Raw genomic sequence first — 57,671 nt, forward strand, 5'->3', positions numbered from 1 at the left:
TCACGTACATTTCACAATATATATCCCGATGTTATAACCTATATATTTTGTTGAGGTGTCTGGCACTTTGCTTTTGGGTTAGCCTCCTGAGGAAAATAAGTATATACTTTAATACATGTTCCCATTCTCATCCTTATAAATAGTCTGAATAAAGGTGCGCTCAAATGGCTTACCATCTAATGTCTCCCCCTTGATGTCGAGTGTTAAATGATAGACGCCTGCTTCGGTTTGTTTTGGAATCACGATTTCGTCATGCGCTGACAATGAAGCTTTTTCTTTTAGTTTCTTTCCTTTCTTTTTCCCTGGATTGTTTTCCTTAGCTACAAAATCAAGGCTGTATTCCATGTTCATTTGTTTCATTTTAATTTTAGTGCCATCCGTTTCTATGACCCATTTGTTTTTATTGTTTTTTGGTTTTAGTTTTATGCTTTTGGTTAAGTCTGAATCGAACGTAGCAACGAGTAGATAGGCACTTGTACCATCAGCTTTCGCTTGAATGGTCCATTCCCCAGGCATTGGTTGATTGATTACTGCTACGTGATTCCACGCCCCTTGAAAAACGTCTTCCTCTTGTTGATATACGGCAACGGGTACGTTCACCAGTTGATGGTCAGGGCTTATCATCGTTAACGTGTCAACCGGTTGATCACTCATCCAGTTAATTGTTAACGTGCGTACGTTACTTTCAACGGCAAAGTTTTCAACAGCCGTTTGTTGAAAGCTTCCCCCTCTTATCACGTGAGAGCCATCTTCATCCGATTCCAATCCTTTTTCCGGAAATAAGAAAGTCGTTTGAATGGAAGAGCTTATAGCCCTATTGGTCGTCAAAAAAGGTTTAAAAATCGAGAACGTAGATGATCCATATTTGATAGTCGAGTGATCCCAATCCCCTACCTGTAACATCTGCCCATTTGGCAAGTACGCATTCGCCACTGTGACAGCGCCATCATTTGTTCCGTACTGAGATAAATAAAGCCCACCCCAATATAGCGAGGAACCGAACGAACCCCATTTCGTTCCCGCTAACGTATAATAGTTATTTTTATTCACATTTGCGTGATGATCAGTAATTGAACGAAAATAGTTCATATAAGACGTCTGTAAAGAATACGTACCATCGCTTTTTGATCCAAGGATATCAGCAAGCCAACTAGCCCAACTGCTGTATGCTAGGTCTGCTAATTGAGAACCATAGTGCGGACTTCCTAACGTAATCACATTAGAAACGTAAGGATACGCATTGTAATGAACCAAAGCCGTTTGCGCGTCAATGCCTCCTTTACTATGAGTAACAAGCACTAGTTTTTTACCGAAATAATTGTAAATTTCCTGGATTTTCGCGGCTAACAAACTTCCATTGTCCCACATGTCCTCCGAAGTTCCACCTGAATCGTATAACTCCAAAAAAGCCGTTTGATATCCATTGTTATAAGCAGTCTCGTACATATCGTTGTTGTCATACCATGTACTTGCGGAACTATTTAACCCTTGAACGAACAAAATCACGGGGGCATCAGGAATCAAATGGTCAGGCGTTGAACCAATGTACCAGGTTCCCGGTGCTCCGCCAGAACCAGGATTTGTAAATTTACCAGCATCAGCAGGAGTAGCTACCACCGCCATCACAAGAAACCATACGAAAAGGAACGAAAAAACCTTTTTCAATCAGGCAACCTCCTTCATCTGAAATTCGCATTTAATCACGTTAATAAAGCTATTTGAAGGACATTGAGGATATGTCAAAAATTTAATGATTTTAACCAGTATCTTTAAATGTTGGGTGAACTAATTTTGTTTCCTTTTGAAACTTTGTTCTTTTGTTTTGTCTATCGCTTTTTTGTTCAGAAGGAAAATAAATTTCTTTTAATCCTATACTTGAGCTTCTTTAATCATGGACACTTCTATTTTTGGATTTTGTAAAATTTATTTTATAATTAAGAAAAAGAAAGAGAGCGCTTTTCTCCATACAAACGCCCTCTTAAGAAGATGGAATCACCGTTAATACCTTCTATCTGTTTTGGAGGAAAGTCCATTCAACTTAGTCGTTGTGACTCCTCTCTATTCCACTCTTCTGGATTTTCCCGCCATTTTCGCAATGTCGCAATGTCTTCCTCCGTAATGACACCCATCTCCACCGCTGTTTCAATGAGGGTGTCATAATCAGTAAGCGTGTAGACAGCAACGTCATTTTCAGCAAAGGATTGTTTTCCTTTTTCAAGGCCATATGTAAAAATGGCAACGACACCGAGCACATCACATCCTTCTTTCCGCAATGCACGAACGGTATTCAAGGAGCTGCCTCCTGTAGAAATTAAATCTTCAACGACAACGACCTTTTGGCCTTTTTCCACTTTTCCTTCAATTTGTTTTCCTTTTCCATGCCCTTTTGCTTGGCTGCGCACGTAGCACATCGGCAAGGCTAGGCGCTCGCTTACCCAAGCGGCATGTGGAATGCCTGCGGTTGCCGTTCCGGCGATCACTTGGACGTCTGGAAAATGCGTGCGAATCAGATTCATTAGCCCATCGGCAATCGTGCTTCTTACGTTTGGATAAGCTAACGTAAGCCGATTGTCGCAATAAATCGGTGATTTTATTCCGGATGACCATGTAAATGGTTCATTCGGTTGTAAAGATACCGCACCGATTTGCAGTAAATGTGCCCCGATTTCTTTTTTCATTTCTGCTCCTCTCCATTCCATTCTCGTTGTAATCGCTCGTAAGCCGCATATGAATCGGCCGCGCGCGTAATGCTTCTTCCAACAACGATGGCGCTTGCGCCGAGCTTCCTTGCTTCATATGGTGTAACGACGCGAGCTTGATCATTTTTTTCATCGGTCGCAACGCGAATGCCCGGCGTTACCGTAAGAAATGATTCACCGAAAGCTTGGCGAATCAGCGGTACTTCTTTTGCCGAGCAGACGACGCCATCGAGTCCGCTTTTGTGCGCGAGAGAAGCATAATGAAGTACCGTCTCTTCCATCGAACGTTCAATGAGAAGCTGCTCGCGCAACATTTGTTCATTCGTGCTTGTCAACTGCGTGACAGCAATGCAATACGGACGACTCTCACCGCTTGGTGTGCCGGCATCTAACCCTTCAAGCGCCGCTTCCATCATCTTCATTCCTCCCGCTGCATGCACATTCACAAGATCAACCCCTAAGCATGCTAATCCTTGCATCGCCCGCTTGACCGTATTCGGAATGTCGTGCAGCTTTAAATCGAGGAAAATACGATGCCCCTGTTCCTTTAAATAGCGAATGATCTCCGGTCCTTCTTGATAATATAATTCCATGCCGACTTTAACGAATAACGATTCATGCTGAAATGGTTGTAAAAACGTTTTTACATCCTCCGCTGTCGGAAAATCAAGCGCCACAATAAACGGATGGTTCACTTTTTCTCCAGCTCCTTCCTGTGCATTCGGAAATGTGTTCAATCCCAAGTTCATCCAAGAGGGTCGGAAGTTCGGCAATGATGTTTGGACAAACGAACGGATCAATAAAATTTGCGGTTCCGACCGCTACGGCGCTTGCTCCGGCATAAAAAAATTCAATGACATCTTCAGCTGATTGAATGCCGCCCATGCCGATAATCGGGATGGAAACAGCTTGGCTTACTTCATAAATCATCCGAATCGCAATCGGTTTAATCGCTGGTCCAGAAAGCCCCCCTGTCCGATTGGCAAGCACCGGCTCGGCTGTTTTCACATCAATGCGCATGCCAAGAAGCGTATTAATCATCGTCAGACCATCCGCTCCTGCTCCTTCAATCGCCTTAGCCATTTCCACAATGTTGGTCACATTCGGAGAAAGCTTCACATAGACAGGAACTTCCGATACTTCCTTCACAAGCTTCGTCAGTTCCGCGGCAACTTCCGGAACGGTTCCGAACGTAATGCCGCCTTTTTTCACGTTCGGACACGAAATATTGAGTTCAAGTGCATGAACATTTGGCGCTTTGGAAATTTGTCTGGCGACTTCCACATATTCTTCCGATGTTGAGCCTGCGATATTGGCGATAATCGGAACGTCGAATTGCTCAAGCCATGGCAGTTCTTCGCCTATAACTTTTTGAAGACCGGGGTTTTGCAAGCCGATCGCATTCAGCATCCCGCCCGGTGTTTCAGCGACTCTGGGGGTCGGATTGCCAAAGCGCGCTTCTTGTGTCGTCGCTTTAATCATAATCGCACCGAGCTTACTCAAATCATAGAACTGCGCATATTCACGCCCAAAACCGAAACAGCCTGAGGCGGGCATAATCGGATTTTTTAATGAAAGACCGGGCAGCTGTACCTCTAAACGATTCATAGCACCACCTCCCCTGCTTTGAAAACAGGTCCGTCACTGCATACTTTTTTGTACGCCGTTTTGCTGTTTGAAACGCGGCAGACACAGGCAAAACACGCGCCAATACCGCATCCCATCCGCTCTTCTAACGAAAGGTATACTTCCTTGTGTGGAAATGCTCGTTCCAGCGCCTTTAACATCGGTTTCGGTCCGCATGCATACAGGACATCAAAGAAAATCGAGCGCTCAGCAATGACATCGGTCACAAATCCTTTCGTTCCGCAGGATCCGTCAACCGTTGCTACATACGTTTCTCCGAGTTTGACAAACTCATTTTCATAAAACATCACATCTTTACTTTGAAACCCAAGAACATGAATGACAGAAATTCCTTTTTTCACAAGCTGTTTTGATAGTTCATAAAGCGGGGGGACGCCGATCCCACCGCCGACAATCAGAGCCGTTTGTCCCGCTTTTATCACATCAAGCGGAAAACCGTTTCCAAGCGGGCCGAGAACGTCAACGGTTTCTCCCGGCCGTTTTTGTGAAAGAAGCGTTGTTCCCATACCTTCTTTTCGATAAATGATTGTACATTGGCTAGCTTCTTTATCGATATGGCAAAGGCTGAGCGGACGACGTAAAAGCGGATCCGCTTGCGGGGTTATTTTGATATGAACGAATTGACCGGGCCTATTCATTTCTGCCACTAAATCACCTGTTAACGTCATTGCATAAATGTTCTCGGCAATTCGTTCTTGATGAACAATCGTCATATTTTCCCGTTTCATCATGAACGCACCAACTCTTGTGTCATCGCCGTTGTTGAAAATGTCATAGATTCGATGACTTGTAGCATCGCTTTGGCAGTATCCAATGACGTTAAACAAGGGATGCCGTTTTCGACCGCTTCACGGCGAATGCGGAAGCCGTCACTTTCCGGTTGTTTTCCTTTTGTTAACGTATTGATGACAACTTGTGCTTTTCCTTGGCGGATGACATCTAAAATGTTTGGCGATTCGGAATGAATTTTATTGACGACCGTCACCGGAATATTGGCAGCTTTCAATGCTTCCGCTGTTCCGTTCGTAGCAAGCAGTTGATACCCCATACAATGGAAGTGTCTTGCTAACTCGACCGCTTCGTCTTTATCTTTGTCGGCAATCGTGAGTAATACTGCTCCGTACGAACGAATGTGAATGCCAGAAGCAACTAGCCCTTTATATAACGCTTTTTCAAATGTCGTATCTTTTCCGATGACTTCTCCGGTTGATTTCATTTCCGGTCCAAGTGAAATATCGACATTGCGCAATTTTGCAAATGAGAAAACAGGTGCTTTTACATATACCCCATCACTTTCTGGCTTCAAGCCCTCCTCATACCCAAGTTCAGACAGCTTTGTCCCTAAAATGACCTTGGTCGCAATATTCGCCATCGGCACGCCGGTAATTTTACTTAAAAACGGTACCGTTCGGCTTGAGCGTGGGTTCACTTCAAGGACATACACCTCATCTTTATATATGACAAATTGAATATTCAACAGCCCAACAATGCGCAATCCTTTCGCCAATTTCATCGTATAGTCGACGATTTTTTGTTTGATGTGTGGAGCTAATGTTTGCGGCGGATACACAGCAATCGAGTCACCAGAGTGAACGCCCGCCCGTTCAATATGCTCCATAATTCCTGGAATGAAAACTGTTTCTCCATCAGAAATCGCATCGACTTCGATTTCTTTTCCAATTAAATAACGGTCAATTAACACGGGATGCTGCGGATTGACTTTGACGGCATTTTTCATATAGTGCAGCAACTCTTCTTGTTGATAGACGATTTCCATTGCTCGGCCGCCAAGAACATAGGATGGACGAACTAACACCGGATAGCCAATTTCCTCGGCAATACGCACCGCTTCCTCGACAGAAAAGGCCGTCTTTCCTTCCGGCTGTGGGATGTCTAGTTCGAACAATGTTTGCTCAAATTTATCGCGGTCTTCGGCGCGATCCAAATCCTCAAGAGAAGTTCCTAAAATGCGGACGCCGTACGCTGCCAATTCAGCCGCCAAGTTAATCGACGTCTGTCCGCCAAATTGAACAATCACACCGATCGGTTTTTCTAAATTGATCACATGCATGACATCTTCAATCGTTAATGGTTCAAAATATAGTTTGTCAGAGATGCTGAAGTCGGTTGATACTGTCTCTGGATTGTTATTAATGATAATCGCTTCATATCCTGCTTCTTTAATTGCCCAGACAGAATGAACGGTCGCGTAGTCAAATTCGATTCCTTGCCCGATGCGAATCGGTCCTGAACCGAGAACAACGACGCTTTCACGTTCTGTGACGATCGATTCGTTTTCGTCCTCATATGTGCCATAGTAATACGGCGTTTCCGATTCGAATTCCGCCGCGCACGTATCGACCATTTTATAAACGGGTACAATTCCTGCGCCTTTTCTCATTGTATAAATATCGCGTTCGCTCATGTTCCAAAGTGTAGCGATCTTGACATCGGCAAAGCCTATTTCTTTTGCTTTTCTTAATACGTCCAAATCTCCGATATGATCGCGAACGACCGTTTCATAGCAGACGATGTTTTCGATCTTTGTCAAGAAAAAGCGGTCAATTTGGCTCCATTCGTGAATTTGTTCGATTGTAAACCCGCGGCGCAGCGCTTCAGCAATATAGAACAGGCGCTCATCTCCCGCTTTGCGAATTCGCTTTTCAAGCAGTTCATCCGAAATAGCTTCTGCCCCTTTTAACTCTAAATGGTATACGTTTGTTTCTAATGAGCGTACCGCTTTTAAAAGAGACTCTTCGAATGTCCGGCCAATCGCCATCACTTCACCTGTCGCTTTCATTTGTGTGCCGAGATGTCGATTCGCTGATTCAAATTTATCAAACGGGAAGCGCGGAATTTTCGTGACGACATAGTCAAGCGCTGGTTCAAAACAAGCGTATGTTTTCCCTGTCACCGGATTGATGATTTCATCTAATGTTAAACCAACCGCAATTTTCGCCGCGAGCTTGGCAATCGGATATCCCGTAGCTTTTGACGCCAACGCTGAAGAACGGCTGACGCGCGGGTTGACTTCAATGACATAGTAATGAAAGCTGTGTGGGTCGAGTGCCAATTGCACGTTGCATCCGCCTTCGATGCCAAGCGCACGGATAATTCGTAATGAAGCATTGCGCAATAATTGATATTCACGGTCGCTTAACGTTTGGCTTGGAGCAACGACAATCGAGTCGCCTGTATGAATGCCAACCGGATCGATATTTTCCATGTTGCAAACAACAATCGCATTGTCATTCGCATCACGCATCACTTCATATTCGATTTCTTTATATCCGGCGATGCTTTTTTCTAATAAACACTGATGAACGGGGCTCATTTTTAAACCGCTTGAGACAATTTCGATAAGCTCAGCCTCATTCGAACAAATGCCCCCGCCCGTTCCACCGAGCGTAAACGCTGGACGAACGATGACCGGATAACCAACCGCATTTACGAACGCGTACGCTTCTTCTAAACTATGAATAATTTCACTTTCTGGAACCGGCTCCCCAAGCTCGTTCATGAGAGCACGAAACTGTTCACGGTCTTCCGCTTTTTCAATCGCTTCTAATTTCGTGCCAAGAATTTCAACACCACATTCTTTCAAAACCCCTGTCTTGGCCAATTCGACCGCTAAGTTTAACCCCGTCTGTCCCCCGAGCGTCGGCAAAATTGCATCAGGACGCTCTTTGCGAATAATGCGCGAAACGAATTCAAGTGTTAACGGCTCCATATATACTTTGTCCGCAATTTCCGTATCTGTCATAATCGTTGCCGGGTTGGAGTTCACTAAAATGACTTTATATCCTTCTTCTTTTAGTGCTAAGCATGCTTGTGTTCCCGCATAATCAAACTCCGCTGCTTGACCGATGACAATTGGACCAGAGCCAATCACTAAAATCGTTTCAATATCCTGACGTTTAGGCATGGATGACTTCTCCTTCCGTTTTGAACTTTTGAATCATCGCGATAAATTCGTCAAATAAGTGATTCGCATCTTCTGGACCAGGAGAGGCTTCCGGGTGATATTGCACCGTAAATGCTGGATAATCGAGATGGCGCAATCCTTCAATTGTACCGTCGTTTAAGGCGATATGTGTCACTTCTAATCTTGTATGTTGCAATGATTGTTCTTTCACCGTATAACCATGGTTTTGTGAAGTGATCACCACTTTTCCTGTTGCCAAATGTTTCACTGGATGATTCGAGCCGCGATGGCCAAACTTCATTTTTTCCGTATCGGCACCGCAAGCTAGGGCAAACAATTGATGGCCGAGACAAATTCCAAATAACGGTACTTTTCCTAATACGCCTTGAACCATTTGAATTGCTTCCGGCACATCTTTCGGATCCCCAGGGCCATTCGATAACATCACTCCATCAGGATTTAAGCGAAGTACTTCTTCAGCTGTCGCGTTGTATGGCAGAACAATTACATCACAATTCCGCTTATTTAATTCTCGTAAAATGCCGTGCTTCATTCCAAAGTCAACAAGCACAATACGATGACCTCGCCCCGGACTGGGATATGCACTTTTCGTCGAAACTCGCTTCACTTGGTCGTTTGGTAGATTTGTAGATGTTAAATAGTTCACGACTTCCTGAACGCTCATATCTACATCACAAATCATTCCTTTTAACGTTCCATATTGGCGAATGATTCTCGTTAATTTTCTTGTATCAATGCCGGCTAAGCCAGGGATGTTTTTTGCTTTCAAATAGTCATCAAGTGTCATGTCATTTCGCCAATTGGAAGGAGCATGGCACACTTCTTTGACAATAAGCCCATGAATGTGCGGTTCAATTGATTCGAAATCATCTCGGTTAATGCCGTAATTGCCGATTAATGGATATGTCATTGTTACAATTTGTCCGCAGTAAGAAGGATCGGATAAAATTTCTTGATAGCCTGTCATTCCTGTATTAAATACAACTTCTCCGATCTTTTTTTCCGTGCTCCCGAACGCGTCACCGATAAAAAATGTGCCGTCTTCTAAAACGAGTTGTCGTTTCATTTACTCTCTCCCTTTCTGCCAAACTGGTTTTCCATCGACAAATGTCATCACCGGCCATCCTTGGCATGGCCAACCGGCAAATGGAGTATTTTTCCCTTTCGAAACAAACGTATGTGGATCGATGACTTGCTCGGTTTCCAAATCAAGGATGGTGATATCCGCCGGTTTCCCGACTGCTAATCGTCCCGACGATAAGCGAAATGCTTCGGCTGGTTTGACTGTCAAAAAATCAATAAGCTGCTTGAACGTCAGTACGTCCGTCTTGACTAAATATGTGTAAAGAAGCGGGAACGCTGTCTCTAAACCGACAATCCCAAATGGGGCAAAAACAATGCCTTCCTGTTTTTCTGCTTCCGTATGCGGCGCATGATCGGTAGCAATAAAGTCGATCGTGCCATCGAGCAAGCCTTCGATTAACGCTTCACGGTCCTCTTTGCTTCGTAACGGCGGGTTCATTTTATAGTTCGAGTCAATCCCCGGAATATCTTCATCACAAAGAAGGAGATGGTGGGGCGTCACTTCTGCCGTCACGCGAATGCCAGCCCGTTTGGCATCACGGACAACGCGAACGGATTCTTTTGTACTAATGTGACAGACGTGATAATGACAGCCGGTTGCTTCTGCCAGAAGCACATCGCGCGCAATATGAACAGATTCGCATACGGATGGAATTCCGTTTAATTCATTCCGTCTTGCAAACTCTCCGTCATGAACAACGCCATGATTCGTTAATGTATTATCTTCGCAATGGGCAACAATCGGCATATCAAGAGCAGCGGCTCGCTTCATCGCTTCGTACATCATGCCGGCAGATTGCACGCCGACACCATCGTCCGTAAACGCGAACGCTCCCGCTTCTTTTAATGCGGCAAAATCCGTTAATTCCTCTCCGAGCTGACGAATCGTAATTGCTCCGTATGGCAGTACACGGACATGCGCCGTTTCACGAATCCGTTCTTGCAAGCGAAGCATTTGCTCTTTCGTATCCGGCACCGGACGCGTATTTGGCATTGCTGCCACCGTTGTAAATCCGCCTTTCGCTGCAGCAAGGGTGCCTGTGGCGATCGTTTCTTTCCGATCTCCGCCCGGTTCGCGCAAATGAACATGCAAGTCAATGAATCCTGGTGAAATGAAGCAGCCTTGAACGTCGATCACTTCATCAGTTACCTCGATATGTAGTTCTTTTCCGATCGCAGTGATGATCCCTTCTTCGATTTTGATTTCCGTTCGTTCAATTTTCCCGTCTTTATTGAACGACTTGCCATTTTTTAAGATGATTGCCATTCTCCATTCCCCTTTCCACTGCTCGTTTTAATACAGCCATACGTATATAAACACCGTTTTCCATTTGCTTGAAAATTCGTGATTGCATGCATTCGACAAGGCAGCTCGCAATTTCCACATCGCGATTGACAGGAGCAGGGTGTAGAATAATGCTGCGGTCTTTCATGCGCTTTGCTCGTTCGACCGTTAGTCCATAGCGCTCATGGTATTGCTTTCTGGCTAGTCCCATTTTTTCTTCGTGTCGCTCATGCTGAATGCGCAATAACATAATGACATCCGCTTCTTGGACGGCTTCATCTAAATCGACATACGTTCCATATTGATTCGTATCATCTTTCCATTCATCAGGACTTGCAAATAACACAGTCGCTCCAAGTCTTGTCAGCACCTCAGCATTCGAGCGAGCGACGCGACTATGGCGAATATCGCCGACAATCGCTACTGTCAGTCCACGAAAAGCGCCGAATTCTTGACGAATCGTCATTAAATCTAACAGCGATTGCGTTGGATGATGTCCGCAGCCATCCCCGGCGTTAATGATTGGAATGGCAATTGAATCACGCAATGCTTCAAAATATTGATCTTCCGGATGTCTCACTACAACTGCGCCCACGCCAATCGACTCAAGCGTACGAATCGTATCGTACAACGTTTCCCCTTTTTGCACGCTCGACATGTCCGCATCAAACGGAATGACTTGGAGCCCTAATTTCCTTTCTGCCACTTCAAAGCTGCATTTCGTCCGTGTGCTCGGTTCGAAAAACAAGTTGGCGACAAAAAACAGCTCTGGGGCACGCCAATATTTTCCTTCTGAAAACTCTTCTGCCTCATCAAGCAATGAAGTAATTTCAGCTAATGATAAATCTGTTAATGTCAATAAATGTGCCATATCTCTCCGCTCCTTTTCATAAAAAACACCCTGTCCAATCGACAGGGTGTTACACCATTTTTGAGTAAAAAGGGGCAATGAGGGAAACTGGATGATATCCGCTTCGCCCCATCTTTACTTTTCACTTTCACTGTAACACCCTTTTAAGTCTCTCTGGACTCAATTAAAAGGTGATGTTATGCAACATGATCATCACTGTTTTCTGTTTCTAACTCAAACATATTTTCAATTGTTTGCGGACGGCCCGGTAATACAAGGTTAAGCAAAACACCGCAAATCGCAGCTAATGCCATTCCTTGAATTTGGAATTGTTCTGATACTTTTAATACCGCACCGCCAATTCCGATGACAAGAATGACAGAAGAAATGACTAAGTTTCGTTTGTCACCGAAATCGATTTTGCTGTCCACAAGCATGCGCAAGCCAGAAGAAGCAATGATACCGAAGAGCAAAATCGACACACCGCCCATAACAGGCGTTGGAATTGAGCTAATAAGCGCAGTCACTTTACCAATAAATCCGAAGATAATCGCAATGATGGCTGCTCCCGCTAATACGTAGACGCTGTAGACACGTGTAATCGCAAGCACCCCGATATTTTCACCATAAGTCGTTTTTGGCGGTCCACCGATAAGCGCGGAAATCATCGTTGCCGTTCCGTCGCCTAAAATCGAGCGATGTAAGCCAGGGTTTTTAATGTAATCACGACCGACTACTTTGCTTAACACAAGCTGGTGACCGATATGTTCTGATAGTGTCACAACGGCGACCGGCACCATCAGGAGGACGATGTCCCATGTAACATGGATGTGATAATCGACAAACGGGATTAAAAAGTCCGGCATTTCAAACCATTTGGCTTTTGTGACTTGAGAAAAATCGACAACTCCAACTGCTAACGCATACACATAGCCGACGATAATCCCCACTAACACAGGAACTAAGCTGAACATGCCTCTTAAGAAAACCGAGCAAACGATCGTTGCAGCAAGCGTTACTAGCGCAACAGAAAAATAAACGAAACTATATTTTCCGTCCGGATTGTTCATTGCCATATTGACCGCTGTATTTGCTAGTCCTAGTCCGATAACGATAATGACCGGACCGACAACGATTGGCGGCAACAAATTCATAATCCAGCGGTATCCCGCTTTTTTTATAACTAGGGCAACAACACCATACACAAGCCCGGCCAAAAAGCTGCCAATCATCGCCGCACTAGGACCTCCCGCTGTTTTAGCAGCAATAATCGGAGCGATAAACGCAAACGAAGACCCAAGGTACGCAGGAACTTGCCATTTCGTGATGATTAAAAAAGCGAGTGTCCCGAGTCCGCTTGAAATGAGGGCGATCGACGGGCTTAATCCAACCAAATAAGGCACTAAAATCGTCGCACCAAACATCGCAAACAAGTGCTGAAGGCTAAGCGTGAACCACTGTATCGGCGATGGCATATCCTTAATATCTAATACCGGTTTATTCATTATCACAAACTCCTTTCCGTTTTTTGCATAAAAAAACCTCTTTGCCCTTCAGAGGTGCAAAGAGGTACAGTCGTAGCCTAAAAAGCTAGTTTTAATCTTAGACTATTTCCCTGTTCCCCCTTTGTCAGCCTCACGGGACTGCCTTTAAAAAGGGAATCGATTTATTTTTCATGAATGCTGACTTGATCAAGTGCGTCCACTTCCGTTAACTCTACAACAATCATTTCCGCGCTCGATGTAGGGATGTTTTTTCCTACAAAATCAGCCCGAATCGGCAGCTCGCGATGACCGCGATCAACGAGCACAGCCAATTGAATTTGCGCTGGACGTCCAAGATCCATTACCGCGTCCATCGCCGCGCGCACCGTCCGTCCTGTAAACAATACGTCATCGACTAAAATGACTTTTTTGTTTGTCACGTCAAACGGTACGTCTGTTCCTTTTACAAGCGGTTCGTGATCGCTCGTTTTTACCGTTAAATCGTCGCGATATAGCGTAATATCTAACTCTCCAACAGGAACCGCCTTTCCTTCGATTTGTTCAATCCGCTCGGCTAACCGTTTTGCTAAGTAAATGCCTCGCGTCTTAATGCCAATAAGAACACAATCGTCAATTCCTTTGTTGCGTTCAATAATTTCGTGAGCAATGCGCGTCAGTGCCCGGCGAATTGCTTGTTCATCTAGAACAACTGCTTTTTGCATCGTTTCACCTCCACACAAAAAGCCCTCCCACCGATAGGCGAGAGGGCAGAAACATTCCATATGCAATGATGAAATCCGACTCCTTCTCAGCCTCACGGGACTGAACTTAAAGGCTCCTATTTACTTGCTTTTATTGTACTTTTACAAGCGACGTTTGTCAACGCCCTTTTCGCAACAACTCTAAAAGACGCTCGAACTCATTTGGCAGCAGTGCTTCAAATTCCAAATATTCTCCCGTACGCGGATGAGTAAACCCTAACACGCCGGCATGTAACGCCTGACCGTCGATCGGCAGCGTTTTTTTCGGTCCGTATTTCGGATCTCCCGCCAACGGATATCCGATGTATTTCATATGCACGCGAATTTGATGGGTGCGTCCCGTTTCGAGCTGACATTCGATAAAGGTATATTGCTCAAATCGCTCGAGCACACGAAAATGCGTGACAGCCTCTTTTCCGTTTTCGTCTGTCACCGCCATTTTTTGACGATCATGCTTATCACGGCCAATCGGAGCATCGATTGTACCGTAATCATGTGGAATAACCCCATGAACAATCGCCTTATATTTGCGGGTAACAGTTTTATTCACGAGTTGATTCACAAGTGCTGTATGGGCAACATCGTTTTTGGCGACCATTAACAATCCGGACGTATCTTTATCAATGCGATGGACAATGCCGGGACGAAGAACACCGTTAATGCCCGATAAATCTTTGCAATGGGCAAGCAGCGCGTTCACAAGCGTTCCGCGCATATGACCAGGAGCAGGATGCACGACCATGCCGCGCGGTTTATTCACCACAAGGACATCGGAATCCTCATAATAAATGTCCAATTCGATTTCTTCCGGCTCCACATGAAGCGGTTCCGGTTCGGGAAGACGAACGACGACGACATCACCAGTAGAACATTTGTAATTCGCTTTCACCGATTTATCGTTGACGGTTACAAGCCCATCTTTAATCCATTGCTGGACTTTCGAGCGCGACCATTCTTCATTGAGAGCGGAAATCACTTTATCGATTCGTTCATTATCGTACTCTTCCTCAATATGAAATTGAACAACATCCATCAACCATTCTCCTTTTCCTTCGTTCCAGCAAAAAATGTTTGTAAAAAGACAAGCGCGACTCCAATACAAAGAGCGGAATCAGCGAAATTAAACACTGGAAAGCTGTACGTAAAAATGTACGTATGAATAAAATCAACTACCTCTTTACGTACAAGCCGATCAATAAAATTCCCGACCGCTCCCCCAAGCATCAGGCCAAGGGCGATGCCAAACAGCCTCTCCCCGCGGGGCAAACGTTGAATATAAATGATTAATCCAATGACAACAACGATCGTTATAATATAAAATAGCCAAAACTGCCCTTGTAAAATTCCCCATGCCGCTCCACGATTGCGATGGGAAGTAATGTATAACACGTTCGGAATGATGGTAATGCTTTCTCCAAGCTGCATATACTTCACTACAAGCCATTTGGCAAATTGATCAATGGCGATCACGATCAGCGCAATCACATAATATACCACACGACTACCCCCACTCGACATATGTACTTTATGAATTGTAGCATAATCATGTAATTATAGACAATCGCCAACATGCCAAATTACATAAAAAACGAGGCCACCGCTAATAAGGCTAGCCTCGTTTTTTGAATTATGCTGAATAATGTTCTTTCACAATGCGGGCGCAACGCGGACATAATGTTGGATGATCTTTGTCTTCTCCTACTTCCGGCGTAACGACCCAACATCTTTCGCACGTTTCACCTTCCGCTGGTTTGACAACAATCGCAATAGTAGCGAATTTTTGTGCCTCTTCAGGAGCGTCTGCATAGTCTCCAGCAATTTCAAATCCTGATACGATGAACAACTGTTTGACATTTTCTTCGATCGAATCAAGCAGCTGTTTCGTTTCCGCAGTTGGGTACACGATCAAGCTTGCTGTCAATGATTTACCGATGACTTTCTCATTTCGGGCTACTTCCAACGCTTTTAATACATCATCGCGCAAACTCATAAATGTGTCCCATTTCGCTAATAGAGCTTCTGCTCCTTCGATGTCTTTGGCTTCCGGCATATCGACAAGCTGAACGCTCTCTTCTCTTTCTTTTCGATTTGGAATATGCCCCCATACCTCATCGGCTGTATGCGGTAAAATTGGTGCGATCAGCTTCGTTAAGGCTACGACCGTTTCGTAAAGCACGGTTTGAATCGAGCGACGCTCTTGATCATTTGGCGCTTCAATATAGAGAATATCTTTGGCAAAATCCAAGTAGAACGCACTTAAATCGATCGTACAGAAATTGTTCACGTCGTGATAAATTGCCGCAAAGTCATACGTTTCATATGAATGTTTTACTTTTTCAATGAGGCGATTTAATTTCACAAGCATATAGCGATCCACTTCACGCAATTCCGCTAAAGGAACCGCATTCGTCTCCGGATCAAAGTCAAATAAGTTACCAAGCATAAAACGGAACGTATTGCGAATTTTTCTATACACTTCCGCGACTTGTTTTAAAATGCTGTCGGAGATTCTTACATCTGCTTGATAGTCGACAGAAGCAACCCAAAGACGTAAAATGTCAGCCCCTAATTGCTCCATTACTTTCGCTGGAACAACAACGTTACCGAGCGATTTACTCATTTTGCGGCCTTCTCCGTCAAGCACGAACCCATGGCTTAATACTCCCTTATACGGCGCTTTCCCCGTCACCGCTACTGCAGTTGAAAGCGAAGAGTTAAACCAGCCGCGATATTGGTCAGAACCTTCAAGATACAGGTCAGCCGGACGCTGTAAGTCATCGCGCTCTTCCAACACCGCTTGGTGAGAAGACCCAGAGTCAAACCAAACGTCCATAATATCGGTCTCTTTTGTAAATTTACCGTTTGGACTTGATGGATGAGTAAATCCTTCCGGCAATAAGTCTTTCGCCTCACGTTCAAACCATACGTTTGATCCGTATTGTCTGAACAAGTTGGAGACGTGTTCAATCGTTTCATCCGTAATAATTGGTTCGCCGTTTTCGCCGTAAAACACCGGAATCGGAACTCCCCATGCACGCTGACGAGAGATACACCAGTCACCGCGATCGCGAATCATATTGTGAAGACGCGTTTCTCCCCATGCTGGAACCCATTTTGTTTCTTCAACAGCTTTTAATAATTCGTTACGAATTTTATCAATAGATGCGAACCATTGCGCTGTGGCACGGAAAATCGTCGGTTGTTTTGTCCGCCAATCGTGCGGATACGAGTGGGTAATAAAGCCAAGCTTTAAAAGAGCGCCTACTTCCTGCAATTTTTGTGTAATCGCTTTGTTCGCTTCGTCATAAAATAATCCTTCAAATCCCGGCGCTTCTTTTGTCATATAGCCGCGCTCATCGACTGGGCATAAAACGTCTAGCCCGTATTTCTGACCGACGATAAAGTCATCTTCCCCGTGACCCGGTGCAGTATGAACGCAACCTGTTCCGGCGTCCGTCGTGACATGTTCTCCGCAAACAACAAGCGAATCACGATCATAAAACGGATGTTTCGCCACGACATACTCAAGCTCATTTCCTTTAATCGTTTTGACGACATTCGCTTCTTCCCAGCCGATTTCTTTTGCTACCGATTCTAATAGCGCAGAGGCAACGATATATTTTGCATCGTTTACTTGAACGACGCTATATTCAAGATCCGGATGAACAGCAATGGCTAAGTTTGCCGGAATCGTCCATGGCGTAGTCGTCCAAATGACAATTTTCTCATCTCCTTCAAGCACCCCTTTTCCATCTTTGATCGGAAACGCAACATAAATTGAAGGAGAACGTTTATCTTTATACTCGATTTCTGCTTCAGCTAAGGCAGATTCGCTTGATGGAGACCAGTAAACAGGCTTTAACCCTTTGTAAATGAGACCTTTTTTCGCCATTGCACCAAATACTTTAATTTGTTGTGCCTCATATTCTGGCTTTAGCGTAATGTACGGGTTATCCCAATCGCCGCGTACGCCAAGGCGCTTAAATTGTTGGCGTTGATTGTCGATCTGCTCATATGCATACTCTTCACAAAGCTTGCGAAACTCCGCCACGCTCATCGACTTTCGGTTGACACCTCTATGTTTCGTGAGCGCTGTTTCAATCGGCAATCCATGCGTGTCCCAGCCAGGCACGTATGGTGCACAATAACCGCTCATCGATTTATAGCGGACGATAAAGTCTTTCAAAATTTTATTTAACGCATGCCCCATATGAATATCACCGTTCGCATACGGCGGGCCATCATGCAGCACAAATAATGGGCGATCTTTTGTGCGCTCCTGCACTTTGCGATAAATGTCCATCTCTTCCCATTTTGCTTGAATTTGCGGTTCACGCTGCGGAAGGTTTCCGCGCATCGGAAACTCTGTTTGCGGCATTAATAACGTATCTTTATAGTCCATTCCTCATTCCTCCAACTTTTTTCTATCAAATAAAAAACCGCCCTCTCCCGAAAAGGGACGAGAACGGTCTCGCGGTACCACCCTTATTGACTACGTATGCCCGAAAGGCACGAATAGCCCTCTTTGCATTCGTAACGGGAATGACGCGCCATTGCCTACTTTTCTTTCAGCATGGAACTCCAGGGTGATCTTCACTCTTTCCGCTTAGTCGAGCTTCCACCATCCTCGACTCGCTGAAATAAGCTAATGAAAGAGCTACTGTCCCTCTCATCGTTGGTTCGTATTCTTCATTTTACTCGTTATTATATGCGAAAAGAGCAATTTTCGTCAAGATTGCCCGATTTCTTCCTTTTCATCCATTTCGATTTCTGGCACCTCGTATTCCATTAAATGGTCCCAATCGCTGTTGTTTAACATTTCGAGCTGGGCTTCGACTAACATGCGAAAACGGGTGCGAAACACTTTCGATTGCCGCTTTAACTCTTCAATTTCAAGAGCAATTTTTCGCGATTTGGCGAGTGCTTCATTAATGATGCGATCCGCGTTCTTTTCCGCTTCTTTAATGATGAGCTTCGCTTCTTTTTGCGCGTTTCGTTTTACTTCTTCTGCCGTCTCTTGAGCAATTAAAATCGATTTATTTAATGTTTCTTCAATATTGGTGAAATAGCTGAGCTTTTCCGTGAGCTCGGCTACTTTTTCTTCGAGTTGTTTTTTTTCACGAATAACCATTTCATAATCTTTAATGACTTGGTCCAAAAATTCGTTCACTTCGTCTTCATCATAACCGCGAAATCCTCTGCTAAACTCTTTATTATGAATATCTAATGGCGTTAAAGGCACAAGTGCCACCTCCGTCTGCAATAATTCCTTTTTCTTTACGATTCGACATATTTCTCCTGATTCCTGCAATGGTTCGATTATTTTTGTGTTCCAATATGCACACGCCACTTCTCTTTTTTTGTTTTGCCATCAATCGAAAAAATTTTACAGCGACCGAACCCGCGTACTGAAAGCGTGTCTCCTTCTTTGCATTCAAAATGCGCTTGTTCAACCACTTTCCAATTCACTTTGACAAGACCGTTTTCAATGAGTGACTGCGTTTTTTGCCGCGAAACATGAAACGCTTGCGACAACAAGGTATCAAGGCGCAACGACGAAACGGTAATCGTCGCTTCGTTCCACTGCTCTTCAAGAATGATAATGTCAGTCAATGGCTTTTCTTCTAAGGAAATTTTCGTTTTTCCAATCATCTCAAGATGTAAACGAACATAGTCGGCTACTTCCTTGGCAACGAGCAATTGAATGTGTTCATCTTTGATTAAGATGTCACCAAATTTCCCTCGTTTTAAGCCCAGCGACATCAGTGAGCCTAACACTTGCCGATGCTCAAGCGATACAAATTTACTTGGGTAACAAACAGCAAAAAGAGCGATGGCAAAATCCTCTTGTTCCGGTTGAAAATAAGGCGGGTACAAAAGCGCCCGCTGTCGTTCGACAAACGAAGCACCACCGAAAAAAGAGATGTTCACATCTTCATCATGTCCGATCACTAATCGAACGATCTCTTGCTCACGAGGGTCAAGAAAATCTGTTAATTTCGGGCAATATTGCGTCTTTACAGCTTCACGCCATTCAAGCACTTGGTCGATAAAATGATGTTCTTCCTTCCGAAAATGCTGATACAGATTCACGTTATTCACACCTAACTCTCATAAAGAAGGGAACCCGTGTGCTGGATTCCCTATACTAAGTTTAGCATATTGAATAGCGCATACAATCCTCTTGTAGCAAAATTTAAGACGAAAAGGGCAACGATTGGCGAAATGTCAATCATGCCAATCGGCGGAATAATGCGGCGAAATGGCTCTAAATACGGCTCACAAATCGCTGCAAGCATCTGACCAATTTTTGTGTCGCGCGCATTCGGAAACCACGACATTAAAATGTATACAATTAACGCATACGAATAGATTTCAATAAGTGTCGTTAAAAACGAAAGCAAACTGTGCATAAATGTTTACCACCTCTTCATAGATGTATCGTCATCGGCAATGACGGAAATCGAGCCGGTCACATCGACGTTATCCGGAGTGCATAAAAAGATTTTTGTGCCGACTTGTTGAATGTCACCACCGATCGCATACACGGTACCGCTTAAAAAGTCAACGATACGTTTCGCTTGGTCGTGTTGAATGCGCTGTAAATTGACAACGACGGCACGGCGGTTTTTTAAATGGTCTGCAATTTCTTGCGCTTCAGCATACGCTCTCGGTTCAATTAATACGACTTTTGATGATTTTTGCACGCTTTGCAAGCTGACGACATTTTGCTTCGCCGGTCCTTTCGCTAACGGTTGTTCGTCCTCTTCTTCCTCATATTCGTCTTCGTATTCTTCATAATCCTCTTCTAAGAAATAGTCTTTAAACTTCTTAATGAATCCCATTTTTTCACCTCCTATGATTCATGTCCGACAAGTGATGTTCCTAAACGAATGAACGTTGCTCCTTCTTCAATGGCAATAACGTAATCGTTTGACATTCCCATCGACAATTCCGTGCATGGTGCATTCGGAATATGTAAGGCTTGTACACTTTCTTGCAGTATTTTTAATTGACGGAAACATCGGCGAAGAAGCGCTTCATCGTCTGTATAAGGAGCCATCGTCATTAAGCCAACGACCTCGATTTTTGAAAAATCGCGCAGCTGTTGGATAAATGGGATGACTTCTTCTTTGGACAACCCGTGCTTTGTCGCCTCTCCTGATACATTTACTTGCACGAAACATTTTACACGTTTTGTTGCTCGTTTTTCAATTTCTTGGGCGAGGGATAAACGGTCGAGCGAATGAATATAGTCGACTTTGTCAATAATATTTTTCACTTTACGGGATTGAAGTGTACCGATAAAATGCCACGTCACTTCAGAACCTAACGTCTCATATTTGTGCAATAACCCGTCATCGCGATTTTCACCTAAATCGGTAATTCCAGCCGCTACCGCCTCTTTTGCTCGCTCGACACTTACATATTTCGTAACAGCAACGATGCGAATGTCGGCAGGATCTCGTCCTGCACGCGTACAGGCGGCTTCGATGTTTTCACGAATGATTGTTAAATTGTCACGAACTGACATCGATCATTCCTCCCTCCTGCCGATAAACGCCATCATTCTTCCTGTCTTACCGTTATCACGGCGATGTGAGAAAAATAAATGATCTGTACAACTTGTACAGTAATGCGAAAGGTAAATTTGTTCTTCACGCATCCCCGCTTTTATAAGCAATACCTTGTTTAGCTCTTTTAAATCAAGAGCATATTGTCCTACACTGATAAGACGATAAGGAACAGAGTTAGTTTCACCTAAGACATTGTTCACGAGGTGAATGACACGATCGTCGACGATATAGCAACATGAACCAATGGACGGGCCGATCGCTACATAAATATCATCAAAAGGAATATGCTCACGTTCGTTCCAAAGGCGAACCATTTTCCCCGCAATATTTTTTACGGTTCCTTTCCAACCCGCATGCGCGAGACCAATCATATTTTGTTTCGGTGCGATAAAATAAAGGGGAACACAATCAGCAAAACATAACGTTAGCAGCACTCCTGCTTCGTCTGTATACAATCCGTCCGTACCCGCAATGGCGGAATGATAATCGACAACTCCTTTTCCTCCATCGCTTTTCGTCACTTTTTCAATACGCGAATCGTGTGTTTGCTCACAACAAACCCACCGTTCTAACGGAAACTGTAACAAATTCGCTAATGTTTGACGGTTGTGACGAACAGAAGAGACAACATCGCTGACATGCAAGCCTAAATTGAACGTGGCGAACGGCTCATCACTTATTCCTCCATGTTTCGTTGTAAAGCCAGCGACAACCTCTTGGCTCAATTTGCTCCAATTCTGTAATAAAAGGAGCTCTTCCCCAGTTCGTTGAAAAATCTCCGACATGATCGTCATCCTCTTATTTGCGTTTTTTGTAGGTTTTTATCACTTTTTTTCCTATTTTATCATAGTTTGCTTAAACTTGATAATCATTATTTATTCACTTTCGTTTAAACGAACTAAAATCACATCCGCACCAACCTTCACAATATTGCTCCACGGAATGACTGTTTCCTCTTCGCGACCGAACAAACCAAGAACTTTTCCTGTTCCTAAAATAATTAGCGATTCAATTTGACCTGTTTGTAAATTAATATCAATATCGCCGATGTTTCCTAATTTTTTGCCGTTTGCGACATTGACAACATCTTTTGTTTGAAACTCAGAAATTTTTACCATAAAAATCCCCCGCTTTTCTCCTCTTTATATCTTACTATATGATTTTTCTTCGGTTGTTCATGACTTGATAAAAAAGAAAAGAGCTGCTCTTACAAGAACAGCTCCTTATACTTGAATATTTTTATTCATTTGGCGAATCGCCGCTTTTTCCAATCGCGACACCTGTGCTTGGGAAATGCCAATTTCTTCGGCTACTTCCATTTGCGTTTTCCCTTGGAAAAAGCGTTTGCGAATAATCATTTTTTCTCGTTCATTTAATCGACGCAATCCTTCTTTTAAAGCAATTTCCTCGATCCATTGACTATCGCGATTGCGTTCATCACTCAATTGATCCATCACATAAATCGGGTCGCCGCCGTCGTTGTAAATCGGCTCAAATAACGATACCGGATCTTGAATCGCGTCTAAGGCAAAGACGACTTCTTCGTGGGAAACCCCGAGTACTCTGGCAATTTCCTCAGCTGTCGGCTCTTTCGCTGTTTCCCCCATTAATTTTTCACGCACTTGCAGCGCTTTGTAGGCAATATCGCGCAACGAGCGGGAGACGCGAATCGGATTGTTGTCTCGCAAATAACGGCGAATTTCTCCAATAATCATCGGTACCGCGTACGTAGAAAATTTTACATTTTGGTTTAAATCAAAGTTATCAATCGATTTCATAAGTCCGATACATCCTACTTGAAACAGGTCATCCACAAATTCACCACGGTTGTTAAACCGTTGAATGACGCTTAACACAAGTCGTAAGTTTCCGTTGACGAGCTTCTCTCTTGCCTCTAAATCGCCTTCATGCATTCGTTTAAAAAGCTCTCTCATTTCTTCATTGTTTAATACTGGAAGCTTTGATGTGTCTACACCACAAATTTCAACCTTGTTTCTTGTCAAGTCTTTCCCTCCCATCAGGAGATGCTGTCAATTTTCAGTATCTCCTTAGGAAGGAAAAATATGCACATTCCCTATTGCCAGAAAAAAGCGACAATAAGAATTGTCCACTCCAATTACATCATTTTATTGAATTCTTTCCGCAATCGTTTAATAATTCGCTTTTCAAGCCGGGATATGTAAGATTGCGAAATGCCAAGCAAATCAGCAACATCTTTTTGCGTCTTTTCTTCTCCACCAGAAAGACCGAAGCGCAGTTCCATAATTTGTTTTTCACGGTCACTTAATTGATGGAGTGCATTTAACAATAAATGACGATCGACATTGGCTTCGAGATCTTTTGTAATGACATCATCTTCTGTTCCCAGTACATCGGATAACAATAGCTCATTTCCGTCCCAATCGATATTCAGCGGCTCATCAAACGATACTTCGGAACGCACTTTGTTATTTCGACGCAAATACATCAAAATTTCATTTTCGATACAGCGCGATGCGTATGTCGCCAGTTTAATTTTTTTCTCGGGATTGAACGTATTGACAGCTTTGATGAGCCCAATCGTGCCGATGCTAATTAAATCTTCGATATTAATACCTGTATTCTCAAATTTGCGCGCAATATAGACGACAAGCCGCAAATTGCGTTCAATTAAAAGCGAACGCGCCGTTTCATCACCGGATGGGAGTTTTTTCAGCAGCATCTCTTCTTCTTCTTTCGTCAGCGGCGGCGGCAGCGCCTCACTTCCACCGATATAGTAAATTTCATCGGTCTTCACGCCTAATTTCATAAGCAACTTATACCAGAAATAAACGATGCGAAGTTTCCACGTTTTCATGAAAATCCCCCTTCTAATTTGACAAAACGTGAGTATGATATAGTAACGAACTTATGAAGCGGTTAACCGTTTTCCTGTTTGTACCATTTTCGGATGCACAATGCATTGATATTCCCCATCTGCTGATAAACTCGCTTCATTCAATCCAACAAGCCCTTTTTGTACCTCGATCCACTCGTTTTCATAGCAAATCATAATACGGTCCGGTCTTACAGCTACTAAAAACTGTTGCTCTTTGCCGACAGCACGATACGGAATAAGACGTAGTCGGCATGACCATTTTCCTAGATACTCATCATCAAGCCAAGCAAAATTTCGCGCTGACATCATTGTTAATAACCGTTCTGGAAATATTGCTTTGACCTTATCGATTTCCACAATCATGACAGGCGTTTTCGTCATGGGATCGTAGAGCTGATTGCCGCTGTCAATAAGCCCTTTTAATGGAATATGAGTCCCATCAAAAGTGAGCAATACATCAACGATGCTATCAAACCGCAGCTTTTTCTCACGTATTCCCTCAATACGCTTTCGTGAAAAAAACCATAAAATCGGAAACCCGACCAATACAAACAGCCAGCTAACAGGGTCTCCGGCTCCCATTGAATACGTAGTCATCACTCCTGAGGAGACGTGTACCTCATTTTGTAAAAAATAATGGATCGCTATCAAACCACCTCCTACCATAAACGTCGCAAAATAAAACGTAAATACATTTTCTAAAAAATAACGAAATCGCTTAAAGCCAAACGCCGTATAAACAATGAAAAAGGAAAACAGAAGTTTAATAAACGGTTGCTGCGCATATAATGAGAATGGAGTAAACATGAATAACACAAGAAGTGAACCGATAAAGGCTCCGGCTATGATTCTCCAAAACACGATGTTCCGTTTTAACATAATGGCCGTCAACCAGAGCAATAAACTATCAAAACAAAGATTTAATAACCATATGACATCTAAATAAACAGACAATCGGACAGCCTCCCTTTAGCGACAAACAAAGCCAAACAATTTCTGAAAATAGTATATAGTACATCTTACTGGAAAGTCTGTCAATTTATGATGGAGAAAAACAGAATCTTTTGTCAAAGAATAAGAAAAGCGGCGGCCCAATTTCTCCTATAAACTCTCCACATCCTAGTCGACAAACGACGAAATGCTGCCGTCCCAGTTCCGCGATGACCAAATGCTTTCGTCCACAGAAATGCTTTCACTTCAAGGGAGAAGATTTTGACACAAGAGCGATTGATAAAACAACTGAGGAAAGTTATTTTCCAGACACCGCGCCTGCATGACTTAGCGAAGAAGCTGATTCAAGCAGTAGACACGCTGCGGAGCTAGACAGTTCTCTTCAAAAAGAGAAGCAAGATTTAGCAGCAAAAGCGCCGCGTTCCGCTCTTGGAACTCGGTGTTTTTCATGTTCGAAGAGCTTGTCGTTCGGCACACACAGTGTATGGTGCAACAATGCTTCAAAAAAGAAAAGAGCACGAATCATAATGATTCATGCTCTTTTGCTTAACGACGACGGTTCCGATTGCGGAGGAAAGCTGGAATGTCAAGAGGATCCTCCACTTGCGATGAGCGGAGTGAAGCATAATCTTGTGCCGGTTCATCCCGCTTCTCACGCTTGACGCTTACTGTCGTTTTTGGCGCTGTGCCAAGTCCGGAACGAAGCGGACGTGATTGTGCTGTTTCAGTTTCGTTAAATCCCGTCGCAATGACCGTAACGACGATTTCATCTTTTAAGTTTTCGTTGATGACAGAACCGAAAATCATATTGACATCTTGGTCGGACGCGGATGCCACAATATCCGCAGCTTCCTGCACTTCATATAGACTTAAGTTAGTACCACCAGTAATATTCATCAGCACACCTTGTGCTCCGTCAATAGACGTTTCTAGTAGCGGGCTTGAGATCGCTTTTTTCGCCGCTTCTGCCGCCCGATTTTCTCCGCTGGCAATTCCGATTCCCATGAGAGCGGAACCTTTGTTTGACATGATCGTTTTCACATCAGCAAAGTCAAGGTTAATGAGTCCCGGTACGGCAATTAAATCAGAAATGCCTTGCACCCCTTGACGAAGTACATTGTCAGCCTCGCGGAACGCTTCTAACATCGGCGTATTTTTATCCACAATCTCCAATAAGCGATCGTTTGGAATGACAATCAATGTATCCACCGCTTCTTTCATAGCAGCGATTCCGCTTGCTGCTTGGGTAGCGCGCTTCCGTCCTTCAAACGTAAACGGACGAGTAACAACACCGACCGTTAATGCCCCTAAATCGCGCGCAATTTGCGCAATAACAGGAGCTGCGCCGGTCCCTGTTCCGCCTCCCATTCCTGCGGTAACAAACACCATATCAGCGCCTTTTAACGCTTCCTCAATTTGCTCTTTACTTTCTTCAGCCGCTTTTTTCCCTACTTCCGGATTTGCTCCTGCCCCTAAACCGCGCGTTAATTTTGCGCCAATTTGTAGTTTCGTAGGAGCTTTTGATAAATTTAACGCTTGTGCATCTGTGTTAACAGCGATAAACTCGACACCTTGTACACCATGTTCAATCATTCGGTTTACAGCGTTGTTTCCACCGCCGCCAACACCGATGACTTTAATTGTTGCTAACTGATCAACAGTAGTGTCAAACTCCAACATGACAAAATCCTCCCAATAATTCAATCTCTATTCAAAGAAATAGCCGAAAAATTTTTTTACTTTTTGCCCTAAATTCTCGTCTTTCGCCTTTTGTTTCGCTTTAGATGGCTGCTGTTTTTGTGGCCGTTTTTCTGCCGATTCTGCTACGGCTGCCGCAACAGGAATCGAGCGACCTTGTAATCTCGCTTGACGATAGGCAAACTTAATGAGCCCGACTCCTGTTGTATACTGTGGATCACGCACACCAATATAATCTGGAATGGCAATGCGAACACTGTTATCAAGCACTATTTGTGCAAGCTCCAAAATTCCCGGCATGTTCGCAACGCCGCCCGTCAGGACGTATCCGCCCGGTAAGTCTCGAAATCCTAGTTTACGAATTTCATATTGAACCATTTGAAAAATTTCTTCAAGTCTTGCTTCAATAATATCAGCCACCTCAAGCTGACTAAATTGCTGGTGCTGATCAGTGCCAATGATTGGAACGCTAAATACTTCTTCTTCAGAAGCATGATCATAAAAGGCATGTCCATGCTTTAATTTAATTTTTTCGGCGTCTTCGGTAGACGTCCGCAAACCAATGGATAAGTCTTTTGTAATATGATCGCCCCCGACTGGCAAAACGGATGTCGCTTGGAGAAATCCTTGTTCAAAAACGGCAACAGTGGTAGAGCCTCCACCGATATCTACCAACGCAACACCTAAGTTTTTCTCATCCTTTGATAAAGCAAGTGAACCAGCGGCAAGCGGTTGTAAACAAATATCAGTAATTTCAAGCCCTGCTCTTTCGACGCAACGAAGCAAATTATGTAAAACCGTCTTTGCTCCTGTAATCATCGTCCCTTCCATCTCGAGACGCACCCCAAGCATACCGCGAGGATCGCTAATTCCGTCGAGACCATCGACAATAAATTGCTTAGGGATGACACCGATAATTTCTCGATCCGGTGGAATCGACATCACCTGTGCGGCATCCATCACACGCGCTACATCCTCGTCGGTAATTTCACGATTGGCACTAGAGACAGCGACAATACCATGGCAGTCTTGCAACTGGACATGGTTGCCCGTTACGCCAACGACGACGCGATTAATGGTTAAGCCCACCATTCGTTCCGCTTGGTCAATCGCACGTTTAATCGATTGAACCGTTTCATCTATATCAACAATCGAGCCCTTTTTGAGCCCTTCGGATTTTACATTGCCAACTCCAATAATATTCAACGATTCGTTTAACATTTCGCCAATAATAACCTTAACACTGGATGTACCGATGTCAAGACTAACAACGACTTCATTGCTGTTCATTCTGTGGCACCTCCTTTAACAAAGTGAACAATATGATGTATCGAACAGCGATGAGATGATTAGAATTTTACTCATATATTCAACATTCAAGAAACATTCCCTTTTTTCAAACTCAATTTTTTTCAGATTTTTGCCGCCTCTCCATCCATTTCGTAAGCCAAATCCGACGAATAACAGCAATGTTTTGAAACAAACGAACTCCAAAAGCAAATACAGCTGCTAAATACAAGTCTACACCAAGATGGACACCGAGAAAAGCTAAACTTGCTGCTAGAATGATATTAAAAAAGAACCCCGATATAAACACGCTTTCATCGTAACTGTTTTGCAAATGAGCACGAATGCCGCCGATCAGCGTATCAAACGCTGCCAATACAGCAATCGACAGATAGTTAGAATATTCATCGGGAACGCGCAAGTCTGTTAACAGACCCAATACAAGGCCAACGATTAAGCCGATCAGCGGAAGCCACATATTAATTCTCCTCCTTTTCGGCTTTTACCGCTTTCATATATTTCACACGCACTTGCCCTTCATACGGAGGAAGGATAACGGTCGACATCGGTTTAGAAACGGTCAACTGCAAATTTTCGATAATAAAATCATCAAGAATGTTCGACACTTGTAAATGACTATATAGCGATTGGACATCATCAGCAATGACTTTAACTTCAATCGGCAAAGACGTTAGTTTCCTATTATTCACTTTCGTTACTCCGTTTACATCGCGAATCGCCGTTGTATTAATGATACGTTCATTAGCAATCGCAATTTCTTTTGCTCCATACATGTTCAATTCATTGACGAGTCTCTTTAATAATTCGGGAGATACCGTCTCTGTAATCGGACCGACATAGTTATCGGGATAAAACGGCTCAATCGTTAGCACAAGCCCCGCTCCTTTTGCTTCTGTTAATCCGGCTTCTTGCTTTAACTCATTGACTGTTTCCTGCAGAACGGTTTCTTTACTAGTCGATTGTTTTTTCTCATAGCTATGCAGCTTTTCTTCATAATCACGAATCTCTAATAATAATCGGTGCTGCAGCTCCTGTTCCTGTTTTAAATCTTTGCGAAGTTCCCAAATATCACGCGTATCGCGCACGACCGGCTGCCTTATCGTTTGAAATTGAACCGCGAGCATAAACCCGATAATCGTTGTAATCAGCGTAAAGTGAATCATTTTTTTTCGTTCCAACAAGCTTCACCAAACTTTCCGTTTTCACCAAAACCATCACGTTTATTCCGTATGAAAAATCGGATCTAATGTAATTTCATCTTTGCTGACAATTTTCACAACAATGTTGTCATTGACAAGTTGGTCCTTCACACCCCCGGCTATATTAAGCGATGCAGTAAGCACGTCAGGGTCGCCAATGGCCGAAATGACAAAAGGAGCAGAGTGCTGGATTCCGTCTACTTCAATCACCGGTCCATTGCACATAATGTACGAGCGGTGCGAGATTCGTTGTCCATTAATGGCAATGGCTTCCGCTCCAGAGATAAGTAATTCATGAATGACTTTAAAGACATGTTGCTCATGAACGATATAGTCTGTCGCGCTTTGTTCAGAAGGAATGTAAGACGCATCTGATAGCGTCACTTCGATTCCTTTCCCTTTTACTGCGATCTTTCCCGTATACATTCGCAATTGTTCGGCTTCTTTGACTAAATCTGTATATGTCTTTTTTTCGCTCGCTAACGACTTCTCCATTTGCTGAACTTTTTGTTGTTTTTCGATTAACTCTTCTTCTAATTTACGATTTTCCTTTTGTTGCTCAATGAGCTGTTGACGATACTCGTATTCTTTTTGCCATTGTCGATCGGTGACATTTCGCTTTGTTGCTTTATCTTTAGCATATTGGTAAGAGAAAGAAATCATAAACCCTAACACGAGGCAAACAAAGGAAAGGATGACCTGTTTACCTTTCACCTTTTTCATTGTCATCCCCCTTCGTTTCGGACTCGTACGCTTTAAAATAATTGCTGACTTCCAAATGAATGACACCTTTCACATTTGGATTTAACTGCTTCACAATTGATGGATATAACACCATCTTTTTAGCAAAATTTTGTACATTTGCACTTACCTCAAATCCATCATTCATGTAGACGGTGATATGATAGCGGTCGTGGTCGCTTGGCGTATGGTGAATTTCGGAAATGGCACTCAATATGTATGAAGGGAGTTTAGCCAATTGTCCAGCGATTTCTTGAATATCTTCTCCTTCTTTCCAATTTACTAAAATCGGTGCATCGCTTGGAGCTGTTTTCGGTGCGTTTTTTACTAAAATGCGACCGTTTTCTAAAAGCGGAAAGAACGTCTGTTTATCATAGATATAAGCGATCCTTCTCCGCTCTTTGACATGTATGACAACCGTATTAGGAAACTGTTTTTCAAGATGCACTTTCTCCACTTCCGGATGGGCACTGATGTGCCGTTCAACTTGTTCGGCTTTTACTTTCCAGAAGCTTGTCCGGCTTGTCAAACCGCTAAATTCAATAAGTTGTTTGGCTGGAATATGCTTATTGCCTTTCACTTCGATATGCTTGATATTGCTTAACGGCGATTGGAAATAAATTATGCATAAAATAAGGATAAAAAAGAAGGCAATATAGATGGTTAATCGGCGATTAGCTTTTTGTTTTCGCCGCTGTTTCAGCTTAGGCACCCGTTCTTCTAGAACGACGACTTTCCCTTTTTCCAAATTCGTTCACCGCTTTCCGATGCTTACTCGAAAGCAAGTCGATAAGTAACAATAAAACAAACGGCACTATTCCATGCCGTTATAGCTTTATGTTCACAGTTGTGAACAAACCTGCTTCTATTATAACACAATATGGGGAAAGAAGTGGCTCAATTTTTATGACTTTCGACCAACGATTTCTACTTCTGTCTGCAAGTCGATTCCGTGTAACTGTTTAATCGTCTTTTTCACATAGTCAATCAAATCAAGAACATCTTGAGCTTTGGCATTTCCTACATTAACGATAAAATTCGCATGCTGCTCAGAAATTTTCGCGCCACCGATCGCATATCCTTTTAGTCCTGCTTCCTCAATCAGCCTTCCTGCGTAATGCGGCAATGGATTGCGGAAAATGCTGCCCGCGCACGGATAGTTCCAAGGTTGTGTTTCGCGACGATAGTCTTTATTTTTTTGCATTCTTGCCACAATTTCTTCACGATTTCCTTGTTTTAATTGTAAAATCGCAGCAAGACAAATTCCCGGGCGCTTTGTTTGCAAAATTGAGGTTCGATAGGCAAACTCCATTTGTTCATTGGTAAGCCATTCGATCGTTCCATCAGGAAACAAAATTTGTGCTTTTTTCACTATACGGGACATATCCGAACCGTGAGCTCCAGCATTCATATAAACGGCGCCGCCAACTGAACCCGGAATTCCACCGGCAAACTCAAGACCAGATAATCCTTGTTTACTAATGACTGTTGCTAGTCTGATCAGTGAATAGCCACCGCCAACCGTAACTTCCTCTCCCTCGACTTTCAATTCATCTAATCCTTCTCCGAGCTTAATGACAACTCCTTCTATTCCTTCATCGGAAACTAGCAAGTTCGATCCCCGGCCGATTGCCCGCCAGCTTACTTGATGTTTTTGAATAATCTCCATTGCTTTTTTTAGACTTTCGATGCTGTCCGGCTCCACAAAAATATCCGCTGGCCCCCCAACTTTCATCGTTGTATGGTTTGCTAGCGGCTCTTGTTCCTTTACCTTACCGATATTCGCTTCCAATAGCTCCGCTACTAACGGCTTCAACGATATTCTCCCCTTTCCTATCTATGTATCATCGTATCTGTTTTTTGTGACTGTCGCCCCCTGCTCACAAAAGGAGAGGGGCTTTCTCCTCAATCCATGAAATGAAGAGATTCCCCTGTTCTCAATAGCGCGCATGTTTGCTAATATTCAGCAAAACCCCAATAGCCATAAGCATCAGCGTTAACGATGAACCACCATAGCTTAAAAATGGCAGCGTAATCCCTGTTACCGGCATTAACCCTGTGACAACGCCAATATTAATCATTACTTGAATCGCAATCATCGAGATGATGCCAATCGCAAGAAAACTTCCATATAAATCAGGAGCCCCAAGAGCGATTCGTACTCCGCGCCAAAGAAGTAAGCTGAATAGTAACAGTACAAGTGATCCGCCGATGAACCCAAGTTCTTCAGCTAAAATTGCAAAAATGAAATCCGTTTGCGGTTCAGGCAAATAAAAAAACTTTTGCCGACTTTGTCCTAACCCTAGTCCAAATAATCCGCCCGGTCCAATCGCATAAAGAGATTGAATAATTTGAAACCCGCTTCCAAGTGGGTCTTCCCATGGATTCAAAAACGACGTAATCCGCTTAATGCGATACGGTGCCGATAAGACGAGGGCAGCAAATCCAGCTAATCCCAGCAGGCCTAACCCGACGAAATGACGAATTCGCGCACCAGCTACAAAAATCATCGCGATACACGTACCCACCATGACTGTTCCCGTTCCTAAATCAGGTTGCAACATAATAATCCCAAATGCGACGAACACAAGCGCTAACGCCGGGAACAAGCCATGCTTAAAAGATGTTATTTTTTTTTGATTGTCCGATAAGTATTTGCCTAAAAAAGCAATCATCGCAAGTTTCATAAATTCTGACGGCTGGATCGAGAACGCGCCGACACCAATCCAACTGCGCGACCCATTTCGCACCATCCCGACTCCGGGAATTAAGACGAGAACAAGCAGGGCAAAACAAATAATGAGTAATACTTTCGACCAGTCCCGCCATATCCAATAGTCGATGTTCATAATAAAAAACATCGCGATGATTCCGACTCCAGCAAATAAAAGTTGCCGTTTCGCAAAGAAAAATGCGTCGTGAAACTTATACTCTGCCCAAACTGCACTGGCACTATACACCATAATCAGCCCGATCGCAAGAAGCGAAAACGTAAGGACAATGAGCAAAAAATCAGGCGTAGACTTTTTCCGCGGCAATGCCCAACACCTCTGCTTTGATAAACTGTAAGGAGCATGTCTCCTTATTTCAACTTATGCACGGCGCCTATAAAAATATCCCCTCTTTGTTCAAAAGTTTTATATTGATCCCAACTTGCACATGCCGGTGACAACAAAATAACATCCCCCGGCTCGGATAATTGATAAGCAACAGGTACCGCTTTTTCCACATTATCGACATGTTTAATCGTTTCTATTCCCGCCTGTTTCGCGACACGCTCTAGTTTAGGAGCGGTTTGTCCAAATAAAATGATCGCCTTAACATTGTGCAAATAAGGGATAAGCTCATCAAACTCGTTGCCGCGGTCAAGTCCACCTGCTAAAAGAATAACAGGTTCACCTTCGAAAGCAGACAATGCTTTTTGTGTTGCAAGTATGTTCGTCGCTTTCGAATCATTGAAAAATTTTCTTCCATTGATAGTCGCTATATATTGGAGACGATGTTTCACCCCAGTAAATGTCATTAATACATGTGCGATCGTCTCATTGTCTACGCCCACTAATTTCGCTACTGAAATCGCCGCTAATATATTTTCAAGATTATGCTTTCCAGGTAGGGCAATATCCGATGTAGCAATGACAGCTTCCTCGTTCCAGTAAACCGAGCCATCTTTGATATATGCCCCATTCTCTAATATTTTTGTCGTCGAAAATAATATTTTTGTCGCATCAAAACCCTCAGCAAGTTTCATCACGGTGTTATCGTCTGCATTAACAACAGCATAATCGCTCGTTGTTTGATTTCTAAAGATGTTTCCTTTCGCTTGCACATATGCTTCTTTTGTCCCATGGTAGTCAAGATGAGCGTCAAAAATGTTCAGCAATACGGCGATGCGAGGGCGAAATTCACAAATGCCCATGAGTTGAAATGAAGATAATTCTGTAACAATCCAATTTTCCTCTCTAGCTGTTTTCGCTACCTCGCAAGCAACCGTTCCGATATTCCCTGCAATAAGGGGGTGTTTGTTCCCTTCTTTTAACATTTCATAAATTAGCGTTGTGGTCGTTGTTTTGCCATTCGAACCAGTAATGCCGATCAACGGTGCTTCAGAAATTTGGTACGCCAGCTCGACTTCCGTTATCACCGGAAGCCCTTTTTTTAATGCCTTCTCGACAATCGGGTTCGTATATGGAATTCCTGGATTTTTGACAATCAAATCAAACGGTTCATCAAGCAATTCGAGCGGATGTCCACCGCAAACGACGCGGATTCCTAATTTTTCTAATTGCTGCGCCGCTTCATTTTCCGCAAACGGCTTTTGGTCATTAACCGTTACGTTTGCACCTAATTCATGAAGCAAGCTGGCTGCAGCAAATCCGCTTTTCGCTAAACCAATGACTAACACACGTTTATTTTGATACATCGTCACCTGTTTCAATTAAATCCACACCTCTATATAAATTCCGAGCATTGCAAATAATAAGCCAACCGCCCAAAACGTGACGACAACACGCCATTCGGACCAGCCGATTAGCTCATAATGATGATGCAATGGACTCATGCGAAATACTCGTTTTCCTGTTGTTTTAAAAGAAATCACTTGAATAATCACCGATAATGTTTCGATGACAAATACGCCACCAATGATGACAAGCAATAGTTCTAGCTTTGTTAGCATGGCTACCGCAGCGATCGCTCCCCCTAATGCAAGCGATCCTGTGTCACCCATGAACACTTTGGCCGGGTGGGCGTTAAACACAAGAAAACCAAGAACAGCGCCGACAACCGCAACACTAAAAATAGAGACATCATATTGGCCTTGATTCCACGCAAGAACAGCATAGGCACCAAATGCAATCGCTGCGGTTCCTGCCAATAATCCGTCTAAACCGTCTGTTAGGTTTACCGCATTCGAGCCGCCAACAAGCATAAAAATAAGCAGCAAAATATAGCCCCAGCCTAAATCAATCGACAGATCTGTTCCTGGAATATGTAAGGCAGTGGAAAATCCATTTCGTTGATAAACCATATAAAAGATAAGCGCAATAATGAGTTGGCCAATGAATTTTTGTTTACTTGTTAAACCGAGGTTGCGCTTCATCACCACTTTAATAAAGTCATCTAAAAAGCCGAGCACGCCGTAGCCGATCGTCACCAATAGCAATAAGTACGTTTCGACCGTTACACTAGCAAACTTGTTCGTCATAAAAAGTGTCGTGATGACAATCGATAATAAAATCATGATTCCCCCCATCGTTGGGGTACCAGATTTTTTTTGATGCGATTTTGGCCCTTCCTCTCGTATGCTTTGCCCGAATTTTAGCCTTCTTAAGAAAGGAATAAAAATAGGCGATAACAATACTGTAATGGCAAAGGCCGTGATGATGGTAAACACGATGACTTGCTCTAGCATGACCGTTCACATCCTTCTTGTCCTTGAGCACTGAACCATTTCTGTTGTAGTTGTTTCAATTGATCCATTACCGCTATATCATATGAGCGACTTTGTTCATTATGATGAATAGTAAGAGAAAATATAGTTTCATTTCCTGCTTCTTTTGTTTTTTGATATGTTTCTACTATCATCTGTAGCCCTTGAAGGGGCGATGGAACGAAAAAGACGGGAAAATGATTCGGAATGTATCGTGGTAAATCCATTCCTTCTTGCCACAGGGAAGCAATCGCTCCATGCTCAATAGCAATTTTCAATGATTCAGCTGCATCCATAAGCGGAACAAATAATCCCTTTGGCGCTTGTTGATATGGATCAACAAAAACATGATAAAACTTAATCGTATCGTCGACAATCCCCCGCGTAGAAGGAAATAATTGTTTGAGCATTCGATAGGTTAACATCGCGCTTTCCGCTCCTTAATCGCTTGGCGAGCTACAAGGCGGTCATCAAATTCAATCACTTCGTCTCCGATGATCTGATACGTTTCATGCCCTTTGCCAGCGATTAAAATAATATCCCCTTCTTTCGCTTGCTCGACTGCATAGCGAATCGCTTCTTTTCGATCCACAATGGTGACATACTCTGCTCCTTTAACACCAGCTTCCATATCTTTCAAAATATCTTCCGGACGTTCGGAACGTGGGTTGTCAGAAGTGAAAATGGCAACATCCGCGTATTGTGTTGCAATTTGTGCCATTAACGGACGTTTTGTCCGGTCGCGGTCACCGCCACAACCGACAATAACATAAACACGGTGTTGCGCAAATTGCCGGATTGTTTTCAAGACGTTTTCTAAGCTGTCTGGTGTATGGGCATAATCGACAATGACAGCAAAGTCTTGCCCTTCATCGACTGTTTCAAGCCGCCCAGGAACCCCTGAAATTTCTTCAATCGACTCCACAATGGTCGAAAGAGAAACGTCCGATACGAGACAAGCCGCTACAGCCGCTAACAAGTTATACACGTTAAAGCGACCGACTAGCTTCGTTTTCACCCGAACGGTTTCATATGGTGTTACTAAATCAAACGCCATTCCGCTTGGCGTCATGTCGATCCTCTTTGCCATGATGTCGCTTTCTTTTTCAATGCCGTATGTAATCAGCGTTGCCGCTGTCATGTGCTTATATTGCTCTGAAGCAGGGTCATCCTGATTAAGAACCGCAAATTTCGGACGCCGATGATCAAAACGATTGCCAAGCTGTGCAAACAACAGTCCTTTCGCTTGACGATACTCATCCATTGTTCGATGGTAATCTAAATGGTCTTGCGTCAAGTTCGTAAACACCGCTACATCATAATCACAGCCGTGCACACGCCCCATATGCAGCGCATGGGACGATACTTCCATAATGGCAACATCGACGTTCTCATCCACCATCTGTTTAAACGTTTTTTGCAATATGAGCGACTCTGGAGTGGTATTTTGAACATTGTATGTTTTGTCGCCAATTTTCATATGAACGGTCCCGATAAGGCCTGTTTTTTTCTTTGCCTTTCGAAATATGTGCTCTATTATATGAGTCGTCGTTGTTTTCCCATTTGTGCCCGTAACACCGATTAAATGTAAACGATGGGTCGGCTGTCCGTAAAATGCATCAGCAAGCACCGCCATCGCACGGCGACTGTCACGAACGATGACAACAGGAACATTGACATCAACCTGTCGTTCTGCGATAACGGCAACAGCCCCATTTTCCACTGCTTGCTTAGCAAAATCGTGACCGTCAACCGTAAATCCTCGAACACAAATAAATAAAGACCCTTGTTTAACCTGCCGCGAGTCCATTTCGATGGATGTAATCGTCGGATTGTCTCCAACATATATTGTAAAATCGTGCAAATAAGAAAGCAACGTTTGCAGTTTCATCTTTGCTCATTCCTCTCGTTTGAATTCTCTGTGAAGGGAACGGTAAAAAAACGGAAAAGAAGGGGCTGTTCAACGACTAATGCGATCGCCCCTTGTCATCATGAATCGATTCGTTCTTAACGTGATTCTCCAGCAGACGTTTCGGTTGATTTTGGCCCTAGGTAGATACGAATCGTTGCACCATCTTTTACTTTCACTCCTGGTTTTGGAGCTTGTTCGACGACGACCTCACCTTCTCCACTAACATCTAATTTTAAGTTAAAAAGCTGCTCTTGCAAGTCTTTTTTTGATAAACCTACTAAATTAGGAACTTTGACCATTTTCGTTTCATTCCATGCCCGTTCTTTTTCAATTTGATCTTTGCGCGGTTTAACTCCAAGCGCCCGCAAACTATCTTCCATAATTTTCCCAACAATTGGTGCAGCAACTACTCCGCCAAATTGCACTGTGCCTTTCGGATTATCTACCGCTACATAAACGACTAACTGTGGGTCATCCGCTGGCGCAAAGCCGATAAAGGAAACAATATAATTGTCTTTTAAATATCGACCATCTTTCGCTTTTTGTGCCGTTCCAGTTTTTCCGCCGATGCGGTAGCCTTCGACGAAAGCCCCTTTCCCTGTTCCTTGGGCAACGACACTTTCAAGCGCATAACGAATTTGCTTCGATGTTTCCTCGGAAATAACACGTCGCTTCGCTTTTGGTGTATTTCGGCTAACAACTTCCCCTGATTCAGGGTCGACCCATTCTTTCGCAATGTATGGCGTATATAAAATTCCGCCATTAACCGCTGCCGAAACCGCCGCCACTTGTTGAATCGGCGTTACGGAAACTCCTTGGCCAAAGGCAGTCGTTGCTTGTTCAACAGGACCGACACGCTTCATGTCAAATAAAATCCCCGTTCCTTCTCCTTGTAAATCAATGCCCGTTTTTTCGCCGAAACCAAACGCTTTGATATACTTAAATAGTTTTTCTTTTCCTAGACGTTTACCTAATTCCACGAAGCCGGGGTTACACGAGTTTTGCACAACTTCTAAAAACGTTTCATCCCCGTGCCCCCCTCTTTTCCAACAGCGTAACGTCGCACCTGCCACTTTCACATAACCCGGATCGTAAAAATGATCTTTGAGCAAATCGACTTTTTTCTCTTCTAATGCAGCAGCTAATGTAATAATTTTAAACGTCGAACCAGGCTCATACGTACTCCATACCGGTAAATTGCGGTTATATATTTCCGGCAGAACGTTGCGATAGTTCGTAGGGTCAAAAGTAGGTCGACTTGCCATCGCCAGTACTTCCCCTGTATTTGGATTCATTGCAATCGCAATAATTCCATCAGGATTGTATTTCGCTTCAGCAATATCTAATTCACGTTCGACGATCGTTTGAACGCGTGAGTCAATTGTCAGCTGTAAGTTTAAACCATCGGTTGGCGGCGTATATTCATCGGCCATATTCGGCATTCGTTTTCCTTTTGCATCAGAGTAAAATTGCACCGAACCTTTTTGGCCGCTTAGCTCTTTATCATAATATAACTCTAATCCTGTCAAACCTTGATTGTCGATACCGGTAAAGCCCAAAACATGAGACAAATAGCTCCCAAACGGATAATATCTCTTCGTATCCTCTGCAATATAGACTCCTTTTAAGCCGAGAGAACGAATTTCTTTCGCCTTCTCATACGAAATTTTTCGCCCCTCTGGAATCCGTTCGATCGATGTTCGTTTCGTAACATGCTTGTATGCTTTTTCGACAGGCATATTTAATACTTTGGCCAATTTTTCCGCCGTTTCGGCTGGATTCTCCACTTGCCGCGGAACGACATAAACCGTCGGAGCACTAACATTTGTGGCAAGCGGAACCCCGTTTCGATCCAAAATTTCCCCGCGCTTCGGTTCGAACGGAATGTTCCGGCTCCATGATCCTTTCGCTCGTTCAGTTAACATGTCTCCCAATATAAATTGGACATACCCTAAACGAATGTCAATAATGGCAAAAATAAGCACTCCGATGAGCAGCACAATCGCAAGCCGCTTGCGAACAGTGACGTGTGAAACGCGCATACAGTAAGGAACCTCCCTCATTATAGGCTCGTTCCACTATATGCTTGTACTTGTCATTGTAGAACATTCCTAATCTTAATCAACCGGCTTGCCGCTGTCTTTTTTCGTATTTGTCTTTTTTTCTTCTTTCATTCGCTCTTTCCATTTTTCTGGTTTGGCAAGTTCAACAATTAAATAATCGTCTTTCTTGACCTCGGTTCCCGGACGGATATTTTGCGTAACAGCATATCCATATCCTTTCATGCTTGGTTGCAGATGAAGCAGCTCAACTACTTTCATAATATCGCGTAGCGACCAACCACGAATATCAGGCATTACTGCTTTCCCATTCGTCTTTAAGATGACTCTCTCCCCAGCAATGACGTCCTCTCCTGCTGACGGGAGCTGTGCCTCAATTTGTCCGCCATTGCCAATGACAATTGGAGTGAGCCCTTTTTCCTTTAACTCTTGTACCGCTTCTTCAACGGGTACACCGACATACGACTCGAGAGAAATTCCCTTTTTCTCTTCTTTCGTTTCTATCGATTTAGAAGAAGGGCGAATATTTAAATACTGTAAACTATTTTTCATGACCGTATTAAAAATCATCGAAACCGGTGCCGCCCCTGTTTCTGTGTACGACAGCTTTGGTTGCTGAACAGCAACATACATTAACAATTGCGGATTTTCTTTTGGAGCCATCCCCAAAAATGAGAAAATATAGTTGTCATATCCAGTTAAATAACCACCTTTTGGAGAAGGAATTTGTGCGGTTCCCGTTTTTCCAGCAACCTGGTATCCTTCAATTTGGTAAGGACGACCTGTTCCATTCTCCGAAGTAACGACCGTTTCTAAGATATCCAAGACTTTTTGGGCCGTTTCTTTCGTAATCGGTTGGCCTACCACTTCCGGATGATGCTCGACAACGACTTTTTTTGTATCAGGGTCAACGATGCGATCGATGACGTATGGCTTCATCATTTTCCCACCGTTAGCAATCGCGGTTGCCGCTTGAATTTGCTGAATCGGAGTAACCGATGTTCCTTGTCCAAATGCTGTTGTTAATTTTTCAATGGGATATTTATAAACGATGTTACCAACAGCTTCCCCCGGGAGATCAATTCCCGTTTTCTCATGAAAGTGAAATCGATGCAAATATTGCAAAAAGCGATCTTCTCCTAACTTTTCTTTCACTAAAATCGCAAAAGCAACGTTGGACGAACGTTGGACACCTTCATTAAACGAAATCGTTCCCCATCCAACTCTATTATGGTCACGGATTTCGTTTGGTCCAACTTTGTAAGATCCGGAACGGTACAGCTCGTTTCCATTGTAGACCCCTTCGTTAATCGCGGCAGCAAGCGTAAATATTTTCATCGTCGAACCGGGTTCATACGGATAAGAAATCGCGTCATTTAAATAGTTTTCAATATTTCGTTTGTTCGGATCAAAACTTGGCCTTGTCCCCATCGCTAAAATTTCCCCCGTTTTCGGGTTGGCAACGATCGCGATGATTTTTTTCGGCTTATATTGCTTTTCGACTTGATTCATCGAATCTTCTAAAAATGTTTGTATTTTTTGATCGATCGTTAGATACACATTGTCACCATTATCAGGTGGAACGATCGTTTCCTTTGTATCAGGCAAACGAAATCCTTCCGAATCTCCGCGAAATGCGACATACCCATCTTTTTCGCGCAAATAATCATTTAAGCTTTTTTCAAGCCCCATTATGCCAATGGTTTCGTTTCCGCTTTTTTCTGTTTTTTGAGCATATCCAATGATATGGGATGCAAACGTTCCGTTCGGATAAAACCGCTTCGTATCACGGATAAAGCCGATCCCCGGCAACTTCAGGGCTTCAATTTTTTTCTTCAGTTCATAGCTAATATTGCGGCCATGTGTACCAAATTCAACTTGCTTAGCCTTCTTTTTTAAAACCCGTTCCACTTCGCTTACATCCATATCTAAAAGCGGAGCTAATTTTTTCGCCGTCATCTCCGGGTCAACGACATGTTTTGGGTGGCTTGGGTCCGTTGTCATTTTCGGATCAAGCACAGCCACTACTGTATAAGAAGGCGTATCTTCCGCGAGCGCTTCTCCATTCCGATCGAAAATGGTGCCGCGTCTCGCCTCAATCGTTCGTTTTTGCTTATATTTTTCTTCCGCTTTCGCTGCTAACACTTGGCCGTCAGCCACTCCGGTCACTTGCAGTTGAACAAACCGAGCAAATAATACAAAAAAGAGCAGGCTAAATACGAGAAATAATAGTGCTGCTCCTTTATGTGTATTTTTATGTTTTTTCGCTTCCATCCTCCATCATTCCTGTACAACTTTTACATTATTTTCGTTCAAGGAAAGGCCGAGCTCTTTCGCTTTTTGCAAAATGCGCTCGTATGTGCTTAATTGTTGCACTTCGACATATAGATCATTGTTATGCTTTTTTTGCTCTTGAATCGTTTCTTCCAGTTGTTGAATCTCTTTATTCATCTGATAGATAGCCACCTGGTTTGAAACAATGTGGATGGCCGCATAAAGCGCGAATAAGAGAAATGAGACAAAAATAAGCTTTTCTCCTAAAGTGAAGCGAATTTTTAATTTTCGCTTTCGCTTTACATGTGGACGTGTTGATGAATGTTGTCGCTGGTTTTCTTGAATTTTTACCGCCGTATTATTCATCGGTTTCTCCTCCTACTCTCTCTTATAGCTTTTCAGCGATGCGCAGCTTCGCCGAACGTGCACGATGATTTGTCTCTACTTCCTCTTCGGAAGGAACGATCGGTTTTTTCGTAATGAGCTTTAATGTTGGCTGATACTCTTTAGGAATAACTGGCAACCCCGGAGGAAGTTTTGGTCCTTCGCTTGCCTCTTTAAACGCAAGTTTACAAATGCGATCTTCAAGAGAGTGGAACGTAATAACGCTAATTCTCCCACCTGGTTTTAACAAATCAATCGCTTGGTAAACTGCCTCTTTGAAGGCCTGCAGTTCATCGTTAACAGCAATACGGATCGCCTGAAAAATTCGCTTTGCTGGGTGCCCGCCGCTTCTTCGTGCAGGGGCCGGAATAGCCTCTTTAATGATTTCCACTAATTCTCCCGTTGTTTCAATAGACTTTTGGTTTCGAGCCGCCTCAATTTTCCGTGCTACTTGTTTCGAAAACTTTTCCTCCCCATAGTGAAAAAAGATGTGTACTAGTTGATCATACGACCACGTGTTGACAATGTCGTAAGCAGTTAGTGACTGATCGCGATTCATACGCATATCAAGCGGCGCATCGTGATGGTAACTAAATCCGCGCTCAGGTGTATCGAGTTGCGGAGAAGACACCCCCAAATCAAACAAAATACCATCTACTTGATCAATGCCATACTCAGCTAATTTTCTTTTTAAAAAACGAAAATTACTTTTAATAAACGTCACTTGCTTTTCATAGCGTGCTAACTTGGTTTTCGCATGCTCTATTGCCACATCATCTTGATCAAACGCAAATAATCTTCCTTCTTCTGACAGTTGTGAGAGCAAATATTCGCTATGCCCTCCACCGCCGAGTGTACAGTCTACATAAATTCCATTCGGTTTGACTTGCAATCCATCAACCGTTTCTTTTAACAAGACTGTTGTATGTTCAAACACAGTCTCACCACCTTTATCTTTCATGCTGTCTATGTAAGTGACCGTCTATTTATTATATCGTAAAATGAAACAAATTTTTAGGTGTTTTTTGTAAAAAATCGTCTTATTGTGTTTATTTGTGTCGCATTCCGTCCAGAAGTTCAGCCAATGAGAACGAATATTCGTTTTACTTTTATTTCCACGAATTGTTCTTTCTGTACTATTCTCGTTTGTAAAAAAAAATCCTGTATGAAACAGGACTTTTCTTTTCGACGTTTTCTGTTAAATATAAACAATTTTATGCGTGCCATTCCACGTATATGTTAAGCTCATCAATTGGTCAATAATATCAAAACCATATTTGTTTATGTAATAAAAAATGTTCCAAATTCGCTCCTGTGGCGCTTGATTCGGCAATAACGACGTTTCGATGCGGGCGAATTTTCGCAGCTCGATTTCATATTTCTTTTCAATGGCACGTTGCAATGTTTGCTGAAGAAAATCGATTTGCGATTGAACAAGAGCGGCATTCTTCGTCAATAAATCTGCTAAACCGCGGTCAATCTCCATTCCGATTTCCCTCAATGGTCGATGAATTGTCTCGATATCAGCTTTCGCTTTAGCAAACACGTCACCAAGCGAATAATCCACTTGACGCGATAGCCATTCCTTCTTCGCCTGTTCGGTGCGACCGTGCAAAACATCAAGAACCGTCAAGCCAACCTCGTATAAATCTGTGTGAATTGATCGCTCCACCATGGTTATATGGAGGCGCGGAACGACAGGCGGCATTGTATACCCCAACAGCGCAAACGCTTCTCTCAATTCCGCCCAATACGCAATTTCTCCAGGTCCTGCAATAAACGCTAAAGTTGGCAATAAAAATTCCTGCATAAGCGGCCGTGTCACAACATTGTTACTTAATCTGTACGGGTTCGTTTTTGCTAACAATATTAACTCATCTTTTGATACAACGATGTCACCTTTTTTGCTGCGGAACATGCCTTCTTGCCCGTCACATTCGAGCAACCACCGCTCGCGGCCATCATAATAAAATAAATTGGCTGATTGCGGGGATACCTCAAGTGTTTTTTCATAACCGATCTGCTTTAGGCGATGTTGTTGTTGCAAGACCGCCGTTGTGATTTCATTATGTCTCTCGATTAATGTGACGAAAAAGTCGCTTTCGATCTTCCTTAGCGCTTCATCAGCAGCGTTAAGGACAACCAACCCTTCGGAAGCGAACAGACGCAACACAATGAAAGCAAAAAAATCAACAAATGTTTTCGCCTCATCTAAACAACGCGCAAGAAAATCGAGCATTTCATTTGTCGTATTGGTTTCCCCATACGTCTCCACAATTTGTTGAATCCATTGTAAACAGGCTTGTTGATCAATAGGCACCTCCGCGACCATCCTCTTTTCATGAACAGAATGCGGGTAGGTTCGCTTTTTAATTTTTCCTTCTTCAACAACATAAAGATGATCAACTTCAGCGATATCGTGATCCTCTCCGGCGATCCAAAAAATCGGAACAACCGGAACTCCTAACGCCTTCTCCTGTTCTTTTGCTAACTTCAAAATCGATATGATTTTATAGATCGTATAAAGCGGCCCCGTCAATAAGCCAGCTTGTTGCCCTCCGACTATGACAACACTAGACGGATCAAGCAGCTTTTCGATATTTCGCAATGTTTGCGGACTTGCTTGAAACCTCTCATGATAGGAACGCAAATAGTTGACTAACTCACGACGCGGATACGTTTTGTCTTTTAGTTCACGCACCCGCCTCCGAAACACATCCTCTTCCTGAAACGAATAAACGAATCCTGTTTCGAGCGGAAATGTCCCATTTATATAATCTGTTGCTAACGGTGTTGTTGCTGGTAAAGAAATTTCCCACATCTCCATGTCTGTAAACTCCCTTTCTCGTTCTTGCTTATTTTCCTCCCATGAGTATAGCATTTCTTTTTATAAATGAAAAAACATGCGCTCAACCAATTATATATTGCTAGATACGCGCATAATCATTCCATAGACAAGCAAGCTGAAATAAAGGGAGAAAAATAGAAGAAAATTAAACCGCCAAAACAGGCGAAATACGACTCTCATATGTAAATCTCCTTTTTTCTTCCAATAACCAATGGTAAACAAAAAATTTACCACCAATAGAAACATCACAATCGCCCATAAATACGATTTGCCCCAAAGAGCCATAATTAAAAAATGAACAGCGGCAATAAAAAAAAGGGTTGATACATTAATGGCGAAATAAAACGCTCGTTTCTTTTTCTTTACCCACTTTCGCGCCAGAACATAGGTGAGAAACAATGCAAGCAACGGCATCGTCACCAACGCCGCTAATACGTGAGCAACGATGTCACCCATTCCCCTTCCTCCCTTCCAGTCCTTTTATCGCATAAAATAAAAATTGACTAAGCGGTGTCGGAATGCCGCGTTCCTGTCCTTTCCCAATGACATAACCTAAAATCCCGTCAATTTCAGTTTTCCGTCCTTGTTCAATATCTGTTAACATCGAAGAACGGTTGCCCGCCGTTTTTCGACATATGCTAACGATATGTTCCCACGCTTCTTGTTCATTCGGAAGCGCTAGCACCGTTTTGATTTCGCTAAACAATAGTTCCATCATTGTTTGATATTCGTTCACTTCAAGTAATTTTCCGTTTTTGACACGCAATAAGGCAGTTAACGGATTAATTACAGCATTCACAACGAGTTTTTTCGTTAACATTTCCTCCCAATCATCCGCATAGTGAAACGGAAAGTCAGGAATCGGCGTCATCAGCAATTGCTCGGCTTTTCCAAGTTCTCCTTGAAACAAAGAAAGAATCGTTTTGCCCATTCCAGTATGCTCAACAGTGCGGTCGTCATGTTTGAGGGCTCCATGCTCGACAACCCCCAACACAATGTTCCGCGTTTTTAAGTGTGACAATAAACGCACATGTCCCATTCCGTTTTGCAAAAAGATGAATGTTTCCACGCCCGATAGCTGTTTGCATCTTTCAATGACATAGGCAACATCGTATTGCTTTACAGCAACGATGACAACATCATCCGTGAGCAGTTCATCATCCAATAGCTTAGCACGAATTGAAATCGTTCGTTGCTGGCCTTGTTTGACCAGAGAAAGCCCTTGTTCATTCAGCACATTGGCTTGCATGTGCCGGCGTGTATATACTGTCACGTCATATTTATCATGCAAATACGCAGCCGTTAGGAGGCCAATCGCTCCAGCTCCAACAATTCCTACTCTCATGTTTCTTTTTCCTCTCTTTCCTCCAATCCACTCCCATGCCTATTTTATCAAATCATAAATCTATACGTTAATAGAAAAAAGCTGATCTAAATCGATCAGCTTTTCCTCATTACTTTTCGATTTTTTCAAGATGCCCGTTTCGCTCTAGTTGAAATTTTACTTTTTTAGCATGTTCATCTTCTTCTAGTACAACCATTTTTCGTGCTCGCTCCATAATGCCAATGAGTGAGTTGTAATCTTCTTGAATCGTAGCTAATTCTTTTTGTAACACTTCTTTTTCAGCTTGTAGTTTTGTCACCATTTGTTGCAATTGTTCCATATCTTTTTTTAACGCTCGGTTCTCGTCAACGATTCGCTGGTAGTCAACAGCCGCTTGTTCATAGGTTTGCAGGAAAGCGATGACATCTGACCATGTTAATCGTTTTTGAGAGGCATCAGCTGCCGATATCAACCCCTCTGTGCCACCTCTAGCTACCGTTTCTTTTTTCTTTTCTTTCCGTTGTTTTTTAGCTATTTCGATCGCCTCTTTATATTGCTTTCGCACATATGAATTCCAGCGAAAACCGCAAGCAGCCGCTGTCCGTGACAAGCGGCGCCCGACTTCCTCAAACGCTTGAAGCTGTGTTCCCCCTTCACGAATATAGTGCAATACGGTTTCTGCTAACAATAAATCTTCATCTTGCGTCCATGCATCTTGACGTACACTCGTCATGCTTCTTCCTCCTCTAGTCGCTTTTTTCACTATATTTATGCGACTAGTAGAAAAGATAGAAGGAAAAAATTATGATTTATCCAAAAAAGCACGTACCGCTTCTTCATGTTCTTCCGACTCCCACAAGATGGAACAACAAGTGATTTCAGAAAAAAATCTAGCACGAAACTCATCGTTTTTCCACTTCTCCACTGCTGCTCGTTTATATGCTCGCAAAACAGAAACCGTCTGAGCTAAATACGGGGAAAGCAACTTACGGCACTCTTCTGTTATATTTTCTCCGGATAAAAGAGAATGAACCCAGCCATACTCGTACATCGTTTCCACACTCATATATTCCGCTCTCAGCAAAATATCAAGAGCCCGCGTATATGGCAACTTCTCAAATAACATCGTCGCCCCGCCCCATCCGGTTGTGATCCCTAATTTTCCTTGAATAAAGCCGACTTTGGCTCCCTTCCTTGCATAGCGAAAATCGCATGCAGTTGCCAGTTCGCAACCACCACCCACCGCCGTACCGTTAATAAGAGCTACTGTCGGCTTAGAAACGGTTAATAATGAATATAAAATCGTTCCCATTTTTTTTAGCATATGATATGCTTCTTCTTTCGCATGCAAATGGTGAAACTCACTTAAATCTCCACCCGAACAAAACGCTTGATCACCAGCTCCTGTAATGACAAGAATTTTTACTTCATCGCTCTTTTCCACCATGCGAATCGTTTCTTGTAACGCGTCCATGACCTCGTAGTTAATCGCATTTCTCTTTTCTTGTCGATTAATGGTAAACCAGACAATCCCGTTGCGATCGCGCTCTAACAAAATCGCTCCCATTTCCTCTCCTCCCTTCTCCTATAATTTTGGCAGCAGCTCTCTATTTTCCTTCTTAAAAAATAAGAAAAGCACACGCTTCCCCAATTCGTCATCTTGGCTCCCATGACGGGCAAATATTCCTTCCACATAGAAGTGGCTTGCACTTCGGAAAGGGCTGGCTTAACCTCAGGGCTCTCAAACATTACTTTTCAAGTTATGATTGGCGCAAATTTTGCATTAATACCGCTTCAAAAGCGAACGTAATTCGGACGCTAGAATTAGACCGTTCACCGCAAAAAAGAAGCAAACTATAAATGATTCTGATATGAGCAAAAAAACAAGCACAAGGAGTCGATTCCTTGTGCTTGTTTTCATCATTATTTGTTTACCACTTCTTTTCCTTTGTAAGTTCCGCAAACTTTACATACGCGGTGAGCTAGTTTCATTTCACCGCAATTTGGGCATTCTACCATGCCAGGTACTTGCAATTTGAAATGCGTACGGCGCATTCTTTTTTTCGTTTTTGATGTTCTTCTAAAAGGTACAGCCATTCTTTCCACCTCCTTAATAGGATTTAGAAATATCATGAAGGCCGGATGATGCCGGTACTTCGCTTACTCTTCTTCCTTTTTGTCAAAAAACTTCGCTAAACTAGCAAGGCGAGGGTCGATTTTTTGCTTTGCTTGCTCTTCAGTAATGACTTCCCAGCCAGCTCCCGACTGTGGCGCCCCACCTTGTACGTTTTCTTCTTCCGAAAATACTTGTAACGGAATCTCAAGGAGAATCAGTTCTTTCACAATCGGCAGTAAATCTATCGTTTCTCCTTCAATCAAATGCGTATCTTCATCAGTTGTCACATCATAGTCATTGAGAAAAAATGTTTCTGTCGTATGAATTGTAAACGGATAATGGACATCGACTAACGTACGGGAACAAGGTAATACCATCGTTCCTTCAATCGTCAAATGAAACGTAAATTTCGTCGCGCCAATATCCACCCTTCCTTCGACATGAACGGGTGAAATCTCGCGAATGAGATTGTCGATTTGCTTTAAATCTGACACATCCACTGTTTCGTGAATCGCTAGTCCTTTATTTTGCAACTGATGAAGTTGATGAATAGACCATTTCATTAAAATCACCTCAAGGCAACAAAGAAAATTATACGTTCCCTTTCCCTGTTTGTCAATATTTTTTCTTTACAGTATAATTGTTGTCAGTTTACTTACAATTTATCACGATTCGACGAAAAATACTCTCTGTAGACATGAGGGGGGGAAGAGGAATGAAAGCGGTTGGAATTGTTGTTGAATATAATCCGTTCCATAACGGTCATTTGTACCATCTGCAAGAAACAAAAAAACAAACCGAAGCCGATTGCCTCATCGCTGTCATGAGCGGGAACTTTTTGCAGCGTGGTGAACCCGCGCTTGTTTCCAAATGGACGCGGACGAAAATGGCTTTATTCGCTGGGGTCGACCTCGTGATTGAATTGCCTTATGCATTCGCTGTGCAGTCTGCGGAAACGTTTGCGAGTGGAGCAGTCGCATTGCTTGCTGCTTTATATTGTGATGAAATTTGCTTCGGAAGCGAAAGCGGAAAAATCGAACCCTTTATTGAAGCGGCTAAAACGCTTTTAGAGAAACAAAACGAATATGATATCTACATTCAGCAGGCGCTCCAGACAGGGATAAACTATCCGCAAGCGAACACTCTAGCTTGGAATCAATTACATCTAGACAAACTTGATGTCACAAAACCAAACAATATCCTTGGTTTTTCCTACGTCAAAGCGATTTTAGAACAACATCATCCGATCGTTCCGCGCACCATTCCGCGCATTGCTGCCTGTTATCATGATGAAACGTTTTCCCATCCGTCGATCGCCAGCGCCACAAGCTTACGAAAAGCGCTGAGCGGCTCTATTGAACGCCTTGAAACGATTTCGTCGTACATTCCTTCATACACAAAGCAACTGTTAGAGCAATATTATTTCACATACGGCACATTCCATGATTGGGAACGTTATTTTCCTTTTCTAAAATATCGCATCCTGACAATGGAAGAAAGTGAGTTACAGCGTATCGCTAATGTCGATGAAGGGTTAGAACATCGATTCAAACAGGCAATTATCGAGGCGGAAACCTTTTCTCAACTTATGACTTCGATGAAAACAAAACGCTACACATGGACACGCTTGCAGCGAACGTGCACCCACATTTTAACCAATTTTACAAAAGAACAAATGGCGAAAATGAAAAAACCGACTTACATTCGCTTACTCGGCATGAGCAGCAACGGACGGCGTTATTTACAGACAATCAAAAAACAGCTATCATTACCGCTCGTGACGAATGTATCACGGTTAGAGCCTCATCCGATTTATCAGCAAGAAAAAAAAGCGGTATTTGCCTATACCGCTATTTTTCCAGAGGCGATTCGCTCAAAAGCGATAAAAGAAGAATATGCGACCCCACCGATAACTTTATTTTAGTTTTTCTAAATAACGAAGCGCGTCATCAAACGTATCGACGGGAACAATCTTCATGGTTGTCCCAATTTTTTTTGCCGTTTTGAGCGCTTCACGGTAATTGGAATTTTTTGCTCCATGCTCATTTGGGGCAAAGAAAATTTCGGCTCCTGCTTCATGAGCAGCGACGATTTTTTGTGAAATTCCGCCGATCGGTCCCACTTCCCCGTCCATATTGATCGTGCCTGTTCCGGCAATTTTATGCCCCTTTGTAATATCTTCATTTACTAATTGATTATAAATTTCCAGCGAAAACATCAGCCCTGCAGACGGTCCACCGATTTTCTCGGAATCAATATGAACAGGAGGATTGGTTTTAATATCATAATCATCCCCAAGCGATACTCCTAGCCCGATTTGCTTTGGTGATTGTGGAAATGGCGCAAGCGAAAGCGTAACGGTCTTTTCTTTTCCATCCCGTTCAAATGTCACATGAACACGATCACCTTTTTTCTTTGTGCGAATGTAGGTAATCATCTGTTCTGATGTTTCCATCCGTTTTCCGTCAATTTGTTTGATGCGGTCGCCCACCTTTAAAAATGACTGCGCCGGCATATTCGGCAAAACCCCCATGACATAGACGCCCCGCGATTGATAAGAAAACGGTTTTTTAGCCTTTTTATACGCTACGGTAATCGCGGCTTCTTTCGACTGCTCCATCAATTGAAGTTGACGAAACGTATATTCTTCATCTGTTTCTCCTTCTTGTTTAATTGCTTCAAGCGGATACAGTTCATAATACGGCCGAACGTGCGCTAGTAAATAAGAAAAGAGATTCGCCCTGCCCATTCTGACCGTCGTTAACATAAAACTCCCTTTATCGTGATCCCCATTCTTGACATGAACAAGCGGCTCAAGAGCTTGGGCTGTTCCCGGCATCGTCACGTAATAAGGGAGTTGGAGAAAAATGAAAAGAAATGCCGCGATAACTCCAAACAAAAATGTAATCACATACGTTCTCTTTTTCATGAATGTTGCTTCTCCTTCCAATGTTCAATGGCTTGACGAATTTTATCAATTTGCTTGCGAGCTTCTACCTCGCCAATCTCAATAATTTCTTCCACATGTGTAAATGCGCGCGAACTATATTGTTCCACATGCGGTCGAATCATAACATCCGAGGCGATTTCGCGACAACGGGCAAGCTCATCTTGTAAAATATCAATACTTTGTAAAATGACATCAAAAATAGATGTAATCGGCTCATTCACTTTGACATGTGAAACATCGACACCAATAACAAGATCTGCTCCCATATCGCGAGCAACGGAAACAGGGATGCGGTCAATCACTCCACCGTCGACTAACATGCGTCCATCGATAACTTCGGGAACAAAAATGCCCGGAATGGAAATGCTGGCTCGCACCGCACCCACGACATCACCACGACGAAAAACAACCTTTTCTCCTCTTTGAACATCCGTCGCCACAATAGCGATCGGAATCGTTAAGTCTTCAATGTTTTTTCCTTTGGTTAATAAACGAATAAATTCTTTAATTCGTTTCCCCGCTATAAGCCCCATCTTGGGGATCGCTACATCAATGTAATCATTTCTTCTAAACGCTTTCGCTAATTTATATAAGCGATCAATGCCTAATCCGCTGGCATATAATGCCGCCACAAGTGCCCCCATACTGCTTCCTGCTATATAATCAATCGGAATGCACTCCTCCTCAAGCACTTTAATCACACCTAAATGAGCGAATCCTCTCGCTCCCCCCGAGCCCAATGCCAAGCCGATTTTTGGATTCACGTCTGTCTCCCTCCGTTCGCAATCCTTTTTCATCTTATGGTCTAAAATGATCCCCTATACTCGTATATTAAACTATATGAGGTTGTACATCGTACTGAGAGAAAGGGGAGAGCGCATGTGAACAAACTTCGTGATCGGGAGGCAAACCGCATATGAAGGAAAGGGCAAAAACAGTCTTTTTAGCTTTAGCTGTAACATTATTTGCAGCTTCGCTCATTTGTTATCCGCAACAATCGCTCGAAGCGTCGATCCGCGGTTTAAATATGTGGTGGGAAGTCGTTTTTCCCTCGCTATTGCCTTTCTTTATTGTCTCCGAACTGCTCATCGGCTTCGGAGTTGTCAATTTGCTTGGTGTCTTATTAGAACCGCTCATGCGCCCGCTGTTTAAAGTTCCCGGTGTCGGCGGCTTTGTGTGGGCAATGGGAATGGCATCTGGCTATCCCTCAGGAGCAAAACTAACCGCTCGCCTTTATCAAGAAAAGCAAATTTCTACCATCGAAGCGGAACGACTTGCTTCATTCACTAACTCGTCGAATCCTTTATTTATTTTCGGGGCGGTTTCCATCGGATTTTTTCATAACCCTCATATTGGAATCATTTTCGCCCTATCGCACTATATTGGCAACATCTGTGTCGGGCTGCTCATGCGATTTCATGGTAAATCTCATGAAAAAACGAGCAGCAAGAGAGACACACATCCTTTTTCACTTCGTACCGCTTTTCGCGTGTTGCATGAAACACGCCTAAAAAACAAGCAGCCTCTAGGAAAATTGCTAGGTAACGCCGTACGCTCTTCTATTCAAACATTATTAATGATTGGCGGGTTTATTATTCTCTTTTCTGTCATTAACAAACTTCTATACATGGTTCATATTACAGATCGAATCGCTTTTATCCTCCAATATATTCTGAACATATTTCAACTTCCAAAAGAACTCAGCATCCCTGTTATTTCTGGACTATTTGAAATTACGCTCGGCACCCAAATGATTAGCCAAGTTGAACATGCTCATTTGTTAGAAAAAGCGATTGTAACAAGTTTTATTCTCGCATTCGGTGGCTTTTCTGTACAAGCACAAGTGGCGAGTATTCTTGCCGAAGCTAATATTCGGTTTCAGCCGTTCTTTATTGCGCGAATGATGCACGGCTGCTTTGCTGCTTGCCTTACATATTTATTATGGAAACCGCTCTACGTTCATTTTGACACAGTCGATAAAAGTATGAGAGCAACACCCGTATTTTTAACCAATCATGCTCCTATATGGCTATTGGAATATTGGCAATTTTTAACCCGTTATGGCCCGCTGATTACTATTATTTGTTTATTTGTTTACGTATTATTACTCGCAACAAAATGGCGAAAAGAAATCGTTCAATAAAGAGGCTGACTCAAAAGATCGCTCAAAGGCGATCTTTGTAAGTCAGCTTTCTTTTTCAAAGTCCCTATCATTGATCAGAACAGGATACAGCAAATTTTTGACGAAGCGCCTGCTCCACAACGGGTGGCACAAGTTCGGAAATGTTGCCGTTATATTTGGCCACTTCCTTTACGATACTTGAACTTAAAAACGCATACTGGCTGTTTGTCATCATAAAAAATGTTTCAATATTTTCATCCAACACACGATTCATCGAAGTAATTTGCATTTCATATTCGAAATCGGATACCGCACGCAACCCTCTTAAAATCGCATTGGCGTTTTTACTGCGGGCATAATCGACAAGAAGACCGTGGAATGACTCAACCGTCACATTCGGAAGTGATTTTGTTACCTCTCTTAATAATTCCATCCTTTCTTCGACAGAAAACAGCGGTTTTTTAGAAGAATTATTCAGCACTGCCACATACACTTGATCAAACACCTTTGCACCGCGCTTAATAATATCTAAATGTCCATATGTTACCGGATCAAAACTTCCCGGACAAACCGCAATGCTCGCCATGTCTCTAATCCCCTTTCTCTTCACTCACATAACCGTAAATCGAAACCGCGGTAATTCCATAAATTTCATGTTTGATTTTCGCTACATTTTCGATGTGCATTGGAAGCTCGATATCGTGGGCATGTTCAGCAATAATCATACCATCTGATTCAAGAAGCGAATGTTGGGCGATAAATGAAATCAATGATGCCAACTTTTGCTCTTTATAAGGCGGATCGAGGAAGATCAGTCGAAATCGCAATCCGCGTTTTACAATCGCCTTTAATGCTCGTTCCGCATCATTTCGATAGATTTCAGCTTGTGCAGCTAATCCACATGTGTTTACATTTTTTCGAATCGTTTGTACCGCTTTTATATCATGGTCAACAAAAATCACGCGATCTAATCCACGGCTTAATCCTTCAATTCCAAGACCACCGCTACCACCAAATAAATCGAGGCCCATTCCCCCGGAAAAATAAGGGCCTACCATATTAAAAATCGCCTCTTTCACTTTATCGGTAGTCGGTCTTGTTGACATACCTGGAACCGCTTGCAACGGTCTACCTTTACACTTTCCAGAAATGACTCTCATCATCCTCACCACGTGTTTGACATTTTGCCATCCCTATCCTACCATAAACTTCTCTATAATACCACTTTGTCACGTTGCAAATGATCATAATAAACAGTTAAACATCGGAAAAAATCGCATATCGAATGTATATAAATGAATTCATTGGTCATAATGAGTAGTGACAACATCCATATGGGTGTTGTTGCCAACCACGGAGAAGACTTACGTTTCCCCATAAGTTCTTCCTCCGGTTTCTCCTCTCCCTTTTTTCCTTTGGCTTACGCGTTCCTTTTGATGCGCGGGAACAAGTAAGCGTAAAAGGCCCCTGCAGGAGACTGCAGGGATTTTTTTTCAACTATGTCTTGTTTACCTTACGATCCACTTACATAAACGTCACGAGCTGTTTCTTCTACATAAACAGGGAACCATTGCTGTATTATAGAAGCGCTCATATACAGGGTTCCCCTGATATCGCGAACAAGAATCGAAGATGTTCCGAATGTATCATTCCCTTCCATATAAAGCGAAGAATTGACAAAAAAACGCCAACGATTATATTGTTTCTCAATAAAAACCTCTGCACCAGAACGTTCGACACGATACCCTAGTGCACGCATTACTTCTACAATCGGTAATAAAATGTCCTCGTTTTGGATGACGACGTTGCTCTGTTTCAACGGAACATTATTTACATATAACGTTCCTTCTTTCGTCCACAAAAGAGGAACGGATTCCCCTCTTTTAACAAAATCGCTAAAATATGTTGTTCTTTCTCCATACGCCTTACTTAGTGCTGCATCAAGCATATGCGAGGTAACTCTTTCCCCTTTTTGTTTTAAAACGAGACGGAAAAACGCTGTTTTTTCTTTCGTTGTTAGTTGCTCATCAAAATGATGCAAAATCGCTTTTGCTTGTGGTGTGGTAGCCTGTTTTCCGATGGCTAATGACGTTAGCATATCGGCCACCCATTCATTCATCGCTCCATTTGGTAAAAAGTAAGAGGCATAGTAAGAGCGTAGATATGGCGCTTCCATCAACGTAAGTGATTCCGTCTCCGGAACGACCATAAGTGTCGGTGAAATATGTTTGTCCGCAAACTTAGAAAAAACAACCGTCAACGAAGGAACATGAGCGAAATTCCTTGCTTTCGAGGCATTCCAGTCATTGATACTCACGTTGTTTCGCGCATACACTTCCACATTTCCGTACTCTTTTTTCTCCACTTTCAAAGGTTCAAAATAAAGCGGAAACGAAACAACTTGTTTTTGTGCCCATACATACAACGTAAACCACTCGCGCTCTAAACTCCCTATAAGCGGAGCACCGGCTATCCATGTTCCATTTTTTCTTGTCAAATCAACGAGCTGAACATGGAAACGCTGCGGTTGTTTCGAAAGAATTTGGACTGACCAATGTTCAAGCCAGAGTGGCTTCGAAGATGATGGCAATGGAATAACATAGCGAAATTCAATTTGGTCACGGCCGTCTACGTTGATACGCGATGTTTGATTTCGCTGAGTAATCGTACATGCTTTTCCCTCTTCGTCTGTACACGAAAGATGTTTTGCCCTATCTGGCAGTATGATATCGTATGATTCGTCAGCTAACCCTTTTATCGTCTGTGTAATCTCAAGGTGATTAGCCACACCGCGAATATCGATATCGTGAACAAGCGAGGGTACGTTGTTTTCCTTGCTAGCCTGTGTATAATCGTGCCACTGCCAGTAAACAGCCACACCACTAATTCCTAGAAGCAAAAAAATTGTCATCAAAGTCCCTCTTACCATTTCAGGCTCCTCTGCTGTATTCATTTCTTACTGATAAGATACCAAAAAATAAATGGATCGTCATAGAGAAATTGCACAAAATGTCGAATTTTGTTCAGAAACATTTTCATTTTTTATAATCAATGATAAAGTAATAAGGTAGAAAGGGGGACATGACATGATTCAACGCTTTATTGAGCTGGGGGAAGGGTATTCGGATATTTATGAACTCATCGAACTGGCCAAAGCAAATCGCCATCGATTATCAGGACTTTTTGCTCTCCACACGGTAAAAAACGGACAAGCAGTAACGTCTTGTGTCGTGGTTCTGCATCCCACTGATCCGGGAGAGTTTCAGCCTTTATATATTTGTCGCGAGGGCATTCCTAATCCATATGTCAAGCCGAATAAACGATACGAACTATTTGCGGAATTAGCGAAAGAACTGGGGCATGAAATCATTCACTTGGAAGTAAAACCATCAACATTTTTTGCAGAAGTTGACCTCTATTACCAGCATTTAATCGGTATTATGCGAATGAACCGATTCATCCCACCACTGCAATAAAAAAAGCGGAAGCTCCCCAATTTCGCCATTTGCCTACGTCCTGTGGGCAAAATGGCGAAATGTTTCCATCCTAGCTCCCACAATGAGTAATGTTACCTGCGAGACAGCTTGTCACCCCGAACTGCTTAAACATCGCATTTCAAGTCATAATTTGCGCAAGTTTTGCATCATGCCGATTCAAAAAATAAATTGGTCGAGCGCTTGTGCTAGACAGTTCGCCTTTTAAAGTTATACTTTTCTTATCTAAAAAGGCTGACTTTCTAGAAGAAAGTCAGCCTTGCTCTATGGAATAACCTAATTTGTAATCATGTTCCTTTTCATGATCTCCTTTTGATTCAAACTCCATTTTCAAAAATGGACGGTAAGAAGGTTCTACCTGCTTCACAAATGGCAGTGAAGAAATCTTTTTCATGATGTCATCGACCTGTTCCATATCACAATATAACACAACATATTTCAACCGCTTGGAGACGTAATGGATATTACCAAATTTTCTTAAATGTTTACTTTGTTTTAGTGAATATAACCAAACAATAATCCCTTGACGTCTTGGAAACATACACCCATTCCCCTTTTTGTCATTGCATTTCGACATAGATCTATTTTATGTTTATGTGCGACAGCCGCAACTTCCTCCTGCGCCGCACCCGCCTGAACAACTTGATAATGAAGTGAAGTACGGATTTCC

The 57,671-nt window shown here is 43.0% G+C and carries 58 protein-coding genes and 1 other annotated feature (1 of these 59 cut by a window edge); of the genes, 3 read left to right on the plus strand and 55 right to left on the minus strand.

The features are described 5' to 3' along the window. Window positions 1–108: 108 nt before the first annotated feature. The 47 genes from HNR31_RS04050 to HNR31_RS04280 all read right to left on the minus strand — a co-directional run bounded on the left by HNR31_RS04050 (window position 109) and on the right by HNR31_RS04280 (window position 48,998). Window positions 109–1,665, minus strand: a complete 1,557-nt coding sequence (locus tag HNR31_RS04050) for an esterase/lipase family protein (RefSeq protein ID WP_181554988.1) — start codon at window positions 1,663–1,665, stop codon at window positions 109–111. A 368-nt stretch (window positions 1,666–2,033) separates the two neighbouring features. Beyond that, a complete protein-coding gene (gene pyrE / locus HNR31_RS04055; protein ID WP_181554989.1) occupies window positions 2,034–2,678 on the minus strand; it encodes an orotate phosphoribosyltransferase in 645 nt (214 codons plus the stop codon). Next, window positions 2,675–3,394: an orotidine-5'-phosphate decarboxylase gene (gene pyrF / locus HNR31_RS04060; protein ID WP_181555239.1), complete on the minus strand. Its 720-nt coding sequence runs from the start codon at window positions 3,392–3,394 to the stop codon at window positions 2,675–2,677. Before pyrF ends, pyrE begins: the two co-directional genes overlap by 4 nt. Beyond that, window positions 3,366–4,307: a dihydroorotate dehydrogenase gene (locus HNR31_RS04065; protein ID WP_181554990.1), complete on the minus strand. Its 942-nt coding sequence runs from the start codon at window positions 4,305–4,307 to the stop codon at window positions 3,366–3,368. The genes pyrF and HNR31_RS04065 overlap by 29 nt, the downstream gene beginning before the upstream one ends. Beyond that, a complete protein-coding gene (locus HNR31_RS04070) occupies window positions 4,304–5,077 on the minus strand; it encodes a dihydroorotate dehydrogenase electron transfer subunit (RefSeq protein WP_181554991.1) in 774 nt (257 codons plus the stop codon). The genes HNR31_RS04065 and HNR31_RS04070 overlap by 4 nt, the downstream gene beginning before the upstream one ends. Beyond that, on the minus strand, window positions 5,074–8,271 hold the full coding sequence (carB, locus tag HNR31_RS04075) for a carbamoyl-phosphate synthase large subunit (protein WP_181554992.1): 3,198 nt from the start codon (window positions 8,269–8,271) through the stop codon (window positions 5,074–5,076). Before carB ends, HNR31_RS04070 begins: the two co-directional genes overlap by 4 nt. Next, the gene (locus HNR31_RS04080; RefSeq protein ID WP_181554993.1) at window positions 8,264–9,358 is read right to left on the minus strand and encodes a carbamoyl phosphate synthase small subunit; all 1,095 of its coding nucleotides are present in this window, start codon (window positions 9,356–9,358) and stop codon (window positions 8,264–8,266) included. The genes carB and HNR31_RS04080 overlap by 8 nt, the downstream gene beginning before the upstream one ends. Further along, window positions 9,359–10,642 (minus strand): dihydroorotase, encoded by a 1,284-nt coding sequence (locus HNR31_RS04085; protein WP_181554994.1) that lies wholly within the window; start codon window positions 10,640–10,642, stop codon window positions 9,359–9,361. It abuts the gene before it with no gap. Next, a complete protein-coding gene (locus HNR31_RS04090) occupies window positions 10,605–11,531 on the minus strand; it encodes an aspartate carbamoyltransferase catalytic subunit (protein ID WP_181554995.1) in 927 nt (308 codons plus the stop codon). The genes HNR31_RS04085 and HNR31_RS04090 overlap by 38 nt, the downstream gene beginning before the upstream one ends. 176 nt (window positions 11,532–11,707) lie before the next feature. Then, window positions 11,708–13,015: a solute carrier family 23 protein gene (locus tag HNR31_RS04095; RefSeq protein WP_220129396.1), complete on the minus strand. Its 1,308-nt coding sequence runs from the start codon at window positions 13,013–13,015 to the stop codon at window positions 11,708–11,710. 161 nt (window positions 13,016–13,176) lie between these two features. Beyond that, window positions 13,177–13,716 carry a bifunctional pyr operon transcriptional regulator/uracil phosphoribosyltransferase PyrR gene (gene pyrR, locus HNR31_RS04100; protein WP_181554996.1) on the minus strand — a complete coding sequence of 180 codons (540 nt, stop codon included), beginning with the start codon at window positions 13,714–13,716 and terminating at the stop codon, window positions 13,177–13,179. A gap of 157 nt (window positions 13,717–13,873) precedes the next feature. Further along, complete coding sequence (locus HNR31_RS04105; protein ID WP_181554997.1) at window positions 13,874–14,788, minus strand: RluA family pseudouridine synthase; 915 nt, start codon at window positions 14,786–14,788, stop codon at window positions 13,874–13,876. Beyond that, the gene (lspA, locus tag HNR31_RS04110; RefSeq protein WP_220129397.1) at window positions 14,788–15,273 is read right to left on the minus strand and encodes a signal peptidase II; all 486 of its coding nucleotides are present in this window, start codon (window positions 15,271–15,273) and stop codon (window positions 14,788–14,790) included. Before lspA ends, HNR31_RS04105 begins: the two co-directional genes overlap by 1 nt. Window positions 15,274–15,382: 109 nt before the next feature. Further along, the gene (gene ileS, locus HNR31_RS04115; RefSeq protein WP_181554999.1) at window positions 15,383–18,157 is read right to left on the minus strand and encodes an isoleucine--tRNA ligase; all 2,775 of its coding nucleotides are present in this window, start codon (window positions 18,155–18,157) and stop codon (window positions 15,383–15,385) included. Window positions 18,158–18,207: 50 nt separating this feature from the next. Continuing rightward, window positions 18,208–18,437, minus strand: a binding site (T-box leader). 47 nt (window positions 18,438–18,484) lie between these two features. Continuing rightward, window positions 18,485–18,997: a DivIVA domain-containing protein gene (locus tag HNR31_RS04120; protein ID WP_181555000.1), complete on the minus strand. Its 513-nt coding sequence runs from the start codon at window positions 18,995–18,997 to the stop codon at window positions 18,485–18,487. A 77-nt stretch (window positions 18,998–19,074) separates the two neighbouring features. Then, on the minus strand, window positions 19,075–19,848 hold the full coding sequence (locus tag HNR31_RS04125) for a YlmH family RNA-binding protein (RefSeq protein ID WP_181555001.1): 774 nt from the start codon (window positions 19,846–19,848) through the stop codon (window positions 19,075–19,077). A 50-nt stretch (window positions 19,849–19,898) separates the two neighbouring features. After that, window positions 19,899–20,168 carry a YggT family protein gene (locus HNR31_RS04130; RefSeq protein WP_181555002.1) on the minus strand — a complete coding sequence of 90 codons (270 nt, stop codon included), beginning with the start codon at window positions 20,166–20,168 and terminating at the stop codon, window positions 19,899–19,901. Window positions 20,169–20,174: 6 nt separating this feature from the next. Next, complete coding sequence (locus HNR31_RS04135; RefSeq protein WP_181555003.1) at window positions 20,175–20,600, minus strand: cell division protein SepF; 426 nt, start codon at window positions 20,598–20,600, stop codon at window positions 20,175–20,177. Between the two features lie 11 nt (window positions 20,601–20,611). Then, complete coding sequence (locus tag HNR31_RS04140) at window positions 20,612–21,289, minus strand: YggS family pyridoxal phosphate-dependent enzyme (protein WP_181555004.1); 678 nt, start codon at window positions 21,287–21,289, stop codon at window positions 20,612–20,614. 3 nt (window positions 21,290–21,292) lie between these two features. Continuing rightward, the gene (gene pgeF, locus HNR31_RS04145; RefSeq protein ID WP_181555005.1) at window positions 21,293–22,117 is read right to left on the minus strand and encodes a peptidoglycan editing factor PgeF; all 825 of its coding nucleotides are present in this window, start codon (window positions 22,115–22,117) and stop codon (window positions 21,293–21,295) included. Window positions 22,118–22,207: 90 nt separating this feature from the next. Further along, window positions 22,208–22,450 (minus strand): YlmC/YmxH family sporulation protein, encoded by a 243-nt coding sequence (locus HNR31_RS04150; RefSeq protein WP_181555006.1) that lies wholly within the window; start codon window positions 22,448–22,450, stop codon window positions 22,208–22,210. A 105-nt stretch (window positions 22,451–22,555) separates the two neighbouring features. Then, on the minus strand, window positions 22,556–23,335 hold the full coding sequence (gene sigG, locus HNR31_RS04155) for an RNA polymerase sporulation sigma factor SigG (RefSeq protein ID WP_181555007.1): 780 nt from the start codon (window positions 23,333–23,335) through the stop codon (window positions 22,556–22,558). 113 nt (window positions 23,336–23,448) lie between these two features. Next, window positions 23,449–24,168: an RNA polymerase sporulation sigma factor SigE gene (gene sigE, locus HNR31_RS04160; protein ID WP_181555008.1), complete on the minus strand. Its 720-nt coding sequence runs from the start codon at window positions 24,166–24,168 to the stop codon at window positions 23,449–23,451. A gap of 51 nt (window positions 24,169–24,219) precedes the next feature. Next, window positions 24,220–25,143, minus strand: a complete 924-nt coding sequence (spoIIGA, locus tag HNR31_RS04165; protein ID WP_181555009.1) for a sigma-E processing peptidase SpoIIGA — start codon at window positions 25,141–25,143, stop codon at window positions 24,220–24,222. Window positions 25,144–25,686: 543 nt separating this feature from the next. Then, a complete protein-coding gene (ftsZ, locus tag HNR31_RS04170) occupies window positions 25,687–26,820 on the minus strand; it encodes a cell division protein FtsZ (RefSeq protein WP_181555010.1) in 1,134 nt (377 codons plus the stop codon). A 27-nt stretch (window positions 26,821–26,847) separates the two neighbouring features. Beyond that, window positions 26,848–28,128, minus strand: a complete 1,281-nt coding sequence (ftsA, locus tag HNR31_RS04175; protein WP_181555011.1) for a cell division protein FtsA — start codon at window positions 28,126–28,128, stop codon at window positions 26,848–26,850. Between the two features lie 112 nt (window positions 28,129–28,240). Then, window positions 28,241–28,603: a small basic family protein gene (locus HNR31_RS04180; RefSeq protein ID WP_181555012.1), complete on the minus strand. Its 363-nt coding sequence runs from the start codon at window positions 28,601–28,603 to the stop codon at window positions 28,241–28,243. A gap of 1 nt (window position 28,604) precedes the next feature. After that, window positions 28,605–29,327, minus strand: a complete 723-nt coding sequence (locus tag HNR31_RS04185; protein WP_228485614.1) for a DUF881 domain-containing protein — start codon at window positions 29,325–29,327, stop codon at window positions 28,605–28,607. Between the two features lie 39 nt (window positions 29,328–29,366). Continuing rightward, a complete protein-coding gene (locus HNR31_RS04190) occupies window positions 29,367–30,068 on the minus strand; it encodes a DUF881 domain-containing protein (protein WP_181555013.1) in 702 nt (233 codons plus the stop codon). Continuing rightward, window positions 30,049–30,834, minus strand: a complete 786-nt coding sequence (locus HNR31_RS04195) for a cell division protein FtsQ/DivIB (RefSeq protein WP_181555014.1) — start codon at window positions 30,832–30,834, stop codon at window positions 30,049–30,051. The genes HNR31_RS04190 and HNR31_RS04195 overlap by 20 nt, the downstream gene beginning before the upstream one ends. 156 nt (window positions 30,835–30,990) lie before the next feature. Beyond that, window positions 30,991–31,902 carry a UDP-N-acetylmuramate dehydrogenase gene (murB, locus tag HNR31_RS04200; protein ID WP_181555015.1) on the minus strand — a complete coding sequence of 304 codons (912 nt, stop codon included), beginning with the start codon at window positions 31,900–31,902 and terminating at the stop codon, window positions 30,991–30,993. Between the two features lie 121 nt (window positions 31,903–32,023). Next, window positions 32,024–33,124, minus strand: a complete 1,101-nt coding sequence (gene spoVE, locus HNR31_RS04205; protein WP_181555016.1) for a stage V sporulation protein E — start codon at window positions 33,122–33,124, stop codon at window positions 32,024–32,026. A 44-nt stretch (window positions 33,125–33,168) separates the two neighbouring features. After that, window positions 33,169–34,509: a UDP-N-acetylmuramoyl-L-alanine--D-glutamate ligase gene (gene murD, locus HNR31_RS04210; RefSeq protein WP_374058289.1), complete on the minus strand. Its 1,341-nt coding sequence runs from the start codon at window positions 34,507–34,509 to the stop codon at window positions 33,169–33,171. 15 nt (window positions 34,510–34,524) lie between these two features. Continuing rightward, window positions 34,525–35,499, minus strand: a complete 975-nt coding sequence (gene mraY / locus HNR31_RS04215; protein ID WP_181555018.1) for a phospho-N-acetylmuramoyl-pentapeptide-transferase — start codon at window positions 35,497–35,499, stop codon at window positions 34,525–34,527. After that, complete coding sequence (locus tag HNR31_RS04220) at window positions 35,493–35,942, minus strand: hypothetical protein (protein WP_181555019.1); 450 nt, start codon at window positions 35,940–35,942, stop codon at window positions 35,493–35,495. Before HNR31_RS04220 ends, mraY begins: the two co-directional genes overlap by 7 nt. Beyond that, window positions 35,936–37,408: a UDP-N-acetylmuramoyl-L-alanyl-D-glutamate--2,6-diaminopimelate ligase gene (locus HNR31_RS04225; protein ID WP_181555020.1), complete on the minus strand. Its 1,473-nt coding sequence runs from the start codon at window positions 37,406–37,408 to the stop codon at window positions 35,936–35,938. The genes HNR31_RS04220 and HNR31_RS04225 overlap by 7 nt, the downstream gene beginning before the upstream one ends. Window positions 37,409–37,524: 116 nt before the next feature. Then, entirely contained in the window at window positions 37,525–39,471 is a 1,947-nt protein-coding gene (locus HNR31_RS04230; protein ID WP_181555021.1) for a stage V sporulation protein D, read from the minus strand. Between the two features lie 75 nt (window positions 39,472–39,546). Continuing rightward, window positions 39,547–41,763, minus strand: a complete 2,217-nt coding sequence (locus tag HNR31_RS04235) for a penicillin-binding protein (RefSeq protein WP_181555022.1) — start codon at window positions 41,761–41,763, stop codon at window positions 39,547–39,549. 6 nt (window positions 41,764–41,769) lie between these two features. Beyond that, the gene (gene ftsL, locus HNR31_RS04240; RefSeq protein WP_181555023.1) at window positions 41,770–42,129 is read right to left on the minus strand and encodes a cell division protein FtsL; all 360 of its coding nucleotides are present in this window, start codon (window positions 42,127–42,129) and stop codon (window positions 41,770–41,772) included. A gap of 22 nt (window positions 42,130–42,151) precedes the next feature. Beyond that, window positions 42,152–43,084 (minus strand): 16S rRNA (cytosine(1402)-N(4))-methyltransferase RsmH, encoded by a 933-nt coding sequence (gene rsmH / locus HNR31_RS04245; protein WP_181555024.1) that lies wholly within the window; start codon window positions 43,082–43,084, stop codon window positions 42,152–42,154. Window positions 43,085–43,345: 261 nt separating this feature from the next. Next, on the minus strand, window positions 43,346–44,974 hold the full coding sequence (bshC, locus tag HNR31_RS04250) for a bacillithiol biosynthesis cysteine-adding enzyme BshC (protein ID WP_181555025.1): 1,629 nt from the start codon (window positions 44,972–44,974) through the stop codon (window positions 43,346–43,348). A 90-nt stretch (window positions 44,975–45,064) separates the two neighbouring features. Then, the gene (locus tag HNR31_RS04255; protein ID WP_181555026.1) at window positions 45,065–45,451 is read right to left on the minus strand and encodes a DUF3397 domain-containing protein; all 387 of its coding nucleotides are present in this window, start codon (window positions 45,449–45,451) and stop codon (window positions 45,065–45,067) included. Beyond that, window positions 45,444–46,340 (minus strand): 2-dehydropantoate 2-reductase, encoded by an 897-nt coding sequence (locus HNR31_RS04260; protein WP_181555027.1) that lies wholly within the window; start codon window positions 46,338–46,340, stop codon window positions 45,444–45,446. The genes HNR31_RS04255 and HNR31_RS04260 overlap by 8 nt, the downstream gene beginning before the upstream one ends. A 109-nt stretch (window positions 46,341–46,449) precedes the next feature. Then, on the minus strand, window positions 46,450–47,052 hold the full coding sequence (locus HNR31_RS04265; RefSeq protein WP_181555028.1) for an RsfA family transcriptional regulator: 603 nt from the start codon (window positions 47,050–47,052) through the stop codon (window positions 46,450–46,452). A 69-nt stretch (window positions 47,053–47,121) separates the two neighbouring features. Then, on the minus strand, window positions 47,122–47,886 hold the full coding sequence (locus tag HNR31_RS04270) for an enoyl-CoA hydratase/isomerase family protein (protein WP_181555029.1): 765 nt from the start codon (window positions 47,884–47,886) through the stop codon (window positions 47,122–47,124). A gap of 356 nt (window positions 47,887–48,242) precedes the next feature. Further along, complete coding sequence (rpmF, locus tag HNR31_RS04275; protein ID WP_181555030.1) at window positions 48,243–48,416, minus strand: 50S ribosomal protein L32; 174 nt, start codon at window positions 48,414–48,416, stop codon at window positions 48,243–48,245. Window positions 48,417–48,479: 63 nt separating this feature from the next. Further along, a complete protein-coding gene (locus HNR31_RS04280) occupies window positions 48,480–48,998 on the minus strand; it encodes a YceD family protein (protein ID WP_181555031.1) in 519 nt (172 codons plus the stop codon). 152 nt (window positions 48,999–49,150) lie between these two features. Between HNR31_RS04280 and HNR31_RS04285 the strand changes: the two genes are divergently transcribed. Then, window positions 49,151–50,359 carry a nucleotidyltransferase gene (locus tag HNR31_RS04285; protein WP_181555032.1) on the plus strand — a complete coding sequence of 403 codons (1,209 nt, stop codon included), beginning with the start codon at window positions 49,151–49,153 and terminating at the stop codon, window positions 50,357–50,359. Here the strand turns inward: HNR31_RS04285 and HNR31_RS04290 are convergent. Both HNR31_RS04290 and HNR31_RS04295 read right to left on the minus strand, forming a co-directional pair. After that, a complete protein-coding gene (locus HNR31_RS04290) occupies window positions 50,351–51,364 on the minus strand; it encodes a SepM family pheromone-processing serine protease (RefSeq protein WP_181555033.1) in 1,014 nt (337 codons plus the stop codon). The two genes, HNR31_RS04285 and HNR31_RS04290, sit on opposite strands and share 9 nt — an antisense overlap. Beyond that, window positions 51,361–52,149 carry a patatin-like phospholipase family protein gene (locus tag HNR31_RS04295; protein ID WP_181555034.1) on the minus strand — a complete coding sequence of 263 codons (789 nt, stop codon included), beginning with the start codon at window positions 52,147–52,149 and terminating at the stop codon, window positions 51,361–51,363. The genes HNR31_RS04290 and HNR31_RS04295 overlap by 4 nt, the downstream gene beginning before the upstream one ends. Window positions 52,150–52,301: 152 nt before the next feature. Between HNR31_RS04295 and ylbJ the strand changes: the two genes are divergently transcribed. Further along, the gene (ylbJ, locus tag HNR31_RS04300) at window positions 52,302–53,528 is read left to right on the plus strand and encodes a sporulation integral membrane protein YlbJ (protein WP_181555035.1); all 1,227 of its coding nucleotides are present in this window, start codon (window positions 52,302–52,304) and stop codon (window positions 53,526–53,528) included. Between the two features lie 67 nt (window positions 53,529–53,595). Here ylbJ and coaD read toward each other — a convergent pair whose 3' ends face one another. The 4 genes from coaD to HNR31_RS04320 all read right to left on the minus strand — a co-directional run bounded on the left by coaD (window position 53,596) and on the right by HNR31_RS04320 (window position 56,418). Next, the gene (coaD, locus tag HNR31_RS04305) at window positions 53,596–54,093 is read right to left on the minus strand and encodes a pantetheine-phosphate adenylyltransferase (protein WP_181555036.1); all 498 of its coding nucleotides are present in this window, start codon (window positions 54,091–54,093) and stop codon (window positions 53,596–53,598) included. Between the two features lie 4 nt (window positions 54,094–54,097). After that, window positions 54,098–54,667, minus strand: coding sequence for a 16S rRNA (guanine(966)-N(2))-methyltransferase RsmD (rsmD, locus tag HNR31_RS04310; protein WP_181555037.1), 570 nt, complete (start codon window positions 54,665–54,667; stop codon window positions 54,098–54,100). A 53-nt stretch (window positions 54,668–54,720) separates the two neighbouring features. Continuing rightward, window positions 54,721–54,885 carry a hypothetical protein gene (locus HNR31_RS04315; protein ID WP_181555250.1) on the minus strand — a complete coding sequence of 55 codons (165 nt, stop codon included), beginning with the start codon at window positions 54,883–54,885 and terminating at the stop codon, window positions 54,721–54,723. Window positions 54,886–55,020: 135 nt separating this feature from the next. Then, window positions 55,021–56,418, minus strand: coding sequence for a hypothetical protein (locus HNR31_RS04320; protein ID WP_181555038.1), 1,398 nt, complete (start codon window positions 56,416–56,418; stop codon window positions 55,021–55,023). A gap of 175 nt (window positions 56,419–56,593) precedes the next feature. Between HNR31_RS04320 and HNR31_RS04325 the strand changes: the two genes are divergently transcribed. Beyond that, on the plus strand, window positions 56,594–56,983 hold the full coding sequence (locus tag HNR31_RS04325; RefSeq protein ID WP_181555039.1) for a DUF7147 family protein: 390 nt from the start codon (window positions 56,594–56,596) through the stop codon (window positions 56,981–56,983). A gap of 271 nt (window positions 56,984–57,254) precedes the next feature. On the opposite strand, the gene HNR31_RS04330 is transcribed toward HNR31_RS04325, so the two are convergent. Both HNR31_RS04330 and HNR31_RS04335 read right to left on the minus strand, forming a co-directional pair. Further along, the gene (locus HNR31_RS04330) at window positions 57,255–57,542 is read right to left on the minus strand and encodes a YlbG family protein (RefSeq protein ID WP_181555040.1); all 288 of its coding nucleotides are present in this window, start codon (window positions 57,540–57,542) and stop codon (window positions 57,255–57,257) included. Window positions 57,543–57,593: 51 nt separating this feature from the next. Beyond that, window positions 57,594–57,671, minus strand: the end of a protein-coding gene (locus tag HNR31_RS04335) for a YlbF family regulator (protein ID WP_308806371.1). It continues 372 nt past the right edge of the window; only the last 78 of its 450 coding nucleotides appear in the window; the start codon falls outside the window, past its right edge; its stop codon occupies window positions 57,594–57,596.

Source organism: Thermaerobacillus caldiproteolyticus (assembly GCF_013761245.1).
In the GTDB taxonomy this organism is placed as follows: Bacteria; Bacillota; Bacilli; order Bacillales; family Anoxybacillaceae; genus Thermaerobacillus; species Thermaerobacillus caldiproteolyticus.

What these genes read in the sequence shown, in the direction of transcription:
- pyrE (WP_181554989.1), bottom strand. Translation starts at nt 2,678, where the DNA reads ATGAAAAAAGAAATCGGGGCACATTTACTGCAAATCGGTGCGGTATCT.
- HNR31_RS04065 (WP_181554990.1), bottom strand. Translation starts at nt 4,307, where the DNA reads ATGAATCGTTTAGAGGTACAGCTGCCCGGTCTTTCATTAAAAAATCCG.
- HNR31_RS04070 (WP_181554991.1), bottom strand. Translation starts at nt 5,077, where the DNA reads ATGATGAAACGGGAAAATATGACGATTGTTCATCAAGAACGAATTGCC.
- carB (WP_181554992.1), bottom strand. Translation starts at nt 8,271, where the DNA reads ATGCCTAAACGTCAGGATATTGAAACGATTTTAGTGATTGGCTCTGGT.
- HNR31_RS04080 (WP_181554993.1), bottom strand. Translation starts at nt 9,358, where the DNA reads ATGAAACGACAACTCGTTTTAGAAGACGGCACATTTTTTATCGGTGAC.
- HNR31_RS04085 (WP_181554994.1), bottom strand. Translation starts at nt 10,642, where the DNA reads ATGGCAATCATCTTAAAAAATGGCAAGTCGTTCAATAAAGACGGGAAA.
- HNR31_RS04090 (WP_181554995.1), bottom strand. Translation starts at nt 11,531, where the DNA reads ATGGCACATTTATTGACATTAACAGATTTATCATTAGCTGAAATTACT.
- HNR31_RS04095 (WP_220129396.1), bottom strand. Translation starts at nt 13,015, where the DNA reads ATGAATAAACCGGTATTAGATATTAAGGATATGCCATCGCCGATACAG.
- pyrR (WP_181554996.1), bottom strand. Translation starts at nt 13,716, where the DNA reads ATGCAAAAAGCAGTTGTTCTAGATGAACAAGCAATTCGCCGGGCACTG.
- HNR31_RS04105 (WP_181554997.1), bottom strand. Translation starts at nt 14,788, where the DNA reads ATGGATGTTGTTCAATTTCATATTGAGGAAGAGTACGATAATGAACGA.
- lspA (WP_220129397.1), bottom strand. Translation starts at nt 15,273, where the DNA reads ATGTCGAGTGGGGGTAGTCGTGTGGTATATTATGTGATTGCGCTGATC.
- ileS (WP_181554999.1), bottom strand. Translation starts at nt 18,157, where the DNA reads ATGGACTATAAAGATACGTTATTAATGCCGCAAACAGAGTTTCCGATG.
- HNR31_RS04130 (WP_181555002.1), bottom strand. Translation starts at nt 20,168, where the DNA reads ATGCACAGTTTGCTTTCGTTTTTAACGACACTTATTGAAATCTATTCG.
- HNR31_RS04135 (WP_181555003.1), bottom strand. Translation starts at nt 20,600, where the DNA reads ATGGGATTCATTAAGAAGTTTAAAGACTATTTCTTAGAAGAGGATTAT.
- HNR31_RS04140 (WP_181555004.1), bottom strand. Translation starts at nt 21,289, where the DNA reads ATGTCAGTTCGTGACAATTTAACAATCATTCGTGAAAACATCGAAGCC.
- pgeF (WP_181555005.1), bottom strand. Translation starts at nt 22,117, where the DNA reads ATGTCGGAGATTTTTCAACGAACTGGGGAAGAGCTCCTTTTATTACAG.
- HNR31_RS04150 (WP_181555006.1), bottom strand. Translation starts at nt 22,450, where the DNA reads ATGGTAAAAATTTCTGAGTTTCAAACAAAAGATGTTGTCAATGTCGCA.
- sigE (WP_181555008.1), bottom strand. Translation starts at nt 24,168, where the DNA reads ATGAAAACGTGGAAACTTCGCATCGTTTATTTCTGGTATAAGTTGCTT.
- ftsZ (WP_181555010.1), bottom strand. Translation starts at nt 26,820, where the DNA reads ATGTTGGAGTTTGACACTACTGTTGATCAGTTAGCAACAATTAAAGTC.
- ftsA (WP_181555011.1), bottom strand. Translation starts at nt 28,128, where the DNA reads ATGAACAGCAATGAAGTCGTTGTTAGTCTTGACATCGGTACATCCAGT.
- HNR31_RS04180 (WP_181555012.1), bottom strand. Translation starts at nt 28,603, where the DNA reads ATGTGGCTTCCGCTGATCGGCTTAATCGTTGGCCTTGTATTGGGTCTG.
- HNR31_RS04190 (WP_181555013.1), bottom strand. Translation starts at nt 30,068, where the DNA reads ATGAAAAAGGTGAAAGGTAAACAGGTCATCCTTTCCTTTGTTTGCCTC.
- murD (WP_374058289.1), bottom strand. Translation starts at nt 34,509, where the DNA reads ATGTATCAAAATAAACGTGTGTTAGTCATTGGTTTAGCGAAAAGCGGA.
- mraY (WP_181555018.1), bottom strand. Translation starts at nt 35,499, where the DNA reads ATGCTAGAGCAAGTCATCGTGTTTACCATCATCACGGCCTTTGCCATT.
- HNR31_RS04220 (WP_181555019.1), bottom strand. Translation starts at nt 35,942, where the DNA reads ATGTTAACCTATCGAATGCTCAAACAATTATTTCCTTCTACGCGGGGG.
- HNR31_RS04225 (WP_181555020.1), bottom strand. Translation starts at nt 37,408, where the DNA reads ATGAAACTGCAAACGTTGCTTTCTTATTTGCACGATTTTACAATATAT.
- HNR31_RS04230 (WP_181555021.1), bottom strand. Translation starts at nt 39,471, where the DNA reads ATGCGCGTTTCACACGTCACTGTTCGCAAGCGGCTTGCGATTGTGCTG.
- HNR31_RS04235 (WP_181555022.1), bottom strand. Translation starts at nt 41,763, where the DNA reads ATGGAAGCGAAAAAACATAAAAATACACATAAAGGAGCAGCACTATTA.
- ftsL (WP_181555023.1), bottom strand. Translation starts at nt 42,129, where the DNA reads ATGAATAATACGGCGGTAAAAATTCAAGAAAACCAGCGACAACATTCA.
- bshC (WP_181555025.1), bottom strand. Translation starts at nt 44,974, where the DNA reads ATGGAGATGTGGGAAATTTCTTTACCAGCAACAACACCGTTAGCAACA.
- HNR31_RS04255 (WP_181555026.1), bottom strand. Translation starts at nt 45,451, where the DNA reads ATGGGTGACATCGTTGCTCACGTATTAGCGGCGTTGGTGACGATGCCG.
- HNR31_RS04260 (WP_181555027.1), bottom strand. Translation starts at nt 46,340, where the DNA reads ATGAGAGTAGGAATTGTTGGAGCTGGAGCGATTGGCCTCCTAACGGCT.
- HNR31_RS04265 (WP_181555028.1), bottom strand. Translation starts at nt 47,052, where the DNA reads ATGACGAGTGTACGTCAAGATGCATGGACGCAAGATGAAGATTTATTG.
- HNR31_RS04270 (WP_181555029.1), bottom strand. Translation starts at nt 47,886, where the DNA reads ATGGGAGCGATTTTGTTAGAGCGCGATCGCAACGGGATTGTCTGGTTT.
- rpmF (WP_181555030.1), bottom strand. Translation starts at nt 48,416, where the DNA reads ATGGCTGTACCTTTTAGAAGAACATCAAAAACGAAAAAAAGAATGCGC.
- HNR31_RS04280 (WP_181555031.1), bottom strand. Translation starts at nt 48,998, where the DNA reads ATGAAATGGTCTATTCATCAACTTCATCAGTTGCAAAATAAAGGACTA.
- HNR31_RS04285 (WP_181555032.1), top strand. Translation starts at nt 49,151, where the DNA reads ATGAAAGCGGTTGGAATTGTTGTTGAATATAATCCGTTCCATAACGGT.
- HNR31_RS04290 (WP_181555033.1), bottom strand. Translation starts at nt 51,364, where the DNA reads ATGAAAAAGAGAACGTATGTGATTACATTTTTGTTTGGAGTTATCGCG.
- ylbJ (WP_181555035.1), top strand. Translation starts at nt 52,302, where the DNA reads ATGAAGGAAAGGGCAAAAACAGTCTTTTTAGCTTTAGCTGTAACATTA.
- coaD (WP_181555036.1), bottom strand. Translation starts at nt 54,093, where the DNA reads ATGGCGAGCATTGCGGTTTGTCCGGGAAGTTTTGATCCGGTAACATAT.
- rsmD (WP_181555037.1), bottom strand. Translation starts at nt 54,667, where the DNA reads ATGAGAGTCATTTCTGGAAAGTGTAAAGGTAGACCGTTGCAAGCGGTT.
- HNR31_RS04315 (WP_181555250.1), bottom strand. Translation starts at nt 54,885, where the DNA reads ATGGGGAAACGTAAGTCTTCTCCGTGGTTGGCAACAACACCCATATGG.
- HNR31_RS04320 (WP_181555038.1), bottom strand. Translation starts at nt 56,418, where the DNA reads ATGACAATTTTTTTGCTTCTAGGAATTAGTGGTGTGGCTGTTTACTGG.
- HNR31_RS04325 (WP_181555039.1), top strand. Translation starts at nt 56,594, where the DNA reads ATGATTCAACGCTTTATTGAGCTGGGGGAAGGGTATTCGGATATTTAT.
- HNR31_RS04330 (WP_181555040.1), bottom strand. Translation starts at nt 57,542, where the DNA reads ATGTTTCCAAGACGTCAAGGGATTATTGTTTGGTTATATTCACTAAAA.